The 56,788-nt window shown below is 67.5% G+C and carries 50 protein-coding genes and 3 pseudogenes (2 of these 53 only partly in view); 30 read left to right on the top strand and 23 right to left on the bottom strand.

Annotated features, from left to right (window positions below):
- On the top strand, positions 1-121 hold the 3' portion of the coding sequence (locus ACVK00_RS23025; protein WP_006752669.1) for a hypothetical protein. Its footprint begins 119 nt before the window's first position; the window shows 121 of its 240 coding nt (coding positions 120-240); its start codon lies off the left edge, out of view; the stop codon is at positions 119-121.
- Between the two features lie 143 nt (positions 122-264).
- Positions 265-618 (top strand): metal ABC transporter ATPase, encoded by a 354-nt coding sequence (locus ACVK00_RS23020; protein ID WP_228909870.1) that lies wholly within the window; start codon positions 265-267, stop codon positions 616-618.
- A 22-nt stretch (positions 619-640) separates the two neighbouring features.
- Here ACVK00_RS23020 and ACVK00_RS23015 read toward each other — a convergent pair whose 3' ends face one another.
- The 3 genes from ACVK00_RS23015 to lhpI all read right to left on the bottom strand — a co-directional run bounded on the left by ACVK00_RS23015 (position 641) and on the right by lhpI (position 2,972).
- Positions 641-1,420, bottom strand: coding sequence for a helix-turn-helix domain-containing protein (locus ACVK00_RS23015; RefSeq protein WP_228909871.1), 780 nt, complete (start codon positions 1,418-1,420; stop codon positions 641-643).
- 17 nt (positions 1,421-1,437) lie between these two features.
- The gene (locus tag ACVK00_RS23010) at positions 1,438-1,845 is read right to left on the bottom strand and encodes a response regulator (protein WP_228909872.1); all 408 of its coding nucleotides are present in this window, start codon (positions 1,843-1,845) and stop codon (positions 1,438-1,440) included.
- Between the two features lie 191 nt (positions 1,846-2,036).
- Positions 2,037-2,972 (bottom strand): bifunctional Delta(1)-pyrroline-2-carboxylate/Delta(1)-piperideine-2-carboxylate reductase, encoded by a 936-nt coding sequence (gene lhpI / locus ACVK00_RS23005; protein ID WP_284889017.1) that lies wholly within the window; start codon positions 2,970-2,972, stop codon positions 2,037-2,039.
- Positions 2,973-3,235: 263 nt separating this feature from the next.
- Between lhpI and ACVK00_RS23000 the strand changes: the two genes are divergently transcribed.
- The 7 genes from ACVK00_RS23000 to ACVK00_RS22970 all read left to right on the top strand — a co-directional run bounded on the left by ACVK00_RS23000 (position 3,236) and on the right by ACVK00_RS22970 (position 11,281).
- On the top strand, positions 3,236-3,973 hold the full coding sequence (locus ACVK00_RS23000) for a FadR/GntR family transcriptional regulator (protein WP_228909874.1): 738 nt from the start codon (positions 3,236-3,238) through the stop codon (positions 3,971-3,973).
- 121 nt (positions 3,974-4,094) lie between these two features.
- Positions 4,095-5,216, top strand: a complete 1,122-nt coding sequence (locus tag ACVK00_RS22995; RefSeq protein WP_284889016.1) for a branched-chain amino acid ABC transporter substrate-binding protein — start codon at positions 4,095-4,097, stop codon at positions 5,214-5,216.
- A gap of 54 nt (positions 5,217-5,270) precedes the next feature.
- The gene (gene lhpH / locus ACVK00_RS22990; RefSeq protein WP_284889015.1) at positions 5,271-6,278 is read left to right on the top strand and encodes a trans-3-hydroxy-L-proline dehydratase; all 1,008 of its coding nucleotides are present in this window, start codon (positions 5,271-5,273) and stop codon (positions 6,276-6,278) included.
- A 196-nt stretch (positions 6,279-6,474) separates the two neighbouring features.
- The gene (locus tag ACVK00_RS22985; protein ID WP_354123086.1) at positions 6,475-9,042 is read left to right on the top strand and encodes a penicillin-binding protein 1A; all 2,568 of its coding nucleotides are present in this window, start codon (positions 6,475-6,477) and stop codon (positions 9,040-9,042) included.
- 78 nt (positions 9,043-9,120) lie between these two features.
- Positions 9,121-9,996 (top strand): PilZ domain-containing protein, encoded by an 876-nt coding sequence (locus ACVK00_RS22980; RefSeq protein WP_284889013.1) that lies wholly within the window; start codon positions 9,121-9,123, stop codon positions 9,994-9,996.
- A gap of 281 nt (positions 9,997-10,277) precedes the next feature.
- Positions 10,278-10,607 (top strand): DUF4148 domain-containing protein, encoded by a 330-nt coding sequence (locus tag ACVK00_RS22975; protein WP_354123085.1) that lies wholly within the window; start codon positions 10,278-10,280, stop codon positions 10,605-10,607.
- Positions 10,608-10,876: 269 nt separating this feature from the next.
- Positions 10,877-11,281: a lysozyme inhibitor LprI family protein gene (locus ACVK00_RS22970; protein ID WP_175702438.1), complete on the top strand. Its 405-nt coding sequence runs from the start codon at positions 10,877-10,879 to the stop codon at positions 11,279-11,281.
- Positions 11,282-11,352: 71 nt separating this feature from the next.
- Here the strand turns inward: ACVK00_RS22970 and ACVK00_RS22965 are convergent, their stop codons facing one another.
- Positions 11,353-12,000: a response regulator gene (locus ACVK00_RS22965; protein ID WP_166723874.1), complete on the bottom strand. Its 648-nt coding sequence runs from the start codon at positions 11,998-12,000 to the stop codon at positions 11,353-11,355.
- Complete coding sequence (locus ACVK00_RS22960) at positions 11,997-14,108, bottom strand: PAS domain S-box protein (RefSeq protein ID WP_284889012.1); 2,112 nt, start codon at positions 14,106-14,108, stop codon at positions 11,997-11,999. Before ACVK00_RS22960 ends, ACVK00_RS22965 begins: the two co-directional genes overlap by 4 nt.
- A gap of 321 nt (positions 14,109-14,429) precedes the next feature.
- Between ACVK00_RS22960 and ACVK00_RS22955 the strand changes: the two genes are divergently transcribed.
- From ACVK00_RS22955 to ACVK00_RS22940, 4 genes are all read left to right on the top strand, one after another.
- A complete protein-coding gene (locus tag ACVK00_RS22955) occupies positions 14,430-14,903 on the top strand; it encodes a universal stress protein (protein WP_228909881.1) in 474 nt (157 codons plus the stop codon).
- 364 nt (positions 14,904-15,267) lie between these two features.
- Positions 15,268-15,774 carry a cupin domain-containing protein gene (locus tag ACVK00_RS22950; RefSeq protein ID WP_011658785.1) on the top strand — a complete coding sequence of 169 codons (507 nt, stop codon included), beginning with the start codon at positions 15,268-15,270 and terminating at the stop codon, positions 15,772-15,774.
- 166 nt (positions 15,775-15,940) lie between these two features.
- Positions 15,941-16,969 carry a DedA family protein/thiosulfate sulfurtransferase GlpE gene (locus ACVK00_RS22945; RefSeq protein ID WP_228909882.1) on the top strand — a complete coding sequence of 343 codons (1,029 nt, stop codon included), beginning with the start codon at positions 15,941-15,943 and terminating at the stop codon, positions 16,967-16,969.
- Positions 16,970-17,317: 348 nt separating this feature from the next.
- The gene (locus tag ACVK00_RS22940; protein ID WP_284889011.1) at positions 17,318-18,253 is read left to right on the top strand and encodes a universal stress protein; all 936 of its coding nucleotides are present in this window, start codon (positions 17,318-17,320) and stop codon (positions 18,251-18,253) included.
- Positions 18,254-18,784: 531 nt separating this feature from the next.
- Here the strand turns inward: ACVK00_RS22940 and ACVK00_RS22935 are convergent.
- Positions 18,785-19,189, bottom strand: a complete 405-nt coding sequence (locus tag ACVK00_RS22935) for a hypothetical protein (protein ID WP_284889010.1) — start codon at positions 19,187-19,189, stop codon at positions 18,785-18,787.
- Between the two features lie 340 nt (positions 19,190-19,529).
- Positions 19,530-19,682 (bottom strand): hypothetical protein, encoded by a 153-nt coding sequence (locus ACVK00_RS22930; RefSeq protein ID WP_284889009.1) that lies wholly within the window; start codon positions 19,680-19,682, stop codon positions 19,530-19,532.
- 98 nt (positions 19,683-19,780) lie between these two features.
- Between ACVK00_RS22930 and ACVK00_RS22925 the strand changes: the two genes are divergently transcribed.
- Positions 19,781-20,038: a DUF3562 domain-containing protein gene (locus ACVK00_RS22925; RefSeq protein ID WP_166723881.1), complete on the top strand. Its 258-nt coding sequence runs from the start codon at positions 19,781-19,783 to the stop codon at positions 20,036-20,038.
- 243 nt (positions 20,039-20,281) lie between these two features.
- A complete protein-coding gene (locus tag ACVK00_RS22920; RefSeq protein ID WP_284889008.1) occupies positions 20,282-22,081 on the top strand; it encodes a methyl-accepting chemotaxis protein in 1,800 nt (599 codons plus the stop codon).
- 54 nt (positions 22,082-22,135) lie between these two features.
- On the opposite strand, the gene ACVK00_RS22915 is transcribed toward ACVK00_RS22920, so the two are convergent.
- Complete coding sequence (locus tag ACVK00_RS22915) at positions 22,136-23,173, bottom strand: sigma-54 interaction domain-containing protein (protein WP_284889007.1); 1,038 nt, start codon at positions 23,171-23,173, stop codon at positions 22,136-22,138.
- A 374-nt stretch (positions 23,174-23,547) separates the two neighbouring features.
- Here ACVK00_RS22915 and ACVK00_RS22910 point away from each other — a divergent pair, with 374 nt between their 5' ends.
- Together ACVK00_RS22910 and ACVK00_RS22905 are read left to right on the top strand one after the other, a co-directional pair.
- The gene (locus tag ACVK00_RS22910) at positions 23,548-25,536 is read left to right on the top strand and encodes a hybrid sensor histidine kinase/response regulator (protein ID WP_284889006.1); all 1,989 of its coding nucleotides are present in this window, start codon (positions 23,548-23,550) and stop codon (positions 25,534-25,536) included.
- Positions 25,537-25,661: 125 nt separating this feature from the next.
- Positions 25,662-26,306: a DUF4142 domain-containing protein gene (locus ACVK00_RS22905; RefSeq protein WP_284889004.1), complete on the top strand. Its 645-nt coding sequence runs from the start codon at positions 25,662-25,664 to the stop codon at positions 26,304-26,306.
- A 28-nt stretch (positions 26,307-26,334) separates the two neighbouring features.
- Here the strand turns inward: ACVK00_RS22905 and ACVK00_RS22900 are convergent, their stop codons facing one another.
- The 3 genes from ACVK00_RS22900 to ACVK00_RS22890 form a co-directional block, all read right to left on the bottom strand.
- Complete coding sequence (locus ACVK00_RS22900; protein WP_284889003.1) at positions 26,335-26,832, bottom strand: PRC-barrel domain-containing protein; 498 nt, start codon at positions 26,830-26,832, stop codon at positions 26,335-26,337.
- A 67-nt stretch (positions 26,833-26,899) separates the two neighbouring features.
- Complete coding sequence (locus tag ACVK00_RS22895; protein ID WP_228909891.1) at positions 26,900-27,331, bottom strand: CBS domain-containing protein; 432 nt, start codon at positions 27,329-27,331, stop codon at positions 26,900-26,902.
- Positions 27,332-27,681: 350 nt separating this feature from the next.
- Entirely contained in the window at positions 27,682-27,930 is a 249-nt protein-coding gene (locus ACVK00_RS22890; protein WP_284889002.1) for a hypothetical protein, read from the bottom strand.
- Positions 27,931-28,026: 96 nt separating this feature from the next.
- On the opposite strand from ACVK00_RS22890, the gene ACVK00_RS22885 reads away from it, so the two are divergent.
- The 5 genes from ACVK00_RS22885 (at position 28,027) to ACVK00_RS22865 (ending at position 33,979) form a co-directional block, all read left to right on the top strand.
- Positions 28,027-28,173: a hypothetical protein gene (locus ACVK00_RS22885; RefSeq protein WP_284889001.1), complete on the top strand. Its 147-nt coding sequence runs from the start codon at positions 28,027-28,029 to the stop codon at positions 28,171-28,173.
- Between the two features lie 309 nt (positions 28,174-28,482).
- On the top strand, positions 28,483-28,794 hold the full coding sequence (locus ACVK00_RS22880; protein WP_006750981.1) for an ATP-binding protein: 312 nt from the start codon (positions 28,483-28,485) through the stop codon (positions 28,792-28,794).
- A gap of 207 nt (positions 28,795-29,001) precedes the next feature.
- Entirely contained in the window at positions 29,002-29,880 is an 879-nt protein-coding gene (locus tag ACVK00_RS22875; RefSeq protein ID WP_284889000.1) for a MipA/OmpV family protein, read from the top strand.
- Positions 29,881-29,987: 107 nt separating this feature from the next.
- The gene (locus tag ACVK00_RS22870; protein ID WP_284888999.1) at positions 29,988-31,682 is read left to right on the top strand and encodes a VRR-NUC domain-containing protein; all 1,695 of its coding nucleotides are present in this window, start codon (positions 29,988-29,990) and stop codon (positions 31,680-31,682) included.
- On the top strand, positions 31,679-33,979 hold the full coding sequence (locus ACVK00_RS22865; RefSeq protein WP_284888998.1) for an ATP-dependent DNA helicase: 2,301 nt from the start codon (positions 31,679-31,681) through the stop codon (positions 33,977-33,979). The genes ACVK00_RS22870 and ACVK00_RS22865 overlap by 4 nt, the downstream gene beginning before the upstream one ends.
- Before the next feature lie 41 nt (positions 33,980-34,020).
- Here ACVK00_RS22865 and ACVK00_RS22860 read toward each other — a convergent pair whose 3' ends face one another.
- Positions 34,021-34,791 carry an IclR family transcriptional regulator domain-containing protein gene (locus tag ACVK00_RS22860; RefSeq protein WP_006759962.1) on the bottom strand — a complete coding sequence of 257 codons (771 nt, stop codon included), beginning with the start codon at positions 34,789-34,791 and terminating at the stop codon, positions 34,021-34,023.
- A gap of 258 nt (positions 34,792-35,049) precedes the next feature.
- On the opposite strand from ACVK00_RS22860, the gene ACVK00_RS22855 reads away from it, so the two are divergent.
- The gene (locus tag ACVK00_RS22855) at positions 35,050-35,661 is read left to right on the top strand and encodes a hypothetical protein (protein ID WP_284888997.1); all 612 of its coding nucleotides are present in this window, start codon (positions 35,050-35,052) and stop codon (positions 35,659-35,661) included.
- Positions 35,662-35,746: 85 nt separating this feature from the next.
- Here ACVK00_RS22855 and ACVK00_RS22850 read toward each other — a convergent pair whose 3' ends face one another.
- Together ACVK00_RS22850 and shiA are read right to left on the bottom strand one after the other, a co-directional pair.
- Positions 35,747-37,048, bottom strand: a complete 1,302-nt coding sequence (locus tag ACVK00_RS22850; RefSeq protein WP_228909896.1) for a UDP-N-acetylglucosamine 1-carboxyvinyltransferase — start codon at positions 37,046-37,048, stop codon at positions 35,747-35,749.
- Positions 37,049-37,259: 211 nt separating this feature from the next.
- Positions 37,260-38,567 (bottom strand): shikimate transporter, encoded by a 1,308-nt coding sequence (gene shiA, locus ACVK00_RS22845; RefSeq protein WP_011658812.1) that lies wholly within the window; start codon positions 38,565-38,567, stop codon positions 37,260-37,262.
- 356 nt (positions 38,568-38,923) lie between these two features.
- Here shiA and ACVK00_RS22840 point away from each other — a divergent pair, with 356 nt between their 5' ends.
- Complete coding sequence (locus ACVK00_RS22840; RefSeq protein ID WP_228909897.1) at positions 38,924-40,051, top strand: 4-hydroxyphenylpyruvate dioxygenase family protein; 1,128 nt, start codon at positions 38,924-38,926, stop codon at positions 40,049-40,051.
- A gap of 165 nt (positions 40,052-40,216) precedes the next feature.
- Here ACVK00_RS22840 and ACVK00_RS22835 read toward each other — a convergent pair whose 3' ends face one another.
- The 5 genes from ACVK00_RS22835 to ACVK00_RS22815 all read right to left on the bottom strand — a co-directional run bounded on the left by ACVK00_RS22835 (position 40,217) and on the right by ACVK00_RS22815 (position 45,560).
- A complete protein-coding gene (locus tag ACVK00_RS22835) occupies positions 40,217-41,452 on the bottom strand; it encodes an NADH:flavin oxidoreductase (RefSeq protein WP_284888996.1) in 1,236 nt (411 codons plus the stop codon).
- 109 nt (positions 41,453-41,561) lie between these two features.
- The gene (locus ACVK00_RS22830) at positions 41,562-42,896 is read right to left on the bottom strand and encodes a type II toxin-antitoxin system HipA family toxin (protein ID WP_284888995.1); all 1,335 of its coding nucleotides are present in this window, start codon (positions 42,894-42,896) and stop codon (positions 41,562-41,564) included.
- A 2-nt stretch (positions 42,897-42,898) separates the two neighbouring features.
- Positions 42,899-43,330, bottom strand: a complete 432-nt coding sequence (locus ACVK00_RS22825; protein WP_284888994.1) for a helix-turn-helix domain-containing protein — start codon at positions 43,328-43,330, stop codon at positions 42,899-42,901.
- Between the two features lie 170 nt (positions 43,331-43,500).
- A complete protein-coding gene (gene ribBA, locus ACVK00_RS22820) occupies positions 43,501-44,625 on the bottom strand; it encodes a bifunctional 3,4-dihydroxy-2-butanone-4-phosphate synthase/GTP cyclohydrolase II (RefSeq protein ID WP_284888993.1) in 1,125 nt (374 codons plus the stop codon).
- Complete coding sequence (locus tag ACVK00_RS22815) at positions 44,622-45,560, bottom strand: alpha/beta hydrolase (RefSeq protein WP_284888992.1); 939 nt, start codon at positions 45,558-45,560, stop codon at positions 44,622-44,624. Before ACVK00_RS22815 ends, ribBA begins: the two co-directional genes overlap by 4 nt.
- Before the next feature lie 281 nt (positions 45,561-45,841).
- Between ACVK00_RS22815 and ACVK00_RS22810 the strand changes: the two genes are divergently transcribed.
- Positions 45,842-47,032 carry a helix-turn-helix transcriptional regulator gene (locus ACVK00_RS22810; protein ID WP_284888991.1) on the top strand — a complete coding sequence of 397 codons (1,191 nt, stop codon included), beginning with the start codon at positions 45,842-45,844 and terminating at the stop codon, positions 47,030-47,032.
- 206 nt (positions 47,033-47,238) lie between these two features.
- Here the strand turns inward: ACVK00_RS22810 and ACVK00_RS22805 are convergent, their stop codons facing one another.
- The 3 genes and pseudogenes from ACVK00_RS22805 to ACVK00_RS22795 form a co-directional block, all read right to left on the bottom strand.
- Positions 47,239-47,904: a cation diffusion facilitator family transporter gene (locus ACVK00_RS22805; RefSeq protein WP_284888990.1), complete on the bottom strand. Its 666-nt coding sequence runs from the start codon at positions 47,902-47,904 to the stop codon at positions 47,239-47,241.
- Positions 47,905-48,292: 388 nt separating this feature from the next.
- On the bottom strand, positions 48,293-49,936 hold the full coding sequence (locus ACVK00_RS22800) for a DUF2334 domain-containing protein (protein WP_284888989.1): 1,644 nt from the start codon (positions 49,934-49,936) through the stop codon (positions 48,293-48,295).
- A 586-nt stretch (positions 49,937-50,522) separates the two neighbouring features.
- A pseudogene (locus ACVK00_RS22795) lies at positions 50,523-50,733 on the bottom strand (hypothetical protein); the annotation flags it as partial.
- A 77-nt stretch (positions 50,734-50,810) separates the two neighbouring features.
- Between ACVK00_RS22795 and ACVK00_RS22790 the strand changes: the two are divergent.
- Positions 50,811-51,241 (top strand): annotated as a pseudogene (locus ACVK00_RS22790) (GGDEF domain-containing protein); the annotation flags it as partial.
- Between the two features lie 340 nt (positions 51,242-51,581).
- On the opposite strand, the gene ACVK00_RS22785 reads toward ACVK00_RS22790, so the two are convergent.
- Positions 51,582-52,985 (bottom strand): GGDEF domain-containing protein, encoded by a 1,404-nt coding sequence (locus ACVK00_RS22785; RefSeq protein ID WP_284888988.1) that lies wholly within the window; start codon positions 52,983-52,985, stop codon positions 51,582-51,584.
- A gap of 450 nt (positions 52,986-53,435) precedes the next feature.
- Here ACVK00_RS22785 and ACVK00_RS22780 point away from each other — a divergent pair.
- The 4 genes and pseudogenes from ACVK00_RS22780 to ACVK00_RS22765 form a co-directional block, all read left to right on the top strand.
- Positions 53,436-53,927 (top strand): annotated as a pseudogene (locus ACVK00_RS22780) (PepSY-associated TM helix domain-containing protein); the annotation flags it as partial.
- A gap of 1 nt (position 53,928) precedes the next feature.
- On the top strand, positions 53,929-54,453 hold the full coding sequence (locus ACVK00_RS22775; protein WP_350227410.1) for a PepSY-associated TM helix domain-containing protein: 525 nt from the start codon (positions 53,929-53,931) through the stop codon (positions 54,451-54,453).
- 305 nt (positions 54,454-54,758) lie between these two features.
- A complete protein-coding gene (locus tag ACVK00_RS22770; RefSeq protein ID WP_284888986.1) occupies positions 54,759-55,721 on the top strand; it encodes a hypothetical protein in 963 nt (320 codons plus the stop codon).
- A gap of 1,041 nt (positions 55,722-56,762) precedes the next feature.
- Positions 56,763-56,788: the beginning of a universal stress protein gene (locus tag ACVK00_RS22765; RefSeq protein ID WP_284888985.1), read on the top strand. Its footprint extends 475 nt past the window's final position; only the first 26 of its 501 coding nucleotides appear in the window; its start codon is at positions 56,763-56,765; the stop codon falls past the right edge of the window.

Below are 56,788 nucleotides of genomic sequence, written 5' to 3'. Positions count from 1 at the left end.
TTTTCATCACACGTTCGAGCACAGTCACGCGTATCCCACCGAGCACGAGGCGGCGATCGAAGGGCTGCGGGCCGGGATGACGTGGATCGAAATGAAGGCGTCGCAGACATTCAGCGTATAAACCCTCTCGCGCCGATGGATGCGCGCAGGTGGTGCTGCCAAGGGCAGTGATCGCCGCGTCAGTCATCGCGCCGCGTACGGGACAAGGGACACACAGTGACAGCTACGCGGTCGACGAGCGCCGATCTCGTCAGGAGGCGCGCCATGGGCGTGGGCATGCAGATCGTCTGCGTCGGATTCACGGGGTCCGCCGCGCTCGAAGCCGAAGCGGGGGCGCAGCTGGTGCGGCTCGAACGATTCCGCGCACGGCTCGACGATTGCCGGCTGACGATCGAGTCGCGCGCGATCGGCGAAGGCGATCGGACCTACGACGTGCGGCTCGAGCTGGTCATGCACGATCGCGCGCCGGCCTCGCTGCCGTGCAGCACCGGCGACGACATGAACGAGACGCTACGCCGCGCGTTCGCGCAAGCCGAACAGGCGCTGTCCGCCTGGCAGGCGGACGAACCTGAAGCGGTCGCATCGCGTGCGGTCGCGACGGGCGCCGCCGCGCAATGATGCTTGCCGCGCGCGCGGTCCGTCAGACCTGGGCGAGCGCCTGTGCGTCGATGATCCGCACGCGCTTGCCGCGCGTTTCGACGAGCGACTCCCGATGGAACCGCGAGAACATCCGGCTGACGGTCTCGAGCTTCATGCCGAGATAGCAGCCGATTTCCTCGCGCGTCATCCGCAGGTTGAATTCCGATGCCGAATAACCGCGCGCCTCGAAGCGCGACGACAGGTTCAGCAGGAAATGCGCGACCCGCTGCTCGGCCGACATCGTGCCAAGCAGCAGCATCTGGCTCGATTCGCGGACGATCTCGCTGCTCAGCATCTGATAGAGAAAATGCTGCATCGATTTCATTTCGCGGCATGCGGCTTCGAGCGCGACGAACGGGATGATGCACACGACGCTGTCCTCGAGCGCGATCGCGTCGCAGCAGTGCCGGCCGTTGCCGATGCCGTCCATGCCGAGCGTTTCACCGGCGATCTGAAAGCCGTTCACGTGCTCGCGGCCGTCGCGATGCATCATCACCGTCTTGAACGAGCCCGCGCGCACCGCATAGATGCTCTGGAACGGGTCGTCGGTGCGGAACAGCGCGTCGCCCTGGCGAACGTGCCGGGTCGAGCAGATGATCGCGTCGAGGCGGCCGTATTCGTCCGCGGTCAGGTCGGGCGGCAGGCACATCGAGCGCATCGCGCAGACGGAGCAGCGCGCGGCCGGATGTTTGGCGGTGTCGGCGCGTGCGACCGCGTGAAGCGGAATCGGTGGCCGAACCGCGACGGGTGGGGCTGTGGCGAAGGCGGTGACGGTAGACATGAATCACTCCGGCTCGATCAGGGTTGGTGCGCGCGAGCGTGCACCAGGGATTCGATGACGCGGCATGCGGCGTCGAATTCGGCGGTCTTGTCGAAGAAATAATCGGCTCCGGCCGCCGCGCATGCCTCTCTGAATGCAAGCGCCGAGTGGTTCGTCAGCACGATCGTGACGACGGGCGGCGCGGCCTTCGACAGCATCCCGATCAGGTCGAGACCGCTGCCGTCCGCGAGCCGCAGGTCGACGATCACGACGTCCGCGCGGCTGCTGCGGATGTGCGTCCACGCGTCCTGGCCGTCTTCCGCTTCGCCGACGACCACGACGCCGCCGATCGCGCCGACGAGCAGCGCGATCCGTTGCCGCACGGCGACGGCGTGATCGACGAGGAACACCCTGAGCGCGACGGCGGGTGACAGGCTGGCATTCATGCCGGCAGTATCGTGTTGCGCCGCCGAAAATGAAATCGGCCGAATTGGAAGTTTGTGTAGGCCGCTTCGACGCGATGTAGGGCGTTTCCTACAAGCGTGTGCGAAAGCGGCGGCGACGCCCGCGTCGGGCCGCCGGGCGCGCGGCGCGCAGGCGGCTGTCGGCCGCTGCCGTCGTTGCCGCCGCCGTCGAATCAGCCGCCCCGGCGCGCGTCCAGTGCATCGCGTGCCGTGCGGCACGCGGCCAGATCCCATGCGGCACAGCCGACGGTCTTGAACAGCAGCGGTCCGCTACGCTCGAATGCGCCGCGCAGGACGTCGGCGAGCGACGCGACCTGTTGCCAGTCGACCTGCGCGACGATCAGGTCGCCGGCCTCGTGGCGCGCGCCGGCCGGGTCGTCGACGACGAGCCGGCTGTGGCGCACGGTGTCGGCGTCGATCTCGGCGGCGTCCGCGGTGAACGCGCCGACGCCGACCACGAGGCGGCCTTCGCGCGCCGCTTCGCGATAGACGGGCGTGCGGCTCGTCGTCAGCGTGACCACGACATCGATCGCATCGGGAATCGCGTCGCCGTCGAGCGGCGCGAGCTGCGGCGCCTGCGCGCGGTGCGCGGCGCAGAACGCGGCCGCGCTGTCGGCGCGCGAGCCGCGCACATGCAGGCGCGCGTCCGGAAAGATCGCCGCCAGCGCTTCCGCGTGATTGGCCGCCTGCTTGCCGGTGCCGATCAGCAGGATGTCGCGCGGCGCGGCGCCGTGCAGCGCCTGGATGCCGAGCGCGGTGATGGCCGCCGTGCGGCGCCCGGTGACGGTCGGGCCGTCGAGCACGAAGCGCATCTCGCCCGTCGTCGCGTCGTATGCGCTTACCTGGCCGAGGATCGTCGGCAGCCCGCGCGCGGCGTTGCCGGGGCACACGTTCACGAGCTTGTGGCTCGCGAGGTCGCGCGCGCTCGACGGCATCGACAGCATCACGCCGCCCGCCTGCAGCGGCACGACGAGCCGTTCGGGGCTGACGATCTCGCCCGCCGCGTATTCCGCGACGGTGTGCGTGAGCGTGGCGAGCAGCGCCGGGTAGTCGAGCAGCGCGGCCGTTTCGGCGGCATCGAAAGCGGGAATCCGGGAGGGAGCGTTCATCGTGTCGGTCGGTTGGATCGGTGAGCGTGGACGACGGGCGCATCGCGCGCTCGCCACGAAAGCTGCCGGAAATAGCCACGGCAGACGGTCTGGATCAAATCTATACCAGTTGACGGCCGTCCGGCAAGCCGGAAAATCGGGCAGATTACCGATTTTGGTTCTAATATCCGTCCAGATGGGCCGTCGTACGGACCGGCCCCGGTGCGCTTCGGTCTCGTGCGCACCCATTCCCGACCACGCCCCCGACCTGGCAGGAGCCCCAGATGATGTCCGCGCGTCCCGAATCCCTTGAAGCCGGTTTCCGGCCGCTGCAGATCTACGAGCAGGTCGCCGAGAAGATCCGCGACGAGATCCGTGCGGGGCGCTATGCGGCCGATGCGAGGCTGCCGTCCGAGCGCGAACTCGCGGCGCTGTTCCAGGTCGGCCGGCCGGCGGTGCGCGAGGCGCTCGGTGCGTTGCAGAACGAAGGGCTGGTGTTCACGAAGCGCAATTCGGGCACCTACGTCGTGCCGGCGCCGCTCGACGTGCTCGCGCAGCGCGGCGACGCGCGAAGCGCGCCGGATGCGGACTTCAGCCCGACGTCGACGCTCGACGTGCGGCTCATCCTCGAGCCCGCGATCGCGCGCCTCGCGGCCGCGCACGGCCGTGCCGATCCCGTCGCCGAAGGCTATCTCGCGCAGATGGAAACCATCACCGATGTCGACGACCCGCGGCAGCGCGCGCTGTGGAACGAGAGCGACCGGCTGTTCCACCGGCAGCTCGCGCTGATGACCGGCGACGCGCTGATCGTGAAGATCGCGGACGAAGTCGCGAAGACGATGGACCAGCCGCTGTGGAAACGGCTGAAGGACGACGGCATCTACGACGCGGGCCGGATCCGGCTCTACGTGTCCGAGCATCGGCTGATCTACGAGGCGATCGTGTCCGGCGACGCCGATGCGGCCGCGTTCTATGTGGAGCAGCACATTCTCCGCGTGCGGCGCGATATCACGCCGAAGTAACGCACGCCGCGTCATTTTGGTCTGAAATATGACCAGAATCGTAAATAGTATTTTGAAATTGCTTGCATCGTGACCATGCGTGTCCTACATTGGTTTCACACAAAACCAATCAGGAGACATCATGCGATACCTCATTACCGCGCTGTCGGTGGCCGTTGCCGCCGGCGCGCTGTCTTCCGCGCACGCGCAGGAAGTCGTGACGATCGGCCACTCGGCGCCGCTGACCGGCCCGCAGGCCGCGAACGGCAAGGACAATGAAAACGGCGCGCGCCTCGCCGTCGAGGAGCTCAACAAGGCGGGCGTGAAAGTGGCCGGCAAGACGGTCACGTTCAAGCTGGTGTCCGACGACGACCAGGCCGACCCGAAGGCGGGCGTGCAGGTCGCGCAGAGCCTGGTCGACAAGGGCGTCGTCGCGGTGCTCGGCCCGTACAACTCGGGCGTCGCGATTCCCGCATCGCGCGTGTACTCGAATGCCGGCGTGCCGATGCTGCCGGTCGCGTCGAACCCGGCGCTCACGCGCCAGGGCTTCAAGAACATCTTCCGGATCGGCGCGAGTGACGAGCAGCTCGGCGGCACGATGGCGACTTTCGCCGCGAAGACGCTGAACGCGAAGACCGCCGTGGTCATCGACGATCGCACCGCGTACGGGCAGGGGGTCGCCGAGCAGTTCGCGAACGTCGCGAAGGCCAACGGGATCAAGATCGTCGACCAGGAGTACACGAGCTCGTCGGCGACCGATTTCCTCGGCATTCTCACCAAGATCAAGGCCAGCAATCCCGACGTGATCTTCTTCGGCGGCTACGCGGCGCAGGGCGCGCCGATGGCGAAGCAGATGAAGCAGCGCGGCTTGCGCGCGAAGCTGCTCGGCGGCGACGGCATCTGCTCGGCCGACATGGGCAAGGTCGCGGGCGAGGCCGCGTCGATCGTCTATTGTGCGCAGGGCGGCGTCGCGCTCGAGAAAACGCCGGCCGGCCGCGCATTCCTGAAGAAGTACCACGACACCTATCACACGGAGACGCAGGTCTACGGCGTCAACTACTACGACGGCATGAAGCTGCTCGCCGACGCGATGGTCAAGGCCGGCACGACCACCGACAAGGCGAAGCTGATCGCGCAACTGGCGAAATCGAACTACGCGGGTATCGCGGGCACCTATTCGTTCGACGAACACGGCGACCTGAAGGGTGCGCCGACCACCGTCTACGTGATCCGCAACGGGCTGCCCGAGCCGTACGCGAAGTAACCGCCACCGGACGGCGCCGCGGCGCCGTCCTTCGTCTTCACGCTTTCGATCCTCATGAAAATTTCCCGATCCCTTTCCACCGTCGAAGTCCATACCGGCGGCGAAGCCTTCCGCATCGTCACGAGCGGGCTGCCGCGCCTGCCCGGCGACACGATCGTCCAGCGCCGCGCGTGGCTCAAGGAGAACGCCGACGAAATCCGCCGTGCGCTGATGTTCGAACCGCGCGGCCACGCCGACATGTACGGCGGCTACCTGACCGAGCCGGTGTCGCCGAACGCGGATTTCGGCGTGATCTTCCTGCACAACGAGGGCTACAGCGACCATTGCGGGCACGGCGTGATCGCGCTGTCGACCGCCGCGGTCGAGCTCGGCTGGGTGCAGCGCACGGTGCCGGAGACGCGCGTCGGCATCGATGCGCCGTGCGGCTTCATCGAGGCGTTCGTGAAATGGGATGGCGAGCACGCGGGGCCCGTGCGCTTCGTCAACGTGCCGTCGTTCATCTGGCAGCGCGACGTGTCGGTCGACACGCCGTCGTTCGGCACCGTGACCGGCGACATCGCGTACGGCGGCGCGTTCTACTTCTACGTCGACGGTGCGCCATTCGACCTGTCGGTGCGCGAAGCGGCGGTGGAGAAGCTGATCCGCTTCGGCGCCGAAGTGAAGGCCGCCGCGAACGCGAAGTATCCGGTCGTGCATCCGGAGATTCCGGAAATCAACCATATCTACGGCACGATCATCGCGAATGCGCCGCGCCATCCGGGCTCGACGCAGGCGAACTGCTGCGTGTTCGCGGATCGCGAGGTCGACCGCTCGCCGACCGGCTCCGGCACCGGCGGACGTGTCGCGCAGCTGTACCAGCGCGGCCTGCTCGCGGCCGGCGACACGCTCGTCAACGAGTCGATCGTCGGCACGGTGTTCAAGGGGCGCGTGCTGCGCGAGACGACGGTCGGCGACATCCCGGCCGTGATTCCGGAAGTGGAGGGCAGCGCGCACATCTGCGGTTTCGCGAACTGGATCGTCGACGAGCGCGATCCGCTGACCTACGGTTTCCTCGTGCGCTGAACGCCGGCGCACGGCATCGGGTTGTACCAGGTTGGCGCGCAGTCCCGTTACCGGGCGCGCGCCTTTTTTATTGTGAAACTGCGCGATCGGATGCCATTCGCACGGGCCCGGCACGGCCGCCGGCCGGTGTGCCGCGCGAGTTTTGGTACGATGCTGCCTTTCCAGCCGATCCCCCACCCGCGTGAATCGCCGAAACGTGTCGTCAGTGCGTGACCTCTGTGTCAAATGGGTCGCGCGCGCCCAACCCGTCGCGGCCGCTGCCGCCGTGCCCGTCAAGCGTGTCCTGGCCACCGCCTGGCGCCGTCTCCGTCATCCGACGCGCCGCGGCGTGCTGCTCGCCGCCGCCGCCGTGCCGGTGCTGTTCCTGCTGTACGTGCTGGTGCTGATTCCGTTCACGCCCGGCATCGGCGACATCCGCAAGGCGCGCGTCGACCAGCCCGCGCAGGTGCTGTCCGCCGACGGCAAGCTGCTGGCGGAATTCAAGCCGTCGAACCGCGAATGGGTGCCGCTCAAGCAGATTTCGCCGCACATGGTCGATGCGCTGATCGCGACCGAGGACCACCGCTTCTACGAGCACCACGGCCTCGACTGGAAGCGCACGGCGTCGGCCGCGCTCCATACGTTCTCCGGCGACCGCCAGGGCGGCTCGACGATCACCCAGCAGCTCGCGCGCAACCTGTATCCGGACGAGATCGGCCGCGCGCCGACGCTCACGCGCAAGGTGAAGGAGGCGATCACCGCGCTGAAGATCGAGGCCATCTACAGCAAGCCCCAGATTCTCGAGACCTACCTGAACACGGTGCCGTTCCTGTACAACGCGTACGGCGTCGAGATGGCCGCGCGCACCTATTTCGACAAGTCTGCCGACCAGCTCGATGTGCTCGACAGCGCGACGCTCGTCGGGATGCTGAAGGGCAACAGCTACTACAACCCGGTGCTGAACCCCGAGCGCGCGCTGCAGCGGCGCAATACGGTGCTCGGCCAGATGGTGAAGTACGGCAAGCTGTCGCCGGCGCAGTTCGCGCAGTTGCAGCGCCGGCCGCTGCGCGTCGATTTCGAGCGCCAGAAGGAGCCGCCGGGGCCCGCGCCGCATTTCGCGCAGCAGTTGCGCAAATGGCTGATCGGCTGGGCCGACCGCAACGACTACAACATCTACTCGGACGGGCTGATCGTGCGCACCACGATCGATGCGCGGCTGCAGCAGATGGCGACCCAGGCGCTGGCGCAGCAGGCGAACCAGCTGCAGGGGATCGCGAACAACGCGTGGAGCGGCCGCGACGGCTGCGGCACCGACAACGAGGTGTTCCGCACCTTCATGCGCGAGTCACCCGAGTACAAGGCCGCGCAGGACGCCGGCAAGGACGATGCGGCCGCGATGAAGCAGCTCGCCGCCGATCGAGGCTTCATGCGCGCGCTGTGCAAGGCGAAGACCGACGTGCAGGCCGGCTTCGTCGCGATCGATCCGCGCGACGGGCAGATCCGCGCGTGGGTCGGCAGCCGCGACTTCACGAGCGAGCCGTTCGATCACGTGTCGCAGGCACGGCGCCAGCCGGGTTCGACCTTCAAGCCGTTCGTCTATGGCGTCGCGTTCGCGAACGGGATGAAGCCGGACGACACGTTCGTCGACCAGGCGGTCGAGATTCCGCTGAAGGGCGGCGAGATCTGGCGGCCGAACGACGACGTGCCGCCGTCCGGCAAGCCGATGACGCTGCGCGACGCGGTCGCGCTGTCGCGTAACCGGATCACCGCGCAGGTGATGGAGAAGGTCGGCCCGGCGGCCGTGGCGCGGCTCGCGCGCGACATGGGCGTGCGCGAGAGCCCGCTCGAGCGCGTGCCGTCGCTTGCGCTCGGCACGAGCCCCGTGACGCTGAAAGAGATGGTCGCGTCGTACGCGACGATCGCGAACGGCGGGCTGTACGTCGAGCCGCAAATGGTCACGCGCATCGAGACCCGCCAGGGCGACGTGCTCGCCGAATACGCGCCGGCGCCGCCCGAGCGCGCGCTCGATGCGGAAACCGACAAGATGCTGCTCGACGTGATGCGCGACGTGGTGACGCGCGGCACCGGCGGCAGCGTCCGCACGCGCTTCGGGATTCGCGGCGACGTGGCCGGCAAGACCGGCACCACGCAGGACAACGCGGACGGCTGGTTCATCCTGATGCAGCCGGGGCTGGTCGCCGGCGCGTGGGTCGGCTTCGACGACGGCCGCGTGACGCTGCGCAGCGACTACTGGGGGCAAGGCGCGCACAGCGCGCTGCCGATCGTCGGCGACTTCTTCCAGCGCGCGCAACGCGCCCGGATCGTCGACACGAAGCTGAAATTCGATACCGAGCCGTCGCCCGGCTGGTTCGCGTCGGCGCGCGAGCGGGTGACGGACCTGTTCGCCGGGTGGTTCGGGCCGGAGTCGAAGCAGGCGGCGGCGCCCGTGAGGACGCAGCGTATCGAGCGTCAGCCCGAGGCGGACGCAGACGAGGCGTCCGCCGCGTCCGCCGCGTCGGCGCCCGAGGCGGCATCCGGCGGCATCGTCGAGGAATGGATTCCGGCGTCCGAGGTGGCGGCGTCGGCCGCTGCGTTGTCGGCGGGGGCGTCGCAACCGCAGGCCGTGCAGCCGCCGGCGACGGGAGGCAGCGCGGCGAGTTCCGGCAACACCGGTGGTGGCGGCCTCGGCTCCGCACCGGCCACCGCGCCTTCTGCCGTCCCGGCGCCGTCACCGGCACCGGCCCCTGCGCCGGTTTCACCCGACGCGGCCAGCGGTTCGGAGTAACGAGCCGTTCAGAATTCGCGCGATGCTGCCGTAATCACGTTGTCACGACAGCTCGCGCGGTTGCGCCGCGCCTTTCCGATGCGGTCTATCACCGATCACGTCGCGCTCGCGCGCGATGACGTCGCCGCCGGCGTCCCGCTCCGCTTCGATCTCTACGATGCGGGCGGCGCCGCGCTGTTGCCCGCCGGCGCCACGCTGCGCGATCCCGCGCAGTATGACTTCCTGTTCGATCACTTCCGGCCAGTTCGCCGGCGCGATGACGCCGGACCCGGTGCGTCCGAGCACGACACCGTGCCGGCAGCGGCGCACATGGGACTGTCGGCCGGCGCCGCGATCGGCATCCGCCGGCGGGTCGGTGCGGCCCGCGTGCTGCAACGCTGCCGGTTGATCGGGGTCGGCGCATCGGGCGTGCTGTTCGTCGAACCGCGGCCGTCGGCCGTGTTCGACTTTGTCCGCGGCGACGACGTCGAGGCGGTCGCGATCGGCCGGTCGGCGGTGTCGCGCTTCGGTGCGACGGTCGAGGCGGTGCAGGCCGCGGGCGGCGCGCCGTTCATGGTGCTGTCGCCGCCGGGCTTCGTCGACCGGTTGCGCACCCGCGCCGAGCCGCGCGTGCCGGTACGGATCGCGGCCTGCTGCACCGGCGGGCCGGCGCAGGCCGACGGCATCGGCATCGTTCACGATCTGAGCCTGAACGGATTGTCGATTACGGTCGACCGGCCGCTCGCGGCCGCCGGCGAGCCATTGCACGTGCAGCTGCCGTACATGGACGGAGACCGTATCGCATTGCTGACGCTCGACGGCACGGTGCGCGCGGTGCACGTCGATCCCGCGACACCGGGCTGGACGCTTCATCACGCTGCGTTCAGCGAAATCGCCGCGGCCGACCGGATTCGCCTCAAGGCGTTGCTGTTCGACCTGTCGGTGGAAGGCGCGGAGGCCGATCAGGTCCGCTGACGTGCGCTCGCCGTTTCACCTCGGGCCGCCGTCGTTCATGGCCCGGGGGATCGGCCGGCCCAGGCCGGGCATGCCACAGCGCGCCGCGGTTTATTGGGCGCGGATGTGACGTTAATCCTCTGACGATTAGACCGAATGCGCGGCAATTGTACGGAATTCGGTCAACAGTGAATTTGCGATTTAAGTATTTACCCTGATAGCCGAGCCGCCTAGACTTTCATTCATGCGCAACGACTACCGAGTCCGAAGCGCCTGACAAAACAATCTGGAGGTAACGCATCATGAAATCGCTGATCAAGGCAGTTGCACTGGCCGCACTGGTGGCCGCACCGATCGTGTCGTTCGCCCAATCGAACCAGCAGCCGCTGACGCGCGCGCAAGTGCGTGCCGAGCTGGTCCAGCTCGAGAAGGCCGGCTACAACCCGAACGACTGGATGAACTATCCGGAAAACATCCAGGCCGCACAGGCAAAGATCGCAGCAGTCCAGAACACCGGTGCGCAGGCTGACGCAACGGGCTACGGCTCGAACCCGGTCGCGACGTCGCAGTCGGGCCAGCGCGTGACGGTGCCGGCCGTCGCCGACCGTTCGTCGGTGTACTTCGGTCACTAAGCCATCCGCAGCGCGGCCTCCGGGCCGCCGGCGAGACCGTATCGAAAAGCCCGCACTCATGTCGAGTGCGGGCTTTTTTGCGTCCGCGGCACGCGTGGCGCCGGCTGACAATCCGCCGCGCGTGCGCTAGCATCGCGGTCGGCATCGCCACGCCACGGCAGCCGTGGCGGATGGCGTGGCGCCGGCTTGTCCGCGATGCCGCGCGCCGAGGCGCGGCGACAAGCCCGGCACGAGGTTCCACCAATCAACGAAAACAAACAGGAGCATCCATGCGTGTCTTGACCGGTCTGCTGTGCGCGCTCGCGCTGACGGCTAACCTTGCCCATGCGCAGTCGAATTGTGCGGACGTGACGGATCAGGCGGCGATGACGGCGTGTGCCGATCGCGCGTACAAGAAATCCGACGCGGAGCTGAATCGCACTTATCAGGCCGTCACCGCGCGCCTGCGCGATGCGAAGCCACTCGCCGAGAAACTCGTGAATGGGCAGCGCGCGTGGATCGCCTACCGCGATGCCGAATGCAACTTCTCCAGCGCGAACGCCGAAGGCGGCAGCGCGTATTCGATGGTCGTGTCGACCTGCCTCGACGATCTGACCAAGATCCGCAACGAGACGCTGAAGGGGTATCTGTCCTGCGAGGAAGGCGATCTCGCGTGCCCGGTGCCGGCGAAGTAAAAGCCGCGCGGCGTCCGGCCGGCCCGCACGTCGCGCGGCCGGCGCAAGCACGTGGTTAGCGTGAACAGGCGCTAGACGTCGTCCGTTTCGTCGAGCAGCTTGTGCCGCATCGCATAGCGGACCAGCGCCGCTTCGTGCGGCATCTGCATCTTTTCGAGGATCCGGGTCTTGTAGGTGCTGACCGTCTTCGCGCTCACGCACAGCGCCTGCGCGATCTCGGTCAGCGTCTGTCCGGCAGCAATGCGGCGGAACACGTCGAACTCGCGATCGGACAACCGCTGGTGCGGCAGCGTCTCGGCCGGCTCGTTCAGGCTCTGCGCGAACTGCTCGGCCATCGCGAGGCTCACGTAGACGCCGCCCGACGCAACCTTGGTCACCGCGCCGACCAGTTCGGCGCTCGCGCTTTCCTTGGTCAGATAGCCCGATGCCCCGGCACGGAATGCGCGCACCGCGTATTGCTGTTCCGCGTGCATGGTCAGCACGAGCACGCGCAGCACGGGCTTCTCGTCCTTGATCTGCTTGATCAGCTCGACGCCGTTGCGGCCCGGCATCGACAGGTCGAGTACCAGCACCTGCGCGGGCGTCGAACGAACCAGCGCGATCGTCGACGGGCCGTCGCACGCTTCGCCGGCCACCTCGAATCCGGTGGCGTTCTGGAGGATGTGCCGCAGACCGTCGCGCACGAGCGTATGGTCGTCGGCGATGAGCACCTTGATCATGTGAGGGTGGTTTCCTGTTGAACTGTGCCGAGCGGGAAGGCGACGGTGATCGAGAAGCCGCGCGCGAGCGCGGTGTCGATCGTCACGTTGCCGCCCAGCATGTGTGCGCGTTCGCGAATGCCGATCAGCCCGAACGATTTGTCCTCGTGGGCGCTGCCGCCCGGTGCCGCGCCGCGGCCGTTGTCCGCGACACGCAGTACGCAGAAGCCTTCCTCGATGTCGAGCCGCAGCGCGACGCGTGTCGCATCCGCGTGGCGCGCGACGTTCGTCAGCGCTTCCTGGACGATCCGGAACAGCGTGGTCGCCCCCGCGCTGGTGAACGTGAGCCCGCCCGTTTCGATGTGGCGTTCGACGTCGATGCCGTAGCGGTTCGTGAAGTCGTTCGCCAGCCACTCGATCGCGGGCACGAGGCCGAGATCGTCGAGCATCACCGGGCGCAGGTCGGCTGCGATGCGCCGCACCGACGCGACGGTCGCATCGATGAGACGGCGCATGCCCTGCAGGTGCGACAGCACGTCGTCGTCGGGTTGCGCACGGCCCGGCGCGCGCAGTTGCTGCTCGATCACCGACAGGTCCATCTTCAGCGCGGTCAGTTGCTGGCCGAGATCGTCGTGCAGTTCGCGCGCGATGCGGGTCTTTTCCTCTTCGCGTACGTTCTGCAGGTTCGCCGAGAGTTCGCGCAGTTCCTCGCGCGACTGCTTCAGCGCATTCTCGGCGCGCTGCCGCTCGGTGATGTCGCGCAGCATCACCGTATAGAGCTTGCCCGATGCATCGCGGATCTGCGAGATCGACGCCTCGATCGGGAATTCCTCGCCGTTGCCGCGCAGCCCGAACAGTACGCGCTGGCGGCCCATTTGCCGCTCGGACACACCGGTCACGCCGAACTGGTCGACGTGCTTCGCATGCGCGGCGCGAAACCGCTCGGGGATGAAGCGCGACAGCGGCGCGCCGATCGCCTCCATCGCCGACACGCCGAATACCTGTTCGGCCATCGGGTTGAAGATCACGACCGTCTGCTTCTCGTCGATCGTGATGATCGCTTCCATCGACGAACGGATGATGCCCATCATCCGCGCCTCGTTGAGGATGCCGCGGCTGCTGGCGCCGGTGTCGGCCGTACCGGCGCGGCCGCGCAGCAGTGCATGGATCAGTGCCGCGAACGCGAACGACGCGATCAACCCGGCGGCGAGCACCGTGCCCGCCGCGCGCTGCGCGCCGGTCGCGCTCGGGCGGCCGTCCGCGGAATAGGCGAGCGTCAGCACGGTGCCGCCGAAATTCAGCTGGTCGGTGCGGCGCATCAGGTCGGGCGACGCGGAGGCCTCGTCGGTCGTCGTCTCCGCACTCGCGATCGGATGCGGATCGTCGCCGGCGCTCATCCGCAGGTCGAGCCCGCGTTCCGCGTCGAGCGCGCGCTCGACCACGCGATTCGGGCTGAGCTCCGCGAACAGCACGCCGCCGGCACCCGTGTCATGGGCGCCGGCTGGCGGGACGGGCGTGCGCGAGGAAGCCGTCGCCGGCACGAACAGCATGAGGATGCGGGTATCGCGAGACGTATCGTCGTCGGCCGGATGGATGCCGAGTGCGACATTGCCGGTCCGCAGCGCGCGTGCCAGCGGCGCCTGATCCGGTGCGCCGAAGCGCGCGCCGGCCACGCTCGACAGCGGCGCGCTGAGCGTCGCGACCGCGAACGGGCCGGCCGGCAGCGGCGCGTCGCCGACGAGCGCGGTGCGTGTCGCAGGCGACAGCGGCGCATAGCCGAGCTGCCGGACCGGCGAACGCCCGCTGTCGAGATCGAGCGTGTCGGCATACCGGCGCCATTGCTCGGGTGTCATCTGCGGCGCGAGCAGGAACGCGCCGCGCGCGCTTTCGAGCACGGCGGCGCCGGCTTGCAGCTCGTGACGCAGCATCGCCGTCACGTGCGATGTGCGGCGTTCGAAGCGCGTATGCACGGCGCCTTGCCACTGCTCGCGCACCAGCAGCGCGACGCCGAGCGACAGCGCCGCACCGGCGAACAGCGCAGCGACGCCAGCCACGAGCGGCTGGCGTAACATGGTCGGAAGGCGCGTGGGCCCTCGGGCGTCACGCGACGGGATGCCACTGGGGGTCATTCGATTGGCCATTCTGGTGTCGGGGCCGCCCGTGGCGCTCGAGCGGTGCGGCAAAAGCGGGAAAAACTCGCACCGGCCACGTGCGACGTTTGTTTTCAAGCTGAAATTGTGCGCGTTTTATACGTTTTTTGTAATAGGGTCAGCTAAAAACGCGATAGCCGGGCGGTGCAGCGGGCGTTCCGGCGGCGTTTGACGCGCGTCAACGGGCGCGTCGGCATGTGGGGGCAGACTGTTCGGCAGACGAGCCGGCATCGGGTCGGCTCGCGGTGACGGGCGCGTCGTGGCGCGGTGCGCGGCGCGTGCCCGGTGGGAGGGCGGACCATGTACAAGCGGATTTTCGTCGGGCTCGACGGCGGCCCGAGTGCGCGTCTCGCGCTGAACGAGGCGATCCGGATCGCGGTGGCATCCGGCGGCGAGGTGACGTGCGCGTATGTCGTCGAGCATCGGCCGCAGCTCGTCGACGTCGATGCGGGTTTTGCGGCCGAACGTGACCGCGACGCGGCGGCGACCGCTGCGGCGACGCCCGTGCTCGACGACGCGAGAGCAGCGCTCGCGCAGCAGCATGTGCCGGGCACCGTGCGCGCGCTCGACGCGTACGGCGAGGACATCGCCACGGTGCTGATGCGCACGGCGGCCGAGACCGGTGCCGATCTGATCGTGATGGGGACGAGCGGGCGGCACGGCTTGCGCCGGCTGCTGCTCGGGAGTGTCGCGGAATCGCTGCTGCGCTCGGCCGACCGGCCGGTGCTGCTGGTGCGGCACGACGAGCCGGCCGTGGTGGCAACCGCGCGATGACGGTGGTGCGGCGCTGACGCGCTGACGCGCGAGCGGCGGCGGGCAGGGGGCTGCCGCGCGGATGACGGCGTGAGGGCGTGACGTCGTGGTCGGTCGCGTGTCCGGCACATCGATCAACGGGCCGTGCATGCGCGGCCACGCAGGGGCGTGATCGCATCGCCCCGGTTGCATCGTGACCGGCACTTCTGGCAGCATCGACCGGTGTCCGCTTCATCGTCGCGCGGGTTCCGCGCGCGATCCAGTCGTCGCGTGCATGGCCGCGGCGACCGACGCAGCGGCACGCGACGGTGCGGGAGATTGCATGTGCGATCGGCCGCGCGGTGCGTCGCGTGCCCGGTTTCCTACCTTACCGACGTCATCCGCCATGCCGATTTCCGCCGCTGACCTGATTCACCAGTTCGATCTTCAGCCGCATCCCGAGGGCGGCTATTTCCGGGAAACCTACCGCGCGGCCGATACCGTCGTGCGTCCTGCCGACGGCGCGCCGCGCGCGGCGTCGACCGCGATCTACTACCTGTTGTGCGACGGCGCGTATTCGTCGTGGCACCGGATCCGTTCCGACGAGGTCTGGCATTTCTACGCGGGCGATCCGCTCGAAGTGTGGGTGCTCGACGAGCACGACGGCCTGACGATCCATCGGCTCGGCAACCCGCTCACGCATCCGGGCACCGTGTTCCAGGCCGTCGTGCCGGCCGGACGCTGGTTCGGCGCGCGCTGCGCATCGCCGGAGCACGTGGCGCTCGTCGGCTGCACGGTCGCGCCGGGGTTCGAGTTCGCGGAATTCGAGCTCGCGGACGCGACGGCGCTGGCCGCCGCGTTTCCCGAATACGCGGAATACGTCGCGGGGCTCGCGCAGCGCCCTGACGCATGAGCGTGCCGGCTGCCGCCGACGGCAGCCGTTCCGCGCGGTCCCGGCCAAACCCGTTTAGAATGCAACGTGGTGCAGGATCGGCCGCGGACCTGCCGCGGCGATCGCTGCCAGCCGTATCGACGGCCGCCTCCGTCGCACGGTCCGCATGTCTTCCAGGAGCGCCGCCGTGTGGCACTTTCCCATTGCAATTCCCTCGTCGCTCGGCCCGTGGGCCGTGTTCGCGAGCGTATTGATCACGCAACTCGGCGTGCCGGTGCCGGCCGTGCCGATGCTGATTCTCGGCGGTACGATGGCGGCAATGGGGCAGGCGTCCTGGACGAGCATGTTCGTGGCGGCGATCGGCGCGACGATGCTCGCCGATTCACTGTGGTTCTTCATGGGCCGCACGCGCGGGCGGCGCTTGCTGAACGGGCTCGTGCGCTTCTCGCTGTCGCTCGACACGACGCTGCGCTTCGCGCGTAATGTATTCGAAAGATACGGCGCGCCGCTGCTCGTTCTCTCCAAATTCCTGCCGGGCCTCGGCCTCGTGTCGGCGCCGCTGCTCGGCACGACCGCGATCGGCGTCGGCGTGTTCCTGTTCTGGGATCTGGCCGGCGCGTCGTTGTGGGCCGCGTTCTGGCTCATCGGCGGCGCGGCCGTGCATGACCAGATCGTCCAGTTCGTGCTGTGGGTGCGCGCGAGCGGCGGCACGATCCTCGACGCGTTCCTCGCGATCTTCATCACGTTCCTGCTGTACCGCTGGGTGCGCCGCGTGCAATTCCGCCGCTACCTCGCGCAGGTGCGCATCTCGCCGCCGCAGCTCGTCGAGATGATGACGTCGAGCGAACCGCCGCTGATCTTCGATGCGCGGCCGCGCGCGATTCGCGAGCGGGAGCCGTACCGGATCGCCGGTGCGGTGCCGGTCGATCTCGATTCGCCGGACCTGCTCGATCCGGAGCTGCTGAAGCGGCCGATCGTCGTGTATTGCGTGTGTCCGAACGAGGCAACCGCGAAGCGTCTGATCGCGAAGATGCAGCGCAAGAAGATGCTCCACAACATCAGGGCGCTGAAGGGCGGCCTCGATGCATGGGAGAAGCACGGTTATCCGGTCGAGCCGATGCCGGCCGATGCCGATGCGTCGCGGTATTTCGTGCGGCCGACCCACGGTGCCCCGCTCGAGGGCGAATATACGGTGCGGGCGACGTTGTCGAAATGAATCGTGCGCGCCATGCCGCGCACGTTCCGATTCCGCCACCGGTTTCGCGCTTCTCGTTCGCGCGAAAATCGGCTGGCGCGAAACCTCTGATCCCGTAAGCGAACCAGCGAAAATCCGCCGCGCCGCGCGCCGTACACGCGCACGCACCGCATCTCGGCCCGCACGCGTATTGATCACGATCATGCACGCGCCGGCCGGACGACATATGCTGTCTGAATCGTTTGTCCGCGCTTCGCGTGGCCATCCGCCGATCCCCGCGACCGCGCCGGCCGTCCGCCCGCCGCGTGCCGCTGCCGCGCGAAGCTCCGGTCGTCGTCCGCGACGACGCGTCCGCAGGAGGCCTTCGCCATGCAAACCACCCCGACCATCCCGCCGCTCGCGCGGATCGCGCTGGCTGTCGATCTGACGCCCGAGTCGCTGTCCGCCGCGCGCTATACGCGAACGCTGCTGCGTCCCGGCATGCAGGTGCGCATCGTCTGCGCGATCGACAATCCGCGTCTCGTGCTGCCCGACATCCCGCGCGTCGACGCGCTGCTGACATCGGCGCGCGAGGAGATGATGCACGAAGCGCAGGCGACGCTCGAACGGATCGGCGCGCTGTTCGCCGGCAGCGGCGTGGTCATCGAGCAGGTGATCCTCGATACGTCGGTCACGGGCGGTACGGTGGCCGATGCACTCGCGAACGACACGTCGGGATGGCAGGCCGACGTGCTCGTGGTCGGCGCGAATCCGCACCACGGGCTGCTGCGGCTCGTCGAAGGCGCGATGTCCGACACGCTGGCCGCGCGCGCACGCTGCGCGCTGCTGATCGTGCCGGCCGACTATGCGCGGCCGGCGGACGGGCCGCTGCAGCGCCTGATGTTCGCGGTCGACGGCAGCGAGCCGTCGCTGCACGCGGTGCGCGTCGGGCTCGGCTTCGCGGCGCCGACGACGCTGCTGTACGCGGCCTATGTCGTCGATCGCGCGGTTCGTCTGACGGATCTCGTGCCGGTGCGCGCGCTCGAGGACGCGTATCGCGCGGAAGGCGAGGATGCGCTGGCGCGGATCGGCCCGCTGTTCCATGCCATGGGGAATCCGACCAAGCGCGGCGTCGTCGAAACCCGTCCGACCAGCGACGACGTCGCCCATGCGCTGATGCGCGACGCGGTGCACTGGCGTGCGGAATTGCTGGTGGTCGGCACGCACGGCCGGCGCGGCATCGCCGCCTGGCTGATCGGCAGCGTCGCGCGCCGGGTCGCGCATCTCGCGCAGGTGCCGGTGCTGCTCGTGCGAGGCGACGCGTGACGATCGCGATGCGATGGAGGCGAAGCGGGCTTTCGTTGACCTGCATCAGAAACGTCGTGCGCGTCGCGTGAGACAGTGACATGACGTCAGGCGTGGCGGACCGGCTGTCGTCCGTACGTGATGTTGCGATTCGACGCGTGGAGGCTGAACCGCGCGAACGCACGTATGTCCGAGGCCGTTGCGATCAACCGATTTCCGGAGCCGTGCCGCGCATCGCGTGGCGCGTGAGCCGATCCAGAACTCTCCGGCACGAGGGTAGGCAGCCGACGGTTGCCTTGGAACGACGGACGGGGTGTATCACCCCGTCCGCTTCCTGGCCCCGTGCAGACTACTTTCCTCGCAGGTATTGTCTTCGTCGATGTCGCCGGGTGGAACGGCGCGCGGTGGCACGCGATCGCGCGACGGCGGATCGGTGTGAATGGCGGCATGCGCTGTCGCGCGCGCTCGGCGCGCAGCGCTCGCTGCCGGATGGGTGTTGCAGGCGCCGCCGCCAGCGCGCGGCCCCGTGCCGCGCCTGCTGCGTTCAGGCGCTCATACGTAGCGCGGCGTTCGCTGGTCGTGCCCGCGGCTGCTCATGCGGCATACGCAGCCGCCGCGACGCACGCCATGCAGACGTCCTCGTCCGCCCGGTGCGCGATTGCGCAACCGCGGCCAGCCGGGTCGCGCCTTGCGGCGCGGCTCCGCAACGACCGGTGCGTCGGCGCCGGCCCGCGCGTGCAGGGCAGCGGCGAACCGCTGCAGCGCGAGCACCGACCCCGCGACGCTCTGGTATTTCTCGCGGCCGATCTGCCCGTCGAGCGTCACGAGCAAGCCCGCTTCGCGCGCGAGCGCGAGCAACGCGTCGAGATCCTCGGGCGGCCGGATACCGGCCGGCGTGGCGGGCGCGGGCAGCGTGCGACGCCGTCCGTCCCGGGCCTTGAAATTGCGATGTCTCATGGTTGGTCTCCTGCGCCGGGCCCCGCGTGCCGGCTCAATGGCCGGCTGAGCGATGACCGGATATGAACGTATCGTTCATGACATCAGTATCCGTCACCGATACTGCGCTGCCAATCGGCGCGCGCTGAAGTCGCTGTCAGACATTACGTGCGGCGTATCGGAATCCGCTGACAAGCCGGACCGGCGTTCGGCCGCCGCGGCGCGATCCGCGGGCCGGGCCCGCCATGTGCGACGCGGCGATGCGGTGCATAAAAACAGAGGAATCGCGGCCGGAACACGTCGCTTGACGCAGGATTTCGACCGGTCTAAGTTGCTCAGTGCATCGGCGTCTCGCGACGGTTCATCGTCTGCGCGAGCGGCGGTGCCGCGCCTCGGGGTGGCGTGGCAACCCTTCCAGTCGTTCGCGGGCCATGCGCACCGCGAATCCCGCGCGCGGGCCGATCCAGCCACGGATCGGCGCGGCGGCACGCAACGTGCCGTTGATCGTGCGCAAACACGCTTCGGCGCATCGTACGCCGGGCGGCCGTCCAGTCTTTAATCTTCCGGTAGTGTCTTTTTTCCTTTCGTTCCTCGACCGTCAGGAGCCCGTCGATGTCACAACAGGACAACATGCTTGAAGCCTTGAAAGCCGTCGCCGAACAGCGCGAGATCGGCGACGACCAGTTGCGCACGATGCTCGACGACGAAGTGCGTGCGTTGTCGTCTGATGCCCGCGTGCACGACTACATTCACGTGTTCGCGATTCGTCACCTGCGCGAACGGATGCGCAGGCAGGACGAACTCGAGCGCGACACCTCGCCCGGTACGCAGCACAAGGAGCCGGACACGAGTGCCGATCGCCGTCTGTGACGGACGCTGGCCGCGATCCACGCCACCGGCGCTCCCGGGCCGCGGCCAGCCTTCGACCGGCGCACGCGCATCCCGGATGCGGAAACCGCCGCCCGCGTGCCCACAACACGCTTGCGCGCTGGCAGCGCCTTTCTTCATATGTTTCATTGAATTGCCACAACGGCCTCAAGTAAGCGGCGCGGATGCCGTTTACCCGGTGAATTCGTCCACCGGGCGTTCCCGCTCTCTTACCGAGTCGTTGCCATGTTCTCGTCCATCCGGACCCGCATTCTTGCCGCGTGCGTCGCCATCGTCGTCTTCGCGCTCGTCGCCACCACGCTGATCAACTATTTCATCGCGCACTCGTACAACGAAGACGCGATCGACCGCAACCTGACCTCCGTCGCGAGCGGCCATGTGGTCGGTATCGGCGACTGGGTCGCGACCAAGAGCCGGATGATCGCGTCGCTGCAGGACGCCGCGCTGTCGCCGGATCCGCTGCCGGTGTTCAAGCAGATGGCCGCGGCCGGCGGCTTTACGAACGTGTACGCGGGCTACGCGGACAAGGTGTTTCATTTCTCCGACCCGACCGGCATCCCGCCCGACTACGATCCGACCGGCCGCCCGTGGTACAAGCAGGCCGCACAGGCCGGCAAGCCGGTCGTCACGCCGCCTTACGTCGACGCGGGCACCGGCAACCTGGTCGTCACGTTCGCGGTGCCGATCCTGCGCGACGGCGCGCTGAAGGGCGTCGTCGCAGCCGACGTCGCGATGGACAGCGTGATCGCGAACGTGAAGTCGATCCACCCGACGCCCGCGAGCTTCGGCATGCTGATCGACAGCAGCGGCCACGTCGTCGCGCATCCCGACGCGAAGCTCACGCTGAAGCCGGTCGCCGACCTGTCGGCCGACCTCGGCGGCATGAGCGCCGCGTCGCTGGCTGCGGCCACCGCGCCGGTCGAAGTGCACGTCGGCGGCGACGCGAAGCTGGTGCGCGCGCAGGCCGTGCCGGGCACCGACTGGTATGCGCTGGTGCTGCTCGACAAGTCGGAAGCGACGGCCGGGATGCGCTCGCTGCTGACCGCGTCGCTGATCACGCTGGTCGTGATCGTCGGCGTCGCGTCGCTGATCATCGGCGCGATCACCACGACCGCGTTCCGCCGCCTGTCGCAGGTGCGTCAGGCGATGGCGTCGATCGGCTCGGGCACGGGCGACCTGACGCAGCGCCTGCCGGCCGAAGGCAGCGACGAGGTGGCCGATATCGCGCGCTCGTTCAACAGCTTCGTCGACAAGCTGAACGACGTGATGCGGCAGATCCGCGACGCGAGCGAATCGGTGCGCACGGCCGCGAACGAAATCGCCGCGGGCAACCAGGACCTGTCGTCGCGCACCGAATCGGCGGCGGCGAGCCTCGAGGAAACGGCCGCGTCGATGGAAGAGATCACCGCGACGGTCGGTCAGTCGGCGGCGGCTGCCGGCCAGGCCGACGAACGCGCGGCCGCGGCATCGCGGATCGCGTCGCACGGCGGCGTGGTCGTGTCGGACGTGGTGGCGACGATGGGGAAGATCGAGGAAGCGTCGGGCCGGATCGGCGACATCATCGGCGTGATCGACGGGATCGCGTTCCAGACCAACATCCTCGCGCTGAACGCGGCCGTGGAAGCGGCGAGAGCCGGCGAGCAGGGCCGCGGTTTCGCGGTCGTCGCGCAGGAAGTGCGCAGCCTCGCGCAACGCAGCGCGCAAGCCGCGCGCGAGGTGAAGGTGCTGGTCGAGTCGACGGTGGCGAGCGTGTCGGCCGGGTCGGGGCAGGTGCGCCAGGCCGGCGACACGATGCGCGAGATTGTGTCGAACGTCACCAACGTGACGACCATCATCTCGGAGATCACGCATGCGGCGAACGAGCAGACGCGCGGCATCCAGGAAGTGAACCGCGCGGTCACGCAGCTCGACGAAATGGTGCAGCAGAACGCGGCGCTCGTCGAACAGTCGACCGCGGCCGCGACCGCGCTGCAGACGCAGGCGAACGCGCTCGCGACGACGGTCGGGCAGTTCAAGGTCGCATGACCCGCGCCGGGTGACGCAGGTCGAGTTGCCCGCGCGCCACGCGCGCGGCGATGCTCAGGCGGGGCCGCCGTCGCGCATCAGTGCGAGCCGGTTGTAGAGCGTCTTCAGGCTGATGCCGAGCGCTTTCGCCGCTTGTGGCTTGTTGCCGTCGAAGTGGTCCAGCGTCGCCGCGATGAAGCGCTGCTGCGTGTGGTGAAGTGTGGCGCCGAGCGGCAGCGCCATTGCGTCGTCCGACGTCTGGTCGGGTAGCAATGTCGGCTTCGGCAGCGCGACGTCGATGCCGTCGTCCGCGAGGATGTACGCGCGCTCGATCGTGTTGTGCAGCTCGCGCACGTTGCCGGGCCATGAATACGCGCGCAGCGCGGCGATCGCGGCATCGGTCAGCCGCTTGTGCGAGCGGTGCCGCTCGTTGAGCGCATCGACGAACTCCTGCGCGATCGTCTCGACGTCGCCGTTGCGCTGGCGCAGCGGCGGCACATACAGCGCGAACGCGGCGAGCCGGTAGAACAGATCCTCGCGCAGCCGGCCGTCTCGCACGGCTTCGGCCGGATTATGGCGGGTCGCCGACACGATGCGCACGTCGAGCGGAATCGCCTCGGTGCCGCCGACGCGCACGATCGTGTTCGATTCGAGCGCCCGCAGCAGCTTCACCTGCAGCGCCGCGGGCATTTCCGCGATCTCGTCGAGGAGCAGCGTGCCGCCGCACGCGGCTTCGAAGAACCCCTCGCGCTGCGCGATCGCGCCGGTGAAACTGCCTTTCTCGTGGCCGAACAATTGCGCTTCGGCGATGTCGGCCGGAATCGCGCCGCAGTTGACGGGCACGAACGGCCCGTCGCGGCGCGCGCTCAGGTCGTGCAGCCGGCGCGCGACGATATCCTTGCCGACCCCGCTTTCACCGGCAATCATCACGCTGGCGCGGGTCGGCGCGATTTTCTCGATACGGCCGAGCAGCGTGCGCATCGCCGTGGAGCGGCCGGACAACTGGCGTGCGTCGGCGCGTTGCTTCGGACGGTTTGCGGTTTCAGCCATAGGCGTGAGCGGGCCGTTTTGAAAATCGGCACCGCGCGTTTCCCTCGTTGCAATATTTATCATCGACAGCGGAACGGCCCAAAAGGTGCCGCGACATAGAAATTTCCAATGTCCGGTGCGATACCCGAAGAAATGTGCGATCGCCGCATCGCGATGTCGGTATGTGGCAGCCATGCACGCCAGCGATGCCTTTTTACACCCGCCGAATGAAAAATCGAAAGGCACTTGCAAGCGCGCGTTCGGCGTAAGCCAACGCGGCACGCGGCCGGGCGACAGGGCAGCCACGCATCAACACGGTTACGCGGCGATGGCGCGGCACGTCGCAACTGGGCACGCGTGTTGCTGCGCCACGTAGCTCGCCCGGCACGCGTGACGGATGCCGACCGCCGAGGCGGTATGCCGTCGAGCGACGGTTGCCGGTGCGATCCAGGGAAACGATGAGGACCTTTACCCGTGAACTGTTTCGGCAGGGCATATGGGTCGTGCTGGCCGTCGGGGTGGCGGCCGCGCTGCAGGCGTGGGCGATTCACGTCGTCGGCATGCACGAACCGTTCGCGCCGCTGCCTTTCTACGCCGGTGTCGCGGCTGCAGCCTGGCTGACGTCGTTCGCCGGCGGCGTGGCCGCGTGCGCCGTGAGCATCGCCGTGATAGGCGGCTTGTGGTGGCGCGAGGCGCCGCTGCCCGACCTGCTCTCCCAAGCTGGCGCTTTCGTCGCGATCAGCTTCGTCGAGTGCGTGCTCGTGACGGCCGTCAAGCCGCTGCTCGCCAACGATCGGCTGCGCGGTGCCGAGGATGCGGAAGACGACGCGCGCATGCCGCGCCGCGAACCTGAACCGGTATCCCCGGCGCGCTCGCCCGACGACAGCCTGCTGCGCCGCGTGGTCGATGCATCGCCCGACGCGATCGTCGGCGTCGATGTCGCACGGCGGATCACGAGCTGGAACCCGGCCGCGCGGCGCCTCTTCGGCATCGACGCGGCGGCGGCGATCGGGCACGACGTCACGATGCTGATTGCGCCGCGCTGGCTGCGATTGCATCCCGTTCCCGCGTCGTTCGCGAATGCGGGCGCGCCAGCCGGCCCGCTCGACGTCCTGTGCCTGCGCCGCGACGGCGGCCGCTTCCGCGCGACCTTCACGGCGTCGCCGATCGTCGACGCGCAAGGCAATTGCACCGGCCTGTCGATGACGCTGCGCGAGGCGCGCGAACGTCGTCGCTGCGAGCAGCGCGACCTGCGCTCGTTGCGCGGCGCGCGCGACGCGCGCATGCAGGCCGACGAGTCGAACCGGCTGAAGGACGAACTGCTGGCCACCGTGTCGCATGAACTGCGCACGCCGTTGAACGTGATCTACGGATGGGTCGAGGTGCTGCGCAGCGGCGAGGGGCAGGGCTTCGCGCATCAGGCGATCGACGCGATCGATCGCAGCGCGCGATCGCTGTCGCGGATGGTCGGCGACCTGCTCGACGCATCCTCGCTCGCGACGGGCCGCGTGCGGCTCGAACGCACGCCGGTCGACCTCGTGCGCATCGTGCAGGAGGCGGTGCGCGAACTCGGCGAGACCGCGGAGGCGAACGGCCTCGAGCTGTCGACGGAGTGCGCGATGCCCAGCTGCGTGATCGCCGCGGACGGCGAGCGCCTGCGCCAGTTGCTGGCGAACCTGCTGTCGAATGCGATCAAGTTCACGCCGCCGGGCGGCCGCATCAAGGTGTCGTTGAACCCGGCCGGCGCGCGCGTGCGGCTGTCGGTGGCCGATACGGGGCAGGGCATTTCCGCGGAACGCCTGCCGCACCTGTTCGATACGTTCAGCCGGCCGGAAGGCGCGCCCGCGTTGCCGAAACGCGGCCTCGGGCTCGGCCTGTCGATCGTGCGCAACATCGTGCGGCTGCACGGCGGCGAGGTCTCGGCGGCGAGCGAAGGCGCCGGGCGCGGCACGACCGTGACCGTCATGCTGCCGGCGGACCTCGGTGCCGACGATCCGACCGGCCACCCGGTACGGCCGAGCGGGGCGTCGACGGCGGTCGCGCTCGACGGCCGGCGCGTGCTGGTGGTCGACGACGACGCGACGTCGCGCGCCAGCCTCGCGGCAGCGCTCGAAACGCTGGGCGCCCAGGTGTCGACCGCGCAATCGGGACACGACGCGCTCGACGTGGTGGCGCGGCAGCACCCGAGCGTCGTGCTGTCCGATCTCGCGATGCCGGACGGCGACGGTTTCTGGCTGCTCGACCACATTCGCCATTTGCCGGACGGCGGCGGGCGCCTGCCCGTCGTCGCGGTGACCGCGCATGCGGGCATGGCGGACCGGAGCCGCGTGATGGCCGCCGGCTTCGATGCGTATCTGTGCAAGCCGGTCGACGTGCCGACGCTGGCCAGCGTGATCGTCGACGTATCGCCCGCCGACGCGGCGGGGGGAACCGGTCGGCGCCACTGAGCGCGTCGAGGGTGCATGGAGCGGCGGAGCGTGGACCGATTTCCTCACGTCCGCGCATCGTCCCTCATGACGGACGGACCGCAGCGTTCGGCCAGATCGATCCGTCGACGGATCCGGAGGTCCGGATGAAAGCGAACGACAGTAACCCGCACCAATTTGCCGTGCTTGCCGGCACCGCATGCATGCTGGTATCGGCCATGCTCGCGGTGCTCGGCGCGCCGGCATTCCTGCCGGCGCATGCGCAGGCGCCGGCAGCATCGTCGATTCATGTCGCGCCGGGCGTCATTCGTCCCGGCGAGACCGCCGACGAGGCGGACATGACGCGGCGGCCGAGCGGCATCGACGCCGAATTCGTCGACAAGGCCGGCATCATCGGCAAGACGGAGTCGCAGGCGAGCGAGCTCGCGCTCGATCGGTCGTCGAATCCGCACGTGAAGGCCTTTGCGCGGCGGATGATCGATGATCACGACCGCCTGGCCACGCGATTGCGCCGCCTTGGCGCGCAAAAGGGTGTGCCCGTGCAGGCGCGCATGGTTGTCGATCCGGAGTTGACGGCGCTGCGAACCATGAACGGCAGCGCATTCGACAAGAGTTATATCGCACTGGTGGGGCCGAACGCGCACGAGGCCGCGATCAGGCTCTACGAGGCCGAAGCGCGCAACGGGCGCGACCCGCAGCTTCGCGCGTTCGCGGCAAGCGCGCTGCCGACGCTGAAGGCGCATCTGAGCGCCGCGCGCGCGCTCGAGAATTCGATCGCGGCCGCGCACTGATCCGCACGGCCGTCCCGCCGCGCGTCGGTCAGTGCCGCGTATCGCTTTCGGGGCCGCCCGGCGACGCCTCGTAAGGCGGCGCGTCGAGCGGCGTTTCGCCTTCCTCGATCAGCCAGTACGGCGACGCACCGTAGTACGTGTGCAGCGCCTCGGCCCAGGCCGGATCGGCCATCGTCGGCCAGCGGTCCTTCTCGAAGCCCGGTGCTTCGCGCACGCGCTCGGTCGACACGGGCAGCACGAAGCAGTGGCGCTCAGCATCGAGCGTCAGCACGTTCCACGGCACCGCGAGCAGCTTGTCGCCGATCCCGAGAAAGCCGCCCGACGACACGACCGCGTAGGCGATCCGGCCGGAGCGGACGTCGAGCATGATGTTCGTGACCTTGCCGATGTCGTCGCCGTCGATCGTCAGGACGTGATCGCCCTGCAGCGTGCCGGCGGCCATCACGTCCGGCCCCGGCCCGCCGGCCGAACGGCCGCTGTCGCCGACGATGCGCGCCTGCCTGGGCGACGGTCTGTCCGTTGTCATCGCTTTTCTCCTGGTCGAAGCGGCGCGGCGCAGTGGCTCGCTGCCGCGCAGGTAAGGGCCGGCTGCTTCAGCGGCGGCGCGGCAGGGACACGTCCTCGAGCGTATTGGCCAGTTCGTCGCGTGCCGGGCCGCCCGCGCGCGTCGCGATGTCGCCCAGCGACACGATGCCGACGATCTGGTGCTTGGCATCGAGCACCGGCATCCGGTGCAGTTGCAAGTCGGCCATTCGTTGCTGGACATCGCCGACGCCGTCGTCCTCGACACACCACTGCACGGGCGCGGAGGCGACGGCCTTCACCGGGGTGTCGGGCGAATGCCCGTGCGACAGTGCGCGCACCGCGAGGTCGCGGTCCGTCACGATCGCGACGAGCTCGTTGCCGTCGCAGACCGGCAGCACGCCGATGTCGAAGCGCTGCATCAACTGGGCCGCATGGCGAATCGTGTCGGTCGGCGCGACGCATACCACGTCGCGCGACATGATTTCATTGACGCGATACATGAACGCCTCCTTCGTGAGCGAGACGAACCGGGAGCAGAACGCGTGCCTCCTTCAATCGACACGCGTGCGGCCCGCGCGGCCGGGCCACGGAGAAATTTGCCAGTCGGCTTGTACATCTTCCACGGCGGTAGCCGTGGCCGGGCCGCAAGCGACGGCCAGCGACGATCAGTGGCCGACGCCCGTCATCGCAACGATGGCGAGCACCAGCGCGCTCTCGATCGCGGCCAGTGCCGCGACGCCCGCGGCGCCGCTGACTTCGTTCCATGCACGTTCGATGCGGTTCATCACTTCACTCCGGTTGTGCCGGTCCCGCGCTACGCTGCCGCGCAAGGTGGGCCGGGGTGCCGCCGTCAGCCGTGATCGCGGGGCGGGGGTGGGGCGTCGGGCGCGCGACGTTCGCGGTGGCCGGACGGCTTCGCGGGGTCGATACGGGTCGCACCGCCAACGGCGGGCGGATCGCTGGCCGGGAAACTCTCATCGAGCCCTTCGTCGATGCGCTCCTCCGTCTTGTCATCAGACGGCTTGCGCGACGCGGCGCGCAGGACTCTACCGGCAGCCGGAGACACGGCATCGCGGCGGCCGGGGGCATGAGCGGTCATGATCGAACCTCCTTACACGTAACGAAAAGCGCAAGCGCCGTGCCCGTGCGGGGTGAGGCGGCGGGACGCTCGCAGCCTGTTGAGCCGGCCGGACCGGTGGACACCTCGCACCCGCCGCCGGCTGAACCACACACCGTCTACGCGGGGCGCTGGTCGCACGATGCGCGCCGTCCGAGTCAGTTCGCGCTCGCGGTGAAGCGCGCCGCCGAAGGGCGCATCGTGTCGCTGCTGATTGGAGCTTAGGACGGATGACGCGCCGCGTGTCGGCAATGATGCGCAGGCACGCTGCTTGCGTACGGTCGCCGCGCCAATCGACACGCGCGAGCCGCCGCGCAGGAGCGACATGAACACGCCATCCATGCTGCACCGTCCCGAACCGACACCCGACGTCGATCCCCACCCGACGCTGCCCGAGCACGACGATCCGGTGGATCCGCCCGTGCCCCTGGGCCCGCCGCATGGCGATCCGCCGTCGCAGCCGCCGCCGATGCGGATGCCGGGCGGGCGCAGCGTAACGCGGCGGGCCGCGCGATCACTGAAAGGAGGACCATCATGGACATTCACGTGCAATCACCGGACAAGCGCGCGATCGCCCAGGTGCTGGGCCGCTATTTCGAGTCGCGCTCATTGCGCTATCACATCGAGGAGTTGCCGGGCGGCGTGCTGCATATCGGTTTTCGCGCCAGCGGCCGCCCGGTCGCCGTCACCGTGTCGTTCGACGATTCCGCCTACGACACCTACACGCACTGGGATGCGAGCCAGAAGCAGCTCGCGCTCGGGCGGCTCGCGGATGGGTTCTCGCGCATGATGTCCAAGCGCAGCCCGGCCGCGCTCGCCGGCGACTACCACGTCGAGCGTTTCTGATTCCGCAACCATCCGCCCGCTCGTGTCGGAAACCGGCAAAGTGCCCGTGCTCAACGGGCGCTTTGCGGGTTCGCTACGCCTCGCGTAGGATGTTCGTTAATTCAGCGCACGCTACGTTCGCGCCGTCAGCTGCCTGCCTTTGCAGCTGGACCAGCGCGACGCGCTTTCCTGCAGGTTCGTTTCGCACAACCGACGGAGACCGCCTTGATGACCGTTGCTCGCCCGTTGCTGTCACCCGCCACCCGCCGGTTCGTGTCCGGCCTGTCGGCCTTCGCCGCGCTCGCGGCCGCCGGCGCCCGCGACGCGTCGGCCCAGACGCCTTCGCCGCTCGGCGAATGGCAATACTCGGCGGGGGTGCCGCTGCAGAAGCTGTTCAATCCGACCGTCCCCACGTGGCAGGTGAGCGTGGGCGCCGCGATGACGCTGCAGCCGCGCTACGCGGGTTCCGACCGCTACCGCGTGATGGGCGGCCCGAATTTCGACGTGCGCTATCGCGACCTGTTCTTCCTGTCGACGGGCGACGGGCTCGGCGCGAACGTGCTGCGCGGGCCCAACTGGCGCGTGAGCCTGTCGGTCGGCTATGACCTCGGGCGCCGCTCGGCCGACGATCTCGACCACCTGAACGGGCTCGACAACATCAACGCGGCGCCGGTGATGAAGCTCGCGGCCGATTACGTGATCTCGAAGGATTTCCCGCTCGTGCTGCGTGCGGATGTCCGGCGCAGCATCGGCGGTTCGAACGGCTGGGTCGGCGATTTCTCCGCGTACATGCCGATGCCGGGCAGCAACGAGCACTTCTTCTGGTTCGCCGGCCCGACCGTGTCGTTCGCCGATTCACGCTACATGAACGGCTGGTTCGGCGTGAATCAGGGGGCGTCCGCGCGTTCGGGCCTGTCGACCTATTCGCCGGGAGCCGGGATGAAGTCGTTCGGCGCCGGCGTGACGATGGTCTGGTTCGTCAACAAGCACTGGTTCGTGACGGTGGATGGCGCGATCGAGCAGCTCGTCGGCCGCGCAAGGCGCAGCCCGATCACGCAGCAGTCGACGAACGGCGTGTTCGACATGTCGGTGAATTACCAGTTCTGACCGGATTGGCGCCGGCGGGTCGGGCGGGCGGGCGCTGCGGCGTGCGGCATTTTTCGTCACATTTGATATGATTGCTACCTGTACAAACGTACAGTGATCGATCCCCCGTGACGCCTGCATCGCCGACGCCTCCGGCGTTTTACTACCTGACCAATTTCGAACGCGCGCTGGCCTGGCTCGGCGAGCGTTATGACGACCTGCTCGACGCGCACGAACACGCGTTTCTCCGGCATTTCGCGCAGCTGCCGAAAGCGTCGCGCGCGTTGCTCGTGCGGATGCTGATGCGCAGCGGATCCGACTTCCGGGCGAGCAAGCTCGTGTACGACGAAATCGGCAGCACGCTCGACGCAGCCGCGCCGCTCGTCGCACTCGGCTGGATCGATCCGGCGCCCGCGCTCACGCTCGACGAGCTGTTCGCGCTGTCGACCAAGGCCGATCTGCTGAAGGCGTTCCCGTCGCTCGCCGCGCACGCGGGCGAGCGCAAGCCCGACTGGCTCGAACGGCTGCGGCTCGTGCACGACGTCGCGCAGTCGCTCGACGCATGGTGCGCGCAGGCCGACGATTGCGTGCTGCGCGTGACGGTCGGCGCGCTGTGCGACCGGCTGCGGCTGATGTTCTTCGGCAATCTCCATCAGGACTGGAGCGAATTCGTGCTCGCCGATCTCGGCGTGTTCCAGTACGAAAGCGTGCCGTTCGCGCCGTCCTCGCGTGCGTTCCAGCAGCGCGCCGACGTCGATGCGTATCTCGCGCTGCAGACCTGCCGCGAAGCCCTCGACGCATGGCCCGACGACCTGCCGTTCGACGACCTGCTGCGGGCGATCGACGCGGTCGGCTGCGCGCAGCCGTGGCTCGCGACCCGCCGCTCGAAGCTGCTGTTCTCGCTCGGGCAAGCCTGCGAGCGGCGCGCCGACTGGACCGCCGCGCTCGACGCGTATGCGCGCAGCGCGTGGCCGGGCAGCCGGCATCGGCGCATTCGCGTGCTCGAACGCTGCGGACGCGATGACGACGCACTCGCGCTGGCGCTCGAGGCGCGCGGCGGTTTCGAAAGCGACGAGGAACGCCAGCGCGTCGAGCGGATGCTGCCGCGCCTGCAGCGGCGTCTCGGGCAGCGGGTCGAACGCGCGGGCAGCGCGCCGCACGTGCCGCGCGAAACGCTCGTGCTGGCGCGTCCCGAAGCGTTCGTCAGCGTCGAATTCGCGGTGCGCGACCATCTTGCGCAGCCCCACGCGCCGGTTCATTACGTCGAGAACACGCTGATCAATTCGCTGTTCGGGCTGCTGTGCTGGGAGCCCGTGTTCGCGGCCGTGCCCGGCGCGTTCTTTCACCCGTTCCAGCGCGGCCCGGCCGACCTGCACGCGCCCGATTTCGCGGTGCGCCGCACGGACGCGTTCGCCGCCTGTTTCGCCCAGCTCGACTCGGGCGCATACCGCGACACGATCCGCCGGCACCATGCGACGAAGTCGGGGCTGCAATCGCCGTTCGTGTTCTGGGGCGTGCTGACCGACGAACTGCTCGACGAGGCGCTGGCCTGCCTGCCGCCCGAGCACCTGCGGCTGTGGTTCATGCGCCTGCTCGCGGACATCCGCAGCAACCGTTCGGGGCTGCCCGACCTCGTGCGTTTCTGGCCCGGCGAGCGGCGCTACGAGCTGATCGAGGTGAAGGGCCCCGGCGACCGGCTGCAGGACAACCAGACGCGCTGGCTCGCGTACTGCCTTGCGCACGGGATTCCGGTGCGTGTCGTCGATGTCGAATGGGCGGGCACCGACGTCGCGCAGGCCGAGGCAGCGGGGCTGTCCGCATGAGCTATGTCGTCGCCGTGCGGGCGATGTGCGAGTTCACCGCGCGACGCGGCGATCTCGACCTGCGCTTCACGCCCGCGCCGACCGCGCTCGAAGGCATCGCCGGTCACGGCGCGGTCACGTCGAAGCGCGGCGCGCGCTACGAAACCGAGATCGCGCTGACCGGCACGTGGGGCACGCTGACCGTGCGCGGACGCGCGGACGGTTACGACCCGGTCGCGAACCGGCTCGAGGAGATCAAGACCTACCGCGGCAGCCTCGATGCGATGCCGGCCAATCACCGCGCGCTGCACTGGGCGCAGGCGAAGGTCTATGCGCACCTGATGTGCGAGGCACGCGGCCTCGCGGAAATCGACGTCGCGCTCGTGTATTTCGACATCGTGTCCGAGCGCGAGACCGTGCTGACGGAAACACTCAGCGCGGGCGTGCTCGCCGCGTTCTTTGCCGAGCAATGCGCGTGCTTCGTCGGCTGGGCCGAGCGCGAGACCGCGCATCGCGCGGCCCGCGATGCGGCGCTGCGTGCGCTGGCGTTTCCGCATGGGCAATTCCGCAGCGGTCAGCGCGAGCTGGCGGTGTCCGTCTATCGGGCGGCGCGCGACGAACGCTGCCTGATGGCGCAGGCGCCGACCGGCATCGGCAAGACGCTCGGCACGGTATTCCCGCTGCTGAAGGCGTGCGGCGAGGGCGAGCTCGATCACGTGTTCTTCCTGACCGCGAAGACGCCCGGCCGCGCGCTCGCGCTCGAGGCGGCCACGACGCTCGGCGCCGGTACGCCGGCGCTGCCGCTGCGCGTGCTGGAGCTCGTCGCGCGCGACAAGGCGTGCGAGCATCCGGACCGCGCGTGTCACGGCGAATCGTGTCCGCTCGCGCAAGGCTTCTACGATCGGCTGCCGGCCGCGCGCGACGCGGCGATCGGCGCCGGGCTGCTCGATCGCGGCACCGTGCGCGAGGCTGCACTCGCGCACGACGTCTGTCCGTACTACCTCTCGCAGGAGCTTGCGCGCTGGTCGGACATGGTGATCGGCGACTACAACTACTACTACGACGGCAGCGCGATGCTGCACACGCTCGCGCAGCAGAACCAGTGGCGTGTCGGCGTGCTCGTCGACGAAGCGCACAACCTGCTCGATCGTGCCCGCAGGATGTACAGCGCGTCGCTCGACCCGTTCGCGTTCGAGGCCGCGCGCGAGGCGGCGCCGGCGGCGCTGCGCAAGGCGTTCGACCGGCTCGCGCGCGCATGGGGCACGGTCAATCGCGCACAGGCCGAGCGCTATGCGGCCTATCCGGACATTCCGGGTCCGATCGTGTCGGCGGTGCAGAACCTCGTCGCGGCGATCGGCGAACACCTGACCGATGCGCCGCGCGCGAACGGCGACGCGCTGCTGCGCTTTCATTTCGAGGCGATCCAGTTCGGCGTGCTCGCCGATGCGTTCGACAGTGCGTCGATCTTCGACGCGACGCTGCACGGAGAGCCGCTGCCGCGCCAGTCGGGGCTCGACGGCGTCGCGCCGGCCGGGCGCCGGCGCCGCATCCAGTCGACGCTGTGCGTGCGCAACGTGATTCCGGCCGCCTTTCTCGCGCCGCGCTACGAAGCCGCGCGCGCGACCGTGCTGTTTTCCGGCACGCTGAGTCCGTTTCATTTCTATCGCGACACGCTCGGGTTGCCGGCCGACACGGGCTGGCTCGACGTCGACGGGCCGTTTCGCGCCGAGCAACTGACCGTGCGCGTCGCCAGCCATGTGTCGACCCGCTGGCGCGACCGCGACCGTTCACTCGAACCGATCGCGGACCTGATCGCCGCGCAGTATGCGACGCGGCCCGGCAACTACCTCGGTTTTCTCAGCAGCTTCGACTATCTCGGTCGCGTCGTCGCGCTGATGCAGACGCGCCATCCGGACGTGCCCGTGTGGGCCCAGGCGCCCGGCATGGCAGAAAGCGAGCGCGATGCGTTTCTCGCGCGCTTCGACGCGGGCGGGCGCGGTGTCGGCTTCGCAGTGCTGGGCGGTGCGTTCTCGGAAGGCGTCGATCTCGTCGGCGAGCGGCTGATCGGCGCGTTCATCGCGACGCTCGGGCTCCCGCAGGTCAACGACGTCAACGAACAGATGCGGCGCGCGATGGATGCGCGTTTCGGCAACGGCTACGACTACATGTATCTGTACCCGGGCTTGCAGAAGGTCGTGCAGGCGGCCGGGCGCGTGATCCGCACCGAGCACGACGAGGGCGTCGTGCATCTGATCGACGATCGTTACCGGCGGCGGGAGGTGCGCGATCTGCTGCCGCGCTGGTGGCGGATCGGGTGACCGTCAGGGGGACGGACGGCGTGCGCGCTTGCGCACAATCCCTACAGCACGTTGAGCATCGCCAGCGCGGCTTCCTGCAGATGCGGCAGCACGCGCCGCACGGCCGCGTCCGTCGATTCCGTGCCGATCGGCATGTTCGTGCTCAGCGCCGCGACGACTTCGCCATGACGGTTCTTCAACGGCACCGCGATGCCGCGCACGCCGACCTGCAGTTGCTGCTCGATGACCGCGAAGCCCGCGTCGCGCGCGTGGTCGACCTGTTCGAGCAGTCGTGCCTTGTTGGTGATCGTGTGCGGCGTGAACGGCGCGAGTTCGGCGTCGGCGAGCCACGCGCGGACGGCCTCCCGATCCGGATGATGCGCGAGCAGCACGACACCGGGTGACGTCAGCGGCGCCGGCACGCGTGCACCGAGCACGAAGCCGGTCGTCATCACGCGCGACACGCCGTTGCGCGCGATGAATACGAGTTCCCAGCCATCGAGCACGCTCACGTACGCCGATTCGTTCAGCGACGCGCTCAGTTGCTGCAGATAGGGCTGGACCGTGCGCGGCAGCCGCGCCGAATCGAAGTACGACCAGCCGACCCGCAGCACGCGCGGCGTGAGGCCGTACAGCTTGCCGTCGGTGTACACGTAGCCGAGCGATTCGAGCGTCAGCAGGTAGCGCCGCGCGGCCGTGCGCGTGAGGCCGGTGCGGGCGGCGGCCTGGGTGGGTGTCATCCGCGCGTGCTGGCTGTCGAACGCTTCCAGGATCGCCAGGCCTTTTTCGAGGCCGGCGATCCAGTCGCGTCGGTCGAGGTCGGTTTTTTTCATCGTGGGCAGCGACGCGTGAGTGCGCGGTGATCGCGCGGGAGTGGGCGATTATCGCGCAAATCGAACCGGCTGAGGGCGCGCCGCCGGGCGCACGGGTTCGAGCTTGCATGATTGGACGCTGGACGCTCGGCCCGAGCGTGGGGAAATGAGCGTCGACAACAACCGATTCGCGCGCCATCTCGTACGCTGCGCCGTATGGGTCGCGCGTGCATGCTTGCAAAGCCGCGCTAGAATCGCCAGCCCGACTGGAACAGAACAATGAAAATTCGCGAATCCGCTTTGGCCGTGCTCGTCGCGGCCGTGCCGCTGCTTGCCGCGGCGAATCCCTCGACCGGCGCGACGCTCCCGAAGCCAACCGTCGACGTGCGTGCATGGCCGCGCATGACGTCGCCGAAATTCGGCTGCTACGTCGAAACGGCGTTCGGCTACCGTGACAGGCGCTTCAATTGCACGCTGAAGAAGTACCGGAACACCGGTGACGCGTGCAGGAACACGAAGGCGTACTACGAAGGCCCTGCGTTCCCCGACCGGCTCGCGACCAGCGTGCATCCGCTCGCGACGAAGGTCGACCTGGACTGGGAGCATGGCGACCTGCAAATGGTCACCGTCACGCTGAAGGGGACGTGGAACGAAGCGGACGTGCGCAACGCGTTCGGGCTGCCGCGTGCGGAGGGGCACAAGCTGACCGAAGCAGAGTTGCGGACGCAGCCGGAGAACCTGATGGACACGAGCGTCCAGTATCCGTCGAGCCCGCTCGATGAAAGCCTGGCGAAGCGCCCGAGCAACCCCGCGCGCGGCACGACGGCCGTGATGCTCTACGGGTTCGACCACATGGGCGCCGGCGACGGCGCCTGCGGGGGAGGCGAGTAGCGCAGGAGGGGCGGCCGGCGGTGCCTGCGACCGAATGCGGGGTGCGATACGGCGCTCGCATGACGCGCGCCGTACCGTCAGGGTGTTACTCGCTGCTCGTCCACTCGACGTTCGCGCCGACCGAACGCAGGTTTTCGACGAAATGCGGGTGCGCGCGGCGGATCGGCAGCGCGTTCATGATTTCCGAGCGGCCTTCGATGCTCGCGGCTACCATCAGCAGCGCGATCGCGACGCGGATGATGTACGGGCTCTCGACGCGCGCCGGCGTCAGTTGCAGCCCGCCGAACGTGATGAGCCGGTGCGGATCCGACAGCAGCACGTGCGCGCCGAACTTCGACAGTTCGCCGGACCAGCCGAGCGCGCCGTCGTAGACCTTGTTCCAGAACATCGCGCTGCCTTCCGCGCGCACGCCGAGCGCGATGAAGATCGGCAGCAGGTCGACCGGCACGTACGGCCACGGCGCGGCTTCGACCTTGGTCAGGATGTTCTGCGTGAACGGTCGGCGCACGCGCAGCGGGCCGTCGCGTTCCGCGCGGGACCAGCCGTCGCGGTGCGTGACGGTCACGCCGAACTTCGCGAATGTGCGGTCGATCAGCGGGAAATGCTCCGGCGACGAGTTGCGCACGGCGATGTCGCCGCCCGTGATCGCGCCGAGCGCGAGGAACGTCGCGATTTCGTGGAAATCCTCGGCGAAGCGGAATTCGCCGCCGCCGAGCTTGCCGCCGCCCGTTACGCACAGACGCGACGTGCCGATGCCCTCGATCGCGACGCCGATCATCGCGAGGAACTGGCAGAACTCCTGTACGTGCGGCTCGGACGCCGCATTCATCAGCGTGGACGTGCCGCTTGCCGCCGTCGCGCACAGCGCGAAGTTTTCGGTGGTGGTGACCGATGCGTAGTCGAACCAGTGATCGTTGGCCGTCAGCGGGCCATCGGCACGAACGATCAGCGAATCGGGCGTGCGCTCGATATGCGCGCCGAAGCGCTCGAACACCTCGACGTGCGGATCGATCTCGCGCACGCCGAGCGTGCAGCCTTTCACGTCGTTCTCGAGGCGCGCGACGCCGAAGCGCGCGAGCAGCGGCGGAATCAGCATGATCGACGAGCGCATCGCCTCGGGCAGGCGGTGAACGGCCGGATCGAACGTCGTGTTGCGATGGTGGAGCTCGAGGATGCCCGTGGCGAAGTCGACCGACACGTCGCTGCCGAGCGTGCGGAAGATGTCGAGGATCTTGCGCACGTCGGTGATGTCCGGCACGCCGACGAGGCGCAGCGGCTGATCGGTCAACAGGGTGGCGCACAGAATCGGCAGGACGGCGTTCTTGTTCGCGGACGGCTTGATGTCCCCGCGCAGCGGAGTGCCGCCGTGGACGATGAGATTCGACATGATATGGGGGCGTATCGGTGACTGACGTAGGCCCATATGATGCCATTGGTCGGCGCGCGGCGTGGAATGTTCAGCGGGGAAAAGGGGCTTCCGCGTGCGGGATTGACCGTGTTTGACGTTGGGCGGGCGCGGGTTGCGCCCGACTGCCGGCAGCGGGAAGCCGGTGCGGAAATGGCCGGCCGCGTAGCGGGCCGGCCATGCCGTCATTGCGTCACTGCGCCGCGCGCATCCGCGCGGCGACCACCAGCGAGATCAGGCAGCCCACCGCGAGATAAGCGGCGACGAAGTGCCACGAACCGCCGGCCATGCTGACCAGCGCCACCGCGATGAACGGCGTGAACCCGCCGCCGACCACACTCGCGAACTGATAACCGACGCCTGCGCCGCTGTAGCGGTATTCCGCGCCGAACAACTCGGTGAAGAGCGGCTGCTGGACGCTCACGACCATGTCGTGCGCGGCATTGGCCAACAGGATCGAGAACACGACGATCCACGCGATCGAACGCGACTCCAGCGCGACGAAGAACGGTACCGCCGACACGAGGCCGATCACCGCGCCGATCAGGTAGATGCGGCGCAGGCCGAAGCGGTCGGCGAGCCAGGCGAAGCACGGGATCGTCACGCAGCTCACCGCGCCGACCAGCAGGCCGATGTTCAGGAACAGGTCGCGCGACAGGCCCAGGTTCGACGTCGAATAGCTGAGCGCGAATGCCGTGACGATATACATCGTGAACAGCTCGGCGAGGCGCAGCGCGACGATCAGCAGGAACGCCTTCGGATGGCGCGTCAGCGCTTCGAGCACCGGCAGGCGCAGCTTGCGGTTGCCGTGCTCGACCTTCTCGACGAACTCTTGCGACTCGTCCATGCTCTTGCGGACCCACAGCCCGATCAGCACCAGCACGATGCTGAACACGAACGGCAGGCGCCAGCCCCACGACTTGAACGCGGCCTCGCCGAGCGTATGGCTCAGGATCGACACGATCCCCGTCGCCAGTACGAGCCCGACGCCGTAGCCGACCTGCACGCCGCTGCTGTAGAACGCCTTCTTCTGCTTCGGCGCGCTCTCGACGGCCATCAGCGCCGCGCCGCCCCATTCGCCGCCCACCGCGAAGCCCTGGATCGCACGCATCAGCACCAGCAGCACGGGCGCCCACCAGCCGATCGTCGCGAAACCCGGCAGCAGGCCGATCGCGACGGTCGACAGCCCCATCAGCATCACGGTCAGCACGAGCATCCGCTTGCGGCCGAGCCGGTCGCCGAAATGGCCGAACACGACCCCGCCGAGCGGACGGAACAGGAAGCCGACGCCGAAGGTCGCGAACGCCGCGAGCGTGCCCATGGTCGGGCTGATCTTCGGGAAGAATTCGGAATTGAATACGAGCGCGGCGACGATCCCGTACAGCAGGAAGTCGTACCAGTCGACGACGGCGCCGACAAAGCTGCCGATCGCGGCCTTGCGGGCCTGGCTGCGCGCGCGGGCGCCGGCGGCGGCGTCGAGGGTGTCGAAGGTTGGGGTCATGGCGAAGTCTCCTGGCACGGCGCATCGTGGAATCGTGGCGGCGCCGCGTCCGATGCTGCACTAAGTCGATAGGGTGAGCGGAGAATAGGGTGCGCGCGCCGTCACGGCAATTGGCCGATCGGTCAAAGTGCGCGATTATCGTTCTATTCTGTGCGATTATCGAACGCTTTTCGGGTTTGCACTAAGCGAGGTACCCATATCCCGTTCGGCCAGGGTGTGCCGCCGTGAACGATCTGGTTAAAATCTGGACCATCAAAACCTCGCCCGGATCGGGCGGATGTCCGGCCGTCGCATCGGCCGGGTGTGCCGCACGCGCCGGGCGTCATCCCCATCGACTGCATGCCCCGGAGACTGGAATGCCCGGCAATTCCCACCCCCTGTCCAGCGATACGCCGCCCGTCGCCGATCCGGCCGCCAATCCGCTCGGGATGGCCGGACTCGAATTCGTCGAGTTCGCGGCGCCGGTGCCGGACGCCCTCGCGCAACGCTTCGAGCAGCTCGGGTTCAAGGCGATCGCGCGCCATGTGAGCAAGAACGTCACGCTGTACCGGCAAGGGCAGATGCAGTTCCTGATCAATGCCGAGCCCGAATCGTTCGCGGCGCGCTATGCGGAGGAATACGGGATGGGCGTCTGCGCGATCGGGCTGCGCGTGGCGAGCGCGCGCCGCGCGTTCGAGCGGGCGATCGAGCTGGGCGCGTGGGCGTTCGAGGGCGAGCGGATCGGGGTCGGCGAGCTGAAGATTCCCGCGATCCAGGGCATTGGCGATTCGCACCTCTATTTCGTCGACCGCTGGCGTGGGCGGGACGGCCAGCGCGGCGGCGTCGGCGACATCTCGATCTTCGACATCGATTTCCGGCCGATCGACATCGCGACCGCCCATACCGATCACGATTGCGTGGGCACGGGCCTGCAACAGGTCGACCACTTCACGCAGACCGTCGGCGCGGGGCGCATGCGCGAATGGCTCGACTTCTACCATGACCTGCTGCACTTCCGCGAAATCCATGAAATCGATGCGCACTGGCATGTATCGGAAGAGTCGCGCGTGATGGTGTCGCCGTGCGGCGCGGTGCGGATTCCTGTGTACGAGGAAGGCACGCGGCGCACCGAGCTGATGCACGCGTATCTGCCGGACCATCCCGGCGAAGGCGTTCAGCACGTTGCGCTGTCGACCGACGACATCCTGGCGAGCATCGATGCGCTGCGCGCGAATGGCGTCGAATTCATCGAGCCGCCGGCGCGTTATTACGACGACGTCGATGCGCGGCTGCCCGGGCACGGCGTCGATCTCGATGCGCTGCGCCGCCGCGCGGTGCTGGTCGACGGCGAAATCGGCAGCGATGGCGTGCCGCGGCTGTTCTTCCAGACCTTCGTCAAGCGCCGGCCCGGCGAGATCTTCTTCGAGATCGTGCAGCGGCAAGGGCACCACGGATTCGGGGAAGGGAACCTCGCGGCGCTGGCTCGCGCCCGCGACGCTGGCTGAACGGCTGAACGGCTGAACGGCTGAACGGCAGAGTGGCGTGTCGGTAGCCGCGATCGCGGGGTCGGCTGCGGCTCGACCTCAGGCCCCCACCGCCGACACGCGGTTCGGCGCCGGGTCGTTTGGCTCGTTCAGCACGCACGCGGTGCCCTCGGGCGTGTACATCACTCAAGCACCCACGGCCGGCACGCGGTTCGGCGCCGGGTCGTTCGGCTCCTTCAGCACGCACGCGGTGCCCCCGGGCGTGTACATCGACACGACGCAGCGGTTGCATGACGTGCAGCCCGACCGCGCGATTCGGCCGTCGCGCAGTCCGTTCACGAAGCCCGGCTCGAATACCAGCGCGCGGGCAAGCGCCACTGCGTCGAACCTTTCGCGCATCGCCAGCGCGACGTTCTCGCGCGAGCGCACGCCGCCGAGATAGGCAAGCGGCATCCGGACGGTCGCGCGCACTTTCTTCGAATGCTCGAGGAAATACATTTCGCGAAACGCGCCCAGCTTCGGTTCGGTGAGCTTTTGCAGCGCCATCGCGGCGCGCACGATCGCGTTGTCGGCGTTCGCGCGGGCATCGCCGGGCAGCGGGCTGCCGAACAGCTGCCATACCGACTCGACGTTCATCCCGCCGCTCAATACCAGCAGATGCGCGCCTTCGGCCTCGAGCCGCCGTGCGATCTCGCATGCGTCGTCGGCCGTCCCGCCGCCGCGCACGCCTTCGGTCACGCCGATCTTGCAGACCACGGCGAGATCGCGACCGACCGCATCGAGCACACGGCGCAGCACCTCGACGGGGAACGCCGCGCGCCGCGCCGCATCGCCGCCGTACGCGTCGCGGCGACGGTTGTACAGCGGCGACAGGAACTGGCTCAGCAGATAACCGTGCCCCATGTGGATCTCGACCGCGTCGAAGCCCGCGTCGCGTGCATGCCGCGCCGCACGCGCGAATTGGTCGGCGATCACGGTCATCTGGTCGCGCGTCATCGCCTGCTTCAGGAAGCGGCCGCTCATCACGCCGACCTTGTTGAACCCGCCCGATGCGCTCAACGGCCGTTTCGTCGACAGCGACGGCAGGAACGTGAAGCAGCCGCCGTGCGTGATCTGCGCGGACGCCGCCGCGCCGTGGCGATGCACCGCGTCGGTCAGCGCACGGAATTGCCGGACCGTCGGCGCATCGAGCTGCGCCTGGTCGACAAACGTGCGGCCGTCGTCGCTGATCGCGCAGTACGCGATGGTTGTCAGCGCGGCGCCGCCTTCGGCGATGCGCTCATGAAACCCGACGAGCGCACGCGACGGCACGCCGTCCGGCGTCATTCCTTCGTTGGTCGCCGACTTGATCAGGCGGTTGCGCAGCGTCAGCGGGCCGATCTGCAGCGGGCTGAACGCGGTATCGAGGGCGGCGGGTTCCATGTCGGGCAGGCGTCGGGAATGGGCATGGCGACCATTGTGCGGAGCCGGCGCGGCGCCGCATCGTCCAGGTGGACGACCCGCCGCCGGAGAGCGGCCGCGCCCGCACCGGCTAGTCGGCCGCGCCGAGCTTGCGCGCCTGGCGGCGCATCCCGTCGAAGATCGCATCGGACACGTCTGCCGGGAAGTCCGCGGGAATGCGCGACGCGACGTCGGCGATCGCCGGTTCGGTGCGGGCGGCCACGCCCGCCATCGCCGCGCGGACCTCGTGTTCGGTCAGACCGACACGCGCGCCTTGCGCGATCCAGTGACGCGGCTGGATGTCGGCGATCACGTAATGGCGATTCTTCCCGCACACGGCCATTGCCAGCCGCGCGCGTCGCGGCGGCAGCTGGTTGCGTCGCGTGCCGATGATCGGATGCGCGGACAGCACGTCGTAAAGCGGCGTGCTCCGATACGTATTGCCCGGCAGGTGCGCGATGCTGAAATTCTTCGCGTGGCCGTCGATGGCCGCGAGTACCCAGAACACGAGCTGCGTGACGAAGAAGTTCTGCCGGTCCTGCGCGGCTTCGGCGGAATTCGCGAGGATGCCCATGATCGTCGCGATGCCCGGGCCGCCGTCGGATTCGTATTTCGCGCCCGACGGCGTGCCGGTCGCCTGGCACATGTCCTCCTGCGGCAGCCGCAGGATCCACGTGCCGTCGCGGGACGGGCGGCGGTCGAAGCGCTCGACGATCAGCGCCTTCTGGTCGTCGAACCGGCCGATGTCGCACGCGGCCACCGGCAGGCCGTATGCGGCGACGATCTTCGAGCACAGCCATTCGTTCTCGACCGACGTGCGCATGTCGGCCTGCATGTTCCCGACGCGCCCCAGCGGCAGCTTGAAGATATGCGTGGTCGGCGTGCTGCCCGCCGGCAGCAGCCAGCGGTTGCCGTGGTGCAGCAGCGCGGTCTTTTCCTGCGCGCCGGCGATCGACAGACGCAATTCGCCGTCCGGCTCCGCGTGGCCGGGCAGCGGCGCGGCGGTCGCGTGGCGCAGCACGTCGGCGACGGCTGCGTCGTCGAGCGCGGTGCCGTCGATCGCCTGCAGGTCGACCGGCGTCTCATCGGGCGGCAGCAGCTGCAGTGCACCGACGCAATCGCGGCCGATCGACGCGAGCAGTTCGAACGGCGCCGTCGATCCCAGCCGGTAGCGCTGCGCGATGCGGCGGCGGATCGGCTGGCTGTCCGGCAGCAGATTGTCGAAGTAATCGGCGACGATCGCGCCCTGATGCGGCTGGTTGCCGGGCGTGAATGGCAGGGACAGGGACAGCGGACGCCCCTGCGGATCGTCGATCCACGCCGGCAGGTAGACGAGGCGCTCGGCGCCGCGCCGGACTTCCCAGTATCCGACCGGGATGCCGTTCATCCACAGGTCGAGGCGGTCGTGGCGGGGGCGGCGGGCCATCGTCACCAGTCCTCCCGCTTGGGGTTTCGGGGCTTGCTAGGCGTCGCCGCGGCAGGCCGTTTCCGCGCGCCGGCGGAGGGGGCCTTCGCGGCGGCCGGCGGGCGGACCGGCGTATCGGATAAAGCGGCCGAGCCGGACGAACCTGACGAGCGACCGCGCGCGGACGTTGCGCGCTTGGGCGCGGGCGCGGCGACCTCGGGCATCGCTGCGTCGTCCGGCGTGCCCGGATCCAGCGTCAGGCGCACCCCGAGCACGTTCAGCACCTTGAAAAACCGTTCGATGCTGACCGCGGACGGATTGGCTTCGAGCTGCGCGTACGACTGCTGCGTGACGCCGAGGCGGGCGGCGAGCTGCGCCTGCGTGAACCCCGCCGACTTCCGGAAGCCGACGAGGATCGGGCGCAACTGGCTCAAGGTCTGGACAGGAAATGCCATGGGCTCTCCGCGAAATGACAGGCGATCGCTTGTAATCGAAAAATACAGTCTATGGTATGTATCGTCAAAATACAAACCCGAGACTGTATTTCAGAAAAACAAACGATAGCCTGTCAGGCGGAAACCCACGGGTCGGTGCAACGACGGGGGAAGCGCCCGCCGGCGCTCCGTCACGCCGCCCGCAGCGGGCTCGCCTGAGCGGCGCGCGCGCTTTCCGGATCGTCGTCGCCGAGCGGGATGAACGCCATGATCTCCAGGTCATGCCCCGACAGCGCCGGCAGCCGGAACGGGCTCGACAGCACGTTCAGCCGTCGCAGGCCGAGCTCGCGCAGGATCTGCGACCCGATCCCCGTCACGCGGCCGTCGCGGCGCGTATGGCCGGCTCCCGGGCGCATCGCGTCGCCGCGCATGTCGCAGTCGAGCAGCACCGCGACGCCGCAGCCGGCCGCATCGATCCGCTGCAATGCCGCGTGCAGCGGCCACGAGTGCGCGGACGGCTCCGCGTCGAGCAGGTCGAGCAGTGAATGGCATTCGTGCACGCGCGTCAGCACGGGCGTCGACGGATCGGGCTCGCCGCGCACCAGCGCGAGATGCGGCGCGCCATGCACCGTGTCGCGATACTCGATCGCGCGGAACCGGCCCCACGGCGTATGCAACGGCCGCTCGCCGACGCGCTCGACGAGCGATTCGTGCTCGCGGCGATAGTGGATCAGGTCGGCGATCGTGCCGATCTTCAGCCCGTGCCGAGCGGCAAACACCTTCAGCTCGGGCAGCCGCGCCATCGTGCCGTCGTCGTTCATCACCTCGCAGATCACCGACGCGGGCGTGAGCCCGGCGAGCGCCGCGAGATCGCAGCCGGCCTCGGTGTGCCCCGCGCGCACCAGCACGCCGCCCGGGCGCGCGGCGATCGGAAACACGTGGCCGGGCTGCACGAGATCGTCCGGGCGCGCGCCCGAGCGGACCGCCGTGCGGATCGTGTGCGCGCGATCGGCCGCGGAAATGCCGGTCGTCACGCCTTCGGCCGCCTCGATGCTGACCGTGAACGCGGTACCGAACGGCGTGCCGTTGTGATCGGCCATCGGCGGCAGCCTCAGCTGTTCGCAGCGCTCGGCGGTCAGCGTCAGGCAGATCAGCCCGCGCCCGAAGCGCGCCATGAAGTTGATCGCTTCGGACGTCACGTGATCGGCCGCGATCACGAGATCGCCTTCGTTTTCGCGATCCTCTTCGTCGACGAGCAGGACCATCCGCCCCGCACGCAGCTCGTCGACGATTTCCAGCGTACTGGCGAGCGTCATTGCGCCTCCGTCGCGTCGAATGCACGGCGCAGCGCGTCGGCGCTGAACGTCAGTACGCGATCGGCCGCGTCGAGCGCGCCGAGCATGCTCGCGAAACCGTGCAGCTGGCCCGGCCAGCGTACGAGCGACACCGGCGTACCCGCCTGCGCGAGCCGCAGTGCATACGCTTCGGCCTCGTCGCGCAGCGGATCGAATTCCGCGCTGACGATGGTGGCCGACGCCGCACCCGACAGGTCCGCCACGGCGAGCGGGCTCGCGAGCGGCGACGCGCGGTCGGCGCCGTCGTCGAAATACTGGCGCTTGAACCAGCGCATCGCGTCCGCCGTCAGGAAATAGCCTTCGCCGAGCGATTCGTAGGACGGATGCTCGGTCGCGCAATCGACGACCGGATACAGCAGCAGCTGGTGCGCGATCGCGATGCCCGAGCCGCGCAGTTGCAGCGTGGCGACCGCGGCCAGGTTGCCGCCCGCGCTGTCGCCGGCCACGGCGATCGCGCCAGCGCGCGCACCGAGATCGCGCGCACTGGCGGCGGCCCAGCGCACGGCATCGCACGCGTCCTGCGCGGCCGCCGGAAAGCGCGCTTCGGGCGCGAGCCGGTAGTCGACCGACAGCACGAGCGTGTGCGCGCGTCGGGCGAGGCTGCGGCACAGGTTCGCGTGCGAATCGATGCCGCACGCGACGAAACCGCCGCCGTGGAAAAACACGGTCAGCGGCAACGGCCCGTCGGCGTCGGGCCGATACAGTCGTGCGGATAACTGACGACCGGGGGCGGGAATCTGCCAGTCCTCTTCGGCGGCAATCGCATCGCCGGATGCGAAGGCGCCGCCTCCGGCAAGGCTCGCGCGGTAGGCGGGAACGGTCAGCTGATCGAAATCGATCGCGGGCGCTTGGGCGAGCGCGGCGAGCAGCGCCTGCGCCTGAGGGTCGAGCGGCATTGGAACTCCTGTTTGAATCGGATGCGGTCTGAATCAGGTAAACCCGCGTCGCGGTTTTCCCTGAGCCCGCGCCGGACGCTTGCCGGCACGGCCTGACGGGCATTCCAGCGCAGCGGGCAGGGCGCCACATCATCCGATCGGACGATGGTTCGCGCGCCCGGATGGCCAAAGCTCACCATTCAGTGAATGTCCCGATGACGCCGGAATTAAGACGCGTCTTAATCATGGCGGCGCGGATGAATCGCACCGACAACGAGTTGCATGGAGGATGGAGCGTGCTGATGGAGACGAGATGGGCTCCTCAAGAGAGCCAGTCAACAAGCGAGGAGGCCGACATCGGCGTCGCGGATTTCAGCGAGCTGATGGCGCGCATCTACCAGGGGCCGCTGGAAACGCCGCCGTGGGCGGGCGCGCTCGAGCTGGTGCGCCGGTTGCTGCAGGCCAACTACGTGACGCTGATCCTGCGTGCGGCGGCGAGCGACCGTCGCGCGCCGCTGTCGGTGCACGCATCGGAGTTCGGCCCGGTCGTGCCGGGTGACGGCGAGGCGTCGTACAACAACTACTACTATTCGCTCGACCCGTTCGTCGGCCTGCCGGCCGATCGCGTGGTGACGGTCGACGACGTGTTCGGCGATACGGGCTGGCTGTCGAGCGAACTGTACAAGCAGTTCCTGAAGCCGCAGGACGTGCGCTACATCCTCGGCGCCGACCTGCGCGCGCCGTCGGGCGTCGAGTGCCGGTTCCGCGTGTGCCGCAACCATGCATCGAAGCAGTTCTCCGCGCGCGACAAGGCGATCTGCGCGCTACTGCTGCCGCACCTGAAACGCGCGGTCGAACTGCATTCGCGGCTCGACACGGCCGAGGTGGAGCGCTCGATCTACGCGAACGCGATCAACCGGATGCAGATCGGCACGATCACGCTCGACGAGAACGGCACGATCATCGACCTGAACAGCGTCGCCGACGACATCCTGAAGCAGAACAACGGTCTGACGATTGCGCGCGGCACGATCGAGGCGACCGATGCGCAGGAGAACCGCACGCTCAAGCGACTCATTCGCCACGCGGTGATGGGGCACCACGGCACGGCCGCGGCGACGGTCGAGGCGATGCCCATCACGCGCAGCTTCGACAAGCCGCGCCTCGGGCTGCTGGTGCGCACCGTGCTGCTGTCCGACTGGTCGGAGGACAACAAGCGCCGGCCGGCCGTCACGCTGTTCCTGCGCGACCCCGACCGCAAGCCGCAGGGCGCGCAGGAAATCATCCGCAAGCTGTTCGACCTGACGCCTGCCGAGACATCGCTCGCGCTGCTGCTGACGAACGGGCTGACGCTCGAGGAGGCGGCAGAGGAATCGGGGATCAGCAAGAACACGGCACGCACGCATCTGCGCGCGATCTTCTCGAAGACGGGCGTGACGCGCCAGGCGACGCTCGTGCGGATCCTGCTCGGGAGCGTGGTGCCGCTGGGTTGATCGGGGGCGGCGCGTCGGGCGCCGCCGCATCGATGTCGCGCGTATTCGTCTGCGGATACCTCGACGGCGTTCGGTGTGTGCGTGATGGCGATCACGGCATCATGGACAAGAGGCTCGCGCGTTGCGAGCCTCTTTCGTTTCGTGCGCAGCCGATGGCGGGTGTCGGATGCTTCAGCTCATCGCCCGGGACGAGCGGCCAAGCATCGTCACGACCCGCGCGTCGAACGGGTTGCCCATGCCGCCAATGCCGGCCATTGCGCGCAACCGCTCCGGATGAAGCCGGCGCCCGTACGGATCACGATCGCGCCGATCGCAAGCGCGGTGAGATCGTCCAGACGGCCGAGGCCGACCCACGCCGCGCACATCGCCAGCGCCGCCAGCAACGCGGACAGCGCGTCGGTGCGCACATGCCAGCCGCTCGCCTCGAGCAGCGCCGAGCCGGTTTCGCGCGCCTTGCGCAGCATCCAGCGCGACAGCGCGGCCTTGCCGGTCAGCGTGAGGACGACCAGCGCGAGCGTCATCGCGCCGGGCTGCACGACCGGCGGCGCATCGAACCGGTTTGCCGCGTGCCAGATCATCTGCACGCCTGTGGCGACGAGCAGCGCGCCGAGGGCTGCCAGCGCGAGCGGCTCGTAGGTCGGGCGCCGCTCGGGCGGCAGCCGCGCGTCGAGCCGGCATGCGACGAGGATCAGCGCGTCGGCCGCGAGATCGATCGCCGCGTGCGCGACGTCCGCGAGCAGGCCGGACGAATGCGCGGACCACGCCGCGACCGCTTCGGCGGCGAGCAACAGCAGGTTGATCGCGAGACTGGCGGCGAGGGCGCGGGACGTGGCCGCATAAACGTGGGGCGTGGCGCGCGAGGTGCGCTGCATGGCTGATTCGTCTGTCGAAAGCGTGGGCAGCCTCGAACGCTACCGGTCGACGATTGCAGGTACGTGACAATGTACGAGTCGCGCTGGATGGCGACCCGTGTCCCTGTGGCGCACCGTGCCGGTCTCCGAGACGGTCACGCTGCAGGTTACTCAATCTTGGGCCGCCCCGCGAGGGCGGCTTTCCTGTCTTGCCGGAGCGGTAGTCACGATCGATCGCTCATGAACACTGTATGTGTACTCATTCTTCTGGCTGAAAAACGCCAAAGCGCGATATCGGGAGGATCTTGGCTCGCCGAGCATGCGCGCTCGGGCAGATCTGACGTCAATAGTCAGCTCTAAGCCACGAGCGCGCCGATGAAGGTTGCACGGAGCTGCCGCCATTTCAGCATCACTTGGCAGTCGTGCCGTCTACCCACGTATAGCCGAGATTCGTAATACCGGTGATCAGGCTCTGGAAGTCCTGGTAGGCCGGTAATCCGAGGTCGGGTTCAAGCCAGTACGGATGGAAGAAGAGGGACGCGAAACCGTCCCGCACTGCCAAACCGTATTGAGCATTGGTGACGAGCTGCTGCCATGGATACGAGATACACGAGAACTGGTCGGTATTGCAGATGTTGTACTGGATACTGCCCAAGTTCTCCGGGATGATCCGCTGCCCGTAGTAATCGGCGTTGATGATGTACGGGAAGAACTGCCCGGCCGAAAAGTCCTGGTTGGCTCCGCCTGAACCGATTTGCGGGTTGGTCGACGTGTAGTAGACGGCCCGCTGGAACGTGGTCGGGAACGTCTGCGCCGTGGCCGCCGACGCATTCGGCGACATCTGGTACTGCGGCGCGGCCCAGCCGACGACCTTGTAGCCGTTGGTCGTGAACTCGCTGAGGCCATCGGCCATTCTGCCTTGCGCCCATTGAACGGAGTCCTCATCGACGGGACGGTTCTGAACCGCATACCAGAACTCATAGTCGCTGCCGCTGACCGCGGTGAGAAGATTCGGCGTCGAATCGTACTGGTGCGTATAGCCGTGCATCACGATCGAGCCGCCGCGCGCGATCGCGTAGTTCAGCGCACTCTTCAGGCCCGTTGCCTGCGCCAGATGGATTGTCTCCGGGACGCCGCCGTTGTAATAGCCGTTCGGATCCGTATACAGAGGAATCGTGGCCATCGTGAACGGAATCTTCTTCGAGTACAGGTAATCCGTCAGCGTTGTCATCGAGCTCGTCGTGGTATACGCGTCGAGGTCCTCCAGACGGACGAGCGCACGGTGGTTCACCGGTGCATTGGTCTGCAGGATGTCGTGCAGGATGTCGCAGATCACGAGATAGCGATCCGTCGGGCCGATGTACGAGAACGGCATGTCCGCGAAATACCAGAGCTTGCCCGAGCGAACGACGTAAGGCGTGGTGGCGCCGCTCTTGCTGTTCTTGATGGTGACGAGCACTTGCGCCTTGGTGGCGTCGAGGACCTGGGTCAATCCGACATCGGGATCCGCACTGATGGCACCCGTCGACGCGTCATACGCGTAATACTTGACCATCGGCAGGTTCTTGTACGTGACCGTATCGTAGAAGCCGGGATTCGGATTGCTCGACGAAGGCGACGCGTTCATCCCGGCAAGGCCCGTGAAGCTGAACCCGAAGGTCTGGTTGAACGTGTAGGCCGTGTTCCATGCGAGCTGCCACAAGTTGTACTTGAACCAGACCACGGTTTTCGTCGCGGTCATCACGTCGCTCATGAACGCCGCCGGAATCGGATTGTTGTAGTAGTCGCCGATGTAGAACGTGGCGTCGTGGCTCGCGACCATTCCGGACGTGTAGTTCTGTATCGGAACCAGATCGACAGTCGCGTTGAAGTGGCCAAGCAGGTTCCTCAACATGATGCTGTACATCAGGCCAAGCTTCGAATACGGATCGTTGGCCGGGTTGTCGTACAGCACGAGCGTATGTGCCGTGGTGGCCTGCGCGCACGCCGTGCTCGGCAACGTCATTTGCGCGAGTCCGGCAAGCAGGGCGATGACAAGCAAGATCCTTTTCATGACCGTTTTCCCCTAGTCGCGTTGTACGTTGCCATTGGCATTCTTGACAGACTTCCTGCTGAACTTGGGGCGCCCTGTCTCCTTGTATGCGTTCTCCCAATCCTCATCGGACATGCCTGGCTTCACGTTGACGTGCGTCGAACCGCTCGGTAACGGAGGGGGTTTGATCTTTACCGTAGATGAATTGCCCTTCTCCTGCGCATTCGCGTCCAGAACAGTGACGACGAAGGCGAGCGCGGAGACTAACGTGAAGAGTGATCCGACGGTGCTCCGCCTGTTCCGAAAATATCGATCGTGACGACAAGTCATGATTTCTATCCTTTGACATGCTAAATAATTTGCTCTCGTTGGAGAAGCGAGCGTGATGATGTGCCAGTCATAATCGGGCTGTTATTTCGCTATCTTTTCTTGAGCACGCGATGCCGGACAAAAATCCGGGATCTTATGGTTTTTCCGTAAAGCTAGAACCGTACCAGCCGTCGCAAGTGGGCATGGGACCAATGCCCCAAAGTCGGCGCGTCACGGCGATCCGAAATTGTCTCGATAAAACGTTTCAGGCATGCAACGTGTCCGCTGTTGCTGATGTCATTCGTCGCGCGTGCGTTAGCGCGAGCGCAACCCATGTGCGATCGCCGAACGCGCGGTCAATCCATGCGACTTGGGCCGTGAGCTGCGTTGGCGGGGAAGTCCGGTGACAGGATTGCGACGCAGTCGGGCAGGGCGCGCAGGTGGGTGTAGGGCGCTTCCGGATGCTCGAGATCGAGCGGCGCCAGACGGTACGTGCCCTTCTTGCCGCGCGGAGACATATCGACTGCGGTCACGAGTGAGCGGTTGTACAGAAGCTCTACGATCTGCGGGGTCGGCACGCTGGTCGCTGAAATTCGAGAATCACGCTTTTCACGAGCTGGCGATCGCGGCCGCCAGCTCGAGGGTGTGTTCGTCACCTACGTATGCTGGCGGTGCTATCACCTGTCGGGCGAGCCGCTGTTACGCTGGCTCACGCTCGGCTTTCTCGGCTTTTCCCTCATATATGCACTGCACGGGGCCTTCACTTGCATGGCCCATCACAATATCTGGCTGTTCCTGCTGTACGGACCGGCCTCGCGCCTGACCATGTCGATCCTGCTGTTCGTCGGCCAACTCTCATACAGCCGGGCGACCGACAGCGCAACCCGCCGCGCCGATGGCCGCGTCTGGCTGACGTGGATCGCGCTGTTCGGGCTGATCGACGTGGCGGTCGCGGCGGTCGCCTATTCGGCGGTGGCCGGCGCCATGTGGTTGCGCCTGTCGATGGAGGGCGGGGCCCGTGTACAGATCGCTAGCCCCCGAAACCCTCCGCAGAATGTGAAACCGTAACCAGACTTGTGCGAGGTCGCGAAATGAAGCTGCGTTCCTTACGCATAACACCAAAGGCGGCGGAGCGAGCCTGACACATTGCAAGCTGGGTAGCTATTTGTTATTTGCCTGTCCTTCACTGACCTCAAGAGACTCCCTGATCGAAATTTGCCGCTCGCACAACTGAAGTTGTGGCCAGGTTTCGACTAAAGTTGTACCCGCCATGCCCGGCGCGATCACCGCGACCGCGCGGGACGGGGGCAGACCGCCCGTCGCGGATGCGGACGGACGGCACGGACGCGGCGGCCGGCTACGCGGCAACCACCTGGTTGCGTCCCTGATGCTTCGCGCGGTACAGGCGTTCGTCCGCCGTGCGCAGGATTGCGTCGATCGTCTCCCCATCCCGGCCGAATTCGGAAGCGCCTACGCTCACGGTGACCTCGATCGGGTAACCAATGCCAGCTTCAAACGGCGCGCCCGCGATCGCCGCGCGGATGCGTTCAGCGATCGACTGGGCCGTATCCAGCGCGACTTGCGGCAGCAGCACCATGAATTCTTCGCCACCGACCCGCGCGACGCCGTCGTATGGCCGGATCGCGTCGAGGCATTTCGCGACGAAGCGCTGCAACACCTGGTCGCCCGCCTGATGCCCGTAGCTGTCGTTGATCGCCTTGAAGTGGTCGAGATCGAGCGACAGCAATGAGAACGGTGCGCCATTGCGCTTCGCCCGGGCAATTTCCGCTTCCACGCTCTCGATGAATCGCCGCCGGTTGGCCGCGCCCGTGAGCGGATCCGTTGCCGCCATATGCTCGAGCTTCTCGTTGGTCCGCTGCAGTTCCTGCAGGGCTCGTTCCGTCCTCGCCATGGCGTCTCTCAAGCGCGCAAACAGTTCCTCCTGGCTATAGATCTTCGAAAATGAACGGGTCGTGTGAAAGGCCTGCACCACCCCGAAGCTGAGCAGGACGAAGCCGGCGGCAAAAATCGCGTGCGCCAGCCACCACATGTGATTCCACGGCCGGCCGAGAATGAAGGCAAGGGACGAAAGTGCGAATGACGCCACCGAAATGCCGTAGATCGTCATCAGCGGCGAGTGGATGCGGCGCAGGACGAGCGCGACGACGTTCACGGTGGAGAACAGCAACGCGCCCCCCTCCATCGACAGGCGCACCCACGGTGCGCCGGCCACCGGCGAGTACGCAATGGCGGCGACGGCAACGTCGATCAGCACGAACAGCGCGATCCACCTGGTCCAGACGCGGCGATCGGCGCGGGTTGCGTCGCTGTCGGCCGCGCGGCTGTAGGCGAGTTGCCCGACAAAAATGAGGATCGACATGGTCAGGCGGGAAGCCGGCCCGTACAGCAGGAACAGCCAGATATTGTGATGCGCCATACCGGTGAAGGCGCCATGCAACGCATAGACCAGCGAAAACCCCAGAAAGCCGAGTGTAAGCCAACGCAGCAGCGGTTCGCCCGACAGGCGATAGCAACGCCAGCAGACATAGGTGACGAACGCCCCCTCGGCCGTGGCGACGGCGATCGCCAGCTCGTGAAAGGCGTGATTCTCGAACTTCAGGGACGGATCCTGGAGGAAGTACAGGTAGGCGATCAGATACAGCGGCACCAGTGCGAAGCCGGCCAGCAGAAGCTTCGCATAGCCCCGGGTGACCAGTCGGATCGCGCCGGATGGCTCATTGGCGGCAACATGGATGGTCATGGTCTGCCTCCTGTTTCGTCAGGTGAATCCAGTATAGGCACGGAGATGCATGCGGCCAGACCGATCTGCGTCGTGCGTTGGAAACCTGATTCCGCGATGGACTGATGCGGCCCGTCACACGAGCCTCAGCCAGGAGTCACGCAACGCCGGGGCTCGGAGCCGCCGCTCGGATCGCCATCCTCCGGCGCTGCGCGGCGAACTGCCGTCGTACCGCCTTCCGCCGCTCGCCGGCGCATGTCTGCGCGATGTGTCTGCGCGAAGCTCGTTGAGCCGCAGTATCTGACGAGCGACATCGGTTGGTGTAGCAAGGAGGATCAGCCGTTTGTCGGGTCGTTCTTCGGGCACCTGACCGCCGGCGACAGCGTTGGCGGATAATCCGGCGTCGCGCAAGGGTGCTCGAACTTTCGTTGTGCGTGCGTCGACCCGCCCGCACCGGCCTACGAGTCCGTCGTGCAGTTGCTGAAGCGGACATGGCCGGATCGCACCCACGGCTGGCGCCTGGAGCTTCCCTCGGGGGCGTCGCAGTTGATCCGGGCGCGCTACTACCGGCCTGCGGAGAAAGCAGGCAAGGCATTCGCGCCGCTGCTCGTCTGGGTCGACCCACGCTCCGTGCACGTCGTCCATCGCGCGTTCTGGGGCGATACGCTGATGACGTGGCTCTACGATCTGCATTACATGCTGTTGATGGATGGCGCAGGGCGGCAAGTCGTCGGCTGTCTCGGGCTTATCGCGCTGATTTCTGTCGGCTCCGGGCTGTACCTTTGGTGGCCGAGACGGCGAAATGTCCGCGCCGCGTTGACGGTGAGATTCAACGCGAGCCGGCAGCGTACGACCTACGATCTGCACAAGATCGGCGGTGTTTATCTGCTGCCCGTCGTCGCTATCCTGATCGTGACCGGGGTGCTGCTGGACATGCCGGAGACGTTCAACCCGATGATCGGGCGTGCATCGCCGCTCTTCGCCCCTCCGGTGTGCAAAAGCGTTCCTGGTCCTCGACGGGATCTCGCTCGACGCAGCGCTGAGCGCTGCCCGACTGCGCTTTCCCGATGCGACGCCACGCTGGCTCGAAACGCCGGACGGTCCGAACGGCTGTTACCGCTTCCGGCTGCACCGGCAAGGCGAGCCCGGTTTCCGGTTTCCGGCTACGACCGTATGGGTCGACGCTTACACCGGCGCTATAGTCGGCGCACGCGACGTTGCCGCTCAGTCAACTGGCGATACATTCCTCGCATGGCTGCATCCACTGCACAGTGGGGAAGCGCTCGGACTATCCGGTCGCATCGCGGTGCTTGTGTCCGGGCTCGCCTTGCCGCTGCTTTTCGTGACTGGAATACTGCGCTGGCGGCATAAAAATGCAGTGAAGCGTGCGGGTAGGTCTGAAGTTGCCATCAAGGTAGGCGAATCCGCCCCCGGAGGATTCTCGTTCGCGGGCGAACCGATCGATCTCCCTTGCCGAAATACGCATTGACTGGTCGCCTGCGGGAGCAAGGGTTGAAACTCACGGCCAGGTACGGAGGTGTGTCCCTGGGCACACTGTGGGCGAGTTTTCGGCACTAGTTCAAGTGAAATAATCTGTATAACTGAAGATTTGCGATCTGCATGTTTACCGGAAAGGCGTATTACCCCTATTTCCAACCCACCGAGCTGACAAGATAGCGCAATCGCTGCCCAATCGCTGGGCGCCGACGGCCACGTGACCATCAAGGCTGGGTGGCTTGTCGACAAACTCTTCGTCTCTGCGCTGCGGGATTGGACGCGGCATCTCTGTCCCGCTTGGCAAAGCTCGAGCTGACGCTGCGTCCGAAAACTCTTTCCGACAAAGTGCGCGCCTTTGTTCTGTGCCGAAACACGGTGGGTCTCGACACCCACATCGAGACCGGTGAGCAATCCGGGGCATCGATGGAGCGCTTCACGGAAGTTGCATCGCAGCTGGGCGCGGATGTGGCAAACGACATGGCGACGTTCGCTGAGATCGTTCCCGAAGCAATGACGAATGGAAAGTGGAGTTTTGCGTTTGGGCGCGGGCTCGCGGCCGGTGCCAGCAATCGGCGCCAAACGTGGTCAAGGCTTCTTGACGTACTCGAGAGCATTCCACCACAACACCGCAGAATTGACGTGCTCGAGGGATACCTAGCCTGGCTCTGGAACGGTGATCGACCGCTTGCAGACGAATTTTTTGACGCCGCGCTTGAGAATCCTATCGTACGTCCGTTTTTTCCCGATCTACAGGCTGCGATTAAGATTGACGTGCGTGCAGCGAACCGTCTCAAACGGGCTTTGGACGACGGAATAGCGGCAATCGGTTCATATGCTGGGTTGAGCATGGGTCGGGCCACCGAGGCGTTGCCTGCCGTCAGCCTCCGCGATCTGGTCCTTGCGATCGCGGCACAGTCAGGCGGGTTTGACACAGCATTGTGTGTGTTTTCCATGCATATCTGGGGAAGCGACCGGGCTGCAGCAATTGACCCAATACTCATCGACACAGGAAGGAAATTACTGGGGCTGGCTGAATTCGGCAAGGATGCGGTGAGCGGTGATGTGCAATTCGCGCACGTCGTAAAAATGACGCTCGCGACGGCTGATGCGCGTTCAGTTGTCACGGAGCTAATGCGTCGGTTCGAGGGGGCCATCGAGCGACGTCAGATTTCATGGTCGGATTACCCAGATCTGCTCTGCGAACTCTTCGCTTCGCATCCCGAACCCGTCTTTGATTTTCATGCATTTCTCCGGTTATGAGCACCTCGGCTTGTAGCGGGTTCCGCTGCGGCCCAATATAATGTTCATTTGGAACCATGCACTTGCTGACGGCTGATCGGAGTGGATTGCGTAGATAACCGCAGCAACTCGACGGCTCCCTGCCCAGACTGCGGGGAAGGTGGAATTGTAGACGTCGTCTGCAATATTTCGAACCTTGAGAATCCGACTCTCGTCACGCCCGCCGTCTACCCGTTGATATCGCGCCAAGTCGCCACCTGTCGCGCGCCGTTCGCCGAGATGAGGCCGATCAAACGATCGCCAGCCTGTTCGTGCTGTCTTGCGCTTCGTCGGCGCTCCGTGCCGACATGATCGCCGCGTGCCGATTCTCGTCCATCATCGGCTTGCTCCAGCTCCGCTCGATTCGATCCTGATGCGTGGAGATGTTCCGCGACGAACAGGGCCCGAACGATGGGAGCGGCTACCGAAACGCAATTGCTTGTGACACGCGAAGCGGCGTCGCTGCAGTGTTCGACGCCATCCGAATGCGACCGTGCGTGGAGTCTCGCACGGCGCTACATCGAGGCAAATTCGTCGACTCGAATCACGCGATTCAGTGCGGACCGGATCGAAACCGCGCAACCGTATCTCACTGGGGAAGTCTATCTGTGGGCATATCGCGCAGCTTCGGACGACGGCGGAGAGGTGATCCGACTCAAGGCAATGTGCAAAGGCATGTATGACAGCGATGGCGGACCGGGTTGGCAATACTATGCGTGCTCGATGAAAATTCTTGTGACATTGAAAGGCTTCCGGTCGTACGAGAATCAGCCGTCTTCTTCGCATATACCCTCGTCATCGGTCACACCTTGAATATACGGCGTCTCGCATCACGGCTCGCCCCAGTCCTACATACGACTCAACACGTCGATCGCACGCCGCTACGGACTCCAATCTCGACGCATGCTGGCTTTCTTGCGATTTCAAACCGTTGACCTTGGTCAACGATCGCATCTGGCCAGCGCTAATGATGGAAACACATTCGAACGTCGCCAACGCGTCGGGTCATCCAGTGAGGTCGCTATGTATACGAACATCATGGTCGCAGT

This window comes from Burkholderia sp. PvR073, from assembly GCF_054055695.1.
This window is presented reverse-complemented; position numbering and strand designations above follow the sequence as displayed.

Coding starts and splice junctions, on each gene's coding strand:
- ACVK00_RS22865 (WP_284888998.1), top strand. CDS start 31,679: ATGAGCTATGTCGTCGCCGTGCGGGCGATGTGCGAGTTCACCGCGCGA.
- ACVK00_RS22810 (WP_284888991.1), top strand. CDS start 45,842: ATGGAGACGAGATGGGCTCCTCAAGAGAGCCAGTCAACAAGCGAGGAG.
- ACVK00_RS22825 (WP_284888994.1), bottom strand. CDS start 43,330: ATGGCATTTCCTGTCCAGACCTTGAGCCAGTTGCGCCCGATCCTCGTC.
- ACVK00_RS22910 (WP_284889006.1), top strand. CDS start 23,548: ATGAGGACCTTTACCCGTGAACTGTTTCGGCAGGGCATATGGGTCGTG.
- ACVK00_RS23000 (WP_228909874.1), top strand. CDS start 3,236: ATGATGTCCGCGCGTCCCGAATCCCTTGAAGCCGGTTTCCGGCCGCTG.
- ACVK00_RS22955 (WP_228909881.1), top strand. CDS start 14,430: ATGTACAAGCGGATTTTCGTCGGGCTCGACGGCGGCCCGAGTGCGCGT.
- ACVK00_RS22830 (WP_284888995.1), bottom strand. CDS start 42,896: ATGGCCCGCCGCCCCCGCCACGACCGCCTCGACCTGTGGATGAACGGC.
- ACVK00_RS22915 (WP_284889007.1), bottom strand. CDS start 23,173: ATGATAAATATTGCAACGAGGGAAACGCGCGGTGCCGATTTTCAAAAC.
- ACVK00_RS22970 (WP_175702438.1), top strand. CDS start 10,877: ATGCGTGTCTTGACCGGTCTGCTGTGCGCGCTCGCGCTGACGGCTAAC.
- ACVK00_RS22975 (WP_354123085.1), top strand. CDS start 10,278: ATGAAATCGCTGATCAAGGCAGTTGCACTGGCCGCACTGGTGGCCGCA.
- ribBA (WP_284888993.1), bottom strand. CDS start 44,625: ATGACGCTCGCCAGTACGCTGGAAATCGTCGACGAGCTGCGTGCGGGG.
- ACVK00_RS22805 (WP_284888990.1), bottom strand. CDS start 47,904: ATGCAGCGCACCTCGCGCGCCACGCCCCACGTTTATGCGGCCACGTCC.
- ACVK00_RS23015 (WP_228909871.1), bottom strand. CDS start 1,420: ATGTCTACCGTCACCGCCTTCGCCACAGCCCCACCCGTCGCGGTTCGG.
- lhpH (WP_284889015.1), top strand. CDS start 5,271: ATGAAAATTTCCCGATCCCTTTCCACCGTCGAAGTCCATACCGGCGGC.
- ACVK00_RS22950 (WP_011658785.1), top strand. CDS start 15,268: ATGCCGATTTCCGCCGCTGACCTGATTCACCAGTTCGATCTTCAGCCG.
- ACVK00_RS22860 (WP_006759962.1), bottom strand. CDS start 34,791: ATGAAAAAAACCGACCTCGACCGACGCGACTGGATCGCCGGCCTCGAA.
- ACVK00_RS22875 (WP_284889000.1), top strand. CDS start 29,002: ATGACCGTTGCTCGCCCGTTGCTGTCACCCGCCACCCGCCGGTTCGTG.
- ACVK00_RS22835 (WP_284888996.1), bottom strand. CDS start 41,452: ATGGAACCCGCCGCCCTCGATACCGCGTTCAGCCCGCTGCAGATCGGC.
- ACVK00_RS22940 (WP_284889011.1), top strand. CDS start 17,318: ATGCAAACCACCCCGACCATCCCGCCGCTCGCGCGGATCGCGCTGGCT.
- ACVK00_RS22960 (WP_284889012.1), bottom strand. CDS start 14,108: ATGACCCCCAGTGGCATCCCGTCGCGTGACGCCCGAGGGCCCACGCGC.
- ACVK00_RS22800 (WP_284888989.1), bottom strand. CDS start 49,936: ATGAAAAGGATCTTGCTTGTCATCGCCCTGCTTGCCGGACTCGCGCAA.
- ACVK00_RS22850 (WP_228909896.1), bottom strand. CDS start 37,048: ATGTCGAATCTCATCGTCCACGGCGGCACTCCGCTGCGCGGGGACATC.
- lhpI (WP_284889017.1), bottom strand. CDS start 2,972: ATGAACGCTCCCTCCCGGATTCCCGCTTTCGATGCCGCCGAAACGGCC.
- ACVK00_RS23020 (WP_228909870.1), top strand. CDS start 265: ATGGGCGTGGGCATGCAGATCGTCTGCGTCGGATTCACGGGGTCCGCC.
- ACVK00_RS23010 (WP_228909872.1), bottom strand. CDS start 1,845: ATGAATGCCAGCCTGTCACCCGCCGTCGCGCTCAGGGTGTTCCTCGTC.
- ACVK00_RS22890 (WP_284889002.1), bottom strand. CDS start 27,930: ATGACCGCTCATGCCCCCGGCCGCCGCGATGCCGTGTCTCCGGCTGCC.
- ACVK00_RS22855 (WP_284888997.1), top strand. CDS start 35,050: ATGAAAATTCGCGAATCCGCTTTGGCCGTGCTCGTCGCGGCCGTGCCG.
- ACVK00_RS22905 (WP_284889004.1), top strand. CDS start 25,662: ATGAAAGCGAACGACAGTAACCCGCACCAATTTGCCGTGCTTGCCGGC.
- ACVK00_RS22840 (WP_228909897.1), top strand. CDS start 38,924: ATGCCCGGCAATTCCCACCCCCTGTCCAGCGATACGCCGCCCGTCGCC.
- ACVK00_RS22995 (WP_284889016.1), top strand. CDS start 4,095: ATGCGATACCTCATTACCGCGCTGTCGGTGGCCGTTGCCGCCGGCGCG.
- ACVK00_RS22935 (WP_284889010.1), bottom strand. CDS start 19,189: ATGAGACATCGCAATTTCAAGGCCCGGGACGGACGGCGTCGCACGCTG.
- ACVK00_RS22785 (WP_284888988.1), bottom strand. CDS start 52,985: ATGACCATCCATGTTGCCGCCAATGAGCCATCCGGCGCGATCCGACTG.
- ACVK00_RS22925 (WP_166723881.1), top strand. CDS start 19,781: ATGTCACAACAGGACAACATGCTTGAAGCCTTGAAAGCCGTCGCCGAA.
- ACVK00_RS22920 (WP_284889008.1), top strand. CDS start 20,282: ATGTTCTCGTCCATCCGGACCCGCATTCTTGCCGCGTGCGTCGCCATC.
- ACVK00_RS22880 (WP_006750981.1), top strand. CDS start 28,483: ATGGACATTCACGTGCAATCACCGGACAAGCGCGCGATCGCCCAGGTG.
- ACVK00_RS22965 (WP_166723874.1), bottom strand. CDS start 12,000: ATGATCAAGGTGCTCATCGCCGACGACCATACGCTCGTGCGCGACGGT.
- ACVK00_RS22980 (WP_284889013.1), top strand. CDS start 9,121: ATGCGGTCTATCACCGATCACGTCGCGCTCGCGCGCGATGACGTCGCC.
- ACVK00_RS22895 (WP_228909891.1), bottom strand. CDS start 27,331: ATGTATCGCGTCAATGAAATCATGTCGCGCGACGTGGTATGCGTCGCG.
- ACVK00_RS22900 (WP_284889003.1), bottom strand. CDS start 26,832: ATGACAACGGACAGACCGTCGCCCAGGCAGGCGCGCATCGTCGGCGAC.
- ACVK00_RS22815 (WP_284888992.1), bottom strand. CDS start 45,560: ATGCCGCTCGACCCTCAGGCGCAGGCGCTGCTCGCCGCGCTCGCCCAA.
- shiA (WP_011658812.1), bottom strand. CDS start 38,567: ATGACCCCAACCTTCGACACCCTCGACGCCGCCGCCGGCGCCCGCGCG.